This window comes from Amycolatopsis sp. NPDC051106 (assembly GCF_040682775.1).
In the GTDB taxonomy this organism is placed as follows: Bacteria; Actinomycetota; Actinomycetes; order Mycobacteriales; family Pseudonocardiaceae; genus Amycolatopsis.
Map to the genome: position 1 here is coordinate 224,510 of NZ_JBFBBQ010000002.1, position 55,958 is coordinate 280,467.

The following is a 55,958-nucleotide window of genomic DNA, read 5'->3' on the forward strand; positions in this document are numbered from 1 at the left end:
TCCCCGGCCTGCCCGCCAAGGACGTCCTCGACTTCCAGCTGACCGTGTCCACTTTGGACGACGCGGACACGCTCCGCGAGCTGCTCTCCGACGCCGGGTTCCCCCGCCTGGAGGGCGACTGGGTCGACGACGCCCTGGACGGCGCCGGGACGTGGCCCAAGCGCCTGCACGTCGGCGGTGACCCCAAGCGCGCGGTGAACCTGCACGTCCGGTCCGAAGAGACGCCGGCGTGGCGGCTCGCCCTGCTGTTCCGCGACTACCTGCGCGCGAACGCGGACGAGCGGGACGACTACCGCGACGTCAAGCTGCGGCTGGCCGCCGCGCACGCCGACGACGGCAACGTCGCGGCCTACGCGGACGAGAAGCAGGAGTTCGTCAACGGCGTCTTCACCCGCGCGGAGAAGTGGGCCGCGGCCACCGGCTGGACGCTTTAGGAGCCCAGCAGCCCGCGTTCGAACGCGACCGCGACGGCCGCCGCGCGGTCGTTCACGCCGAGCTTCGCGTAGACGTGGATCAGGTGCGTCTTGACCGTCGCTTCGCTGATGAAGAGCTTCTTCGCCGCTTCCTTGTTCGTCGAGCCGCGGGCGACCAGGGTGAGCACCTCGCGCTCGCGCTGGGACAGCGGCTCCCGCGCCGGCTCGCGCATCCGGCCCATCAGCCGGCTGGCGACCGCGGGGGAGAGCACGGCTTCGCCGCGGGCGGCGGCTTCGACCGCGCGGAAGAGGTCGTCGCGCGGCGCGTCCTTGAGCAGGTAGCCCGTCGCGCCCGCCTCGATGGCGGGCAGGACGTCGGAGTCGGTGTCGTAGGTCGTGAGCACCAGGACCCGCGCCGGGTTGCCCAGCCGGGCCAGCTCGGTGATCGCCGTGACGCCGTCGGTGCCCGGCATCCGCAGGTCCATCAGCACGACGTCGGGGCGCAGCCGCTCGGCCAGCGCGACGGCTTCGGCGCCGCTCGCCGCCTCGCCGACGACCTCGAAGCCACGGCCGGTGAACATGCCGCGCAGGCCGTCGCGGACGATCGGGTGGTCGTCGGCGATGAGCACGGTGATCGTCACGGGGAGGCCTCCGGCGGGGACGGGACGGCGGGCAGGACGGCCGAGATCGCGGTGCCGCCGCCGGGTTCGGACTCGACGTGCAGCGTACCGGCGAGCCGTTCGACGCGCCGCCGCATCCCGGGCAGCCCGAAGCCGGGGCCGGGCCCGGGGACGAACCCGGCGCCGTCGTCGCGGACGTCCAGGGTCACCTCGTCGTCCATGTAGGACAGCGTGAGGCCGACGCGACCCGCCTCGGCATGCTTGTCCACATTGGACAGCGCTTCCTGGGTGACGCGCAGGATGGTCGACTCGATCTCGGGGTGCAGTGGCCGCGGTTCGCCGGTGGCGGTGAACGCGGCGGGCACGCCGGTCCGCCCGCTCCACCGCGTCGCGACGCCGGCGAGCGCGTCGGGCAGCGCCGCGGTGTCCAGCGGTTCGGGGTGCAGCGCGCGCACCGAACGCCGGGCGGCGACGAGGTTCTCCCGCGCCAGCGCGGCCGCCGAGTCCAGGTGCCGCTGCCGTTCCGCGGGCTCGTCCTCGGCCAGCGCGGCGGCTTCGAGCTGGGTGATGATGCCGGTGAAGCCCTGGGCCAGGGTGTCGTGGATCTCCTGGGCGAGGCGCTGCCGCTCGTCGAGGATCCCGGCTTCGCGGGCCTGGCTGAGCAGTTGCCGTTGCAGGCCTTCGTTTTCCGCGTGGGCCGCGGCGAGGTCGTCGAGCATGCGCCGGCGTTCTTCGTTCTGCCGGGCGACGGCCGCCGACAGCAGCCCGCCGCCCCCGATCGCCGTGGTCTGCACGAGGATGATCGTGATCCAGATCCCCGGTCTCTCCTGCAACGCGTGGGCCGGCCCGCCGTTGCCGAGGGTGTTGATCAGCAGCGAGGTCACCGCGAGCGCGACGAAGGCGAGCCACGTCGGCCGCAGCCGCATCGCGGAGAAGAACGCGAAGATCATGAAGATCACGAACGTGACGTCCCGGGACTCGAGGACGCTGCCCAGCCCGATGACGCCGGCGAAGCTCAGCAGGGCGAACGCGGGGTGCTCGCGCACCCGCGGGACCGGGAGGGTGATCGTGGCGAGCAGCCAGAGCGCGGTCGCGGCGACCAGCGCGCCGGTGAGCGCCCACCAGCGGCCGTCGTGCCCGCCGAAGGCGAGGGTGATCAGGGTCGCGGTGGCGAGCAGCCCACCGCCCAGGTACCGCTCGACCCGGTTCAGCAGGGGCTGCCAGCCGGTGGCGGCCTTCGCCGACTCCAGCGGCCACATCGGGCGGTTCCAGTCGACCCGGACGCTCACGCTCTCATGTCCTTCACCCGAGGCCAGATCGCCGCCCAGTCCGCGGTCCGGCCGGTGAGCTGCCAGACCGGCATGTGCTCGCTCGCGTTCGCGACGCCCAGGCGGTTCCCGACCTGCCCGGCGAGGTGCGCGGACGCGAAGTACTTCGCGAGCTTCGACGGGTCGTAGCCGACGAAGAGCACGGTGTCGGCGTCGTCGGCAGGCCGGCCGAAGTACCAGAAGCCGCGGCTCGGGCTGTGGGCCTCGGGCAGGCCGTGCTCGGGCCCGTACCGGTCGAGCGCACCGGCTTGCCAGTAGCCGCCGGTGACGACGGCGGTGCCGGGTGGCGCGGTCCGGTACAGCTTGGCGACGTCGCCGGCGAGGTCCGGCCAGCCGATCTCTTCGGCCGCGTAGGCGGGCCGCGGCGCGCCCGGGTGGTCGGCCAGCCAGTGCGCCGGCCAGAGCGGCAGTGTGAAGGGCAGGCTGAACAGGGCCGAGAGCACGAAGACCGGCCAGGTCGGCACCCACCGCCACCACAGGGCCGGTTCACGTCCTTCCAGGTGCACCGCGGCCGCGGCCCACAGCACGCCGAACATCCCGGCGGCGTAGTAGTACCGCCCGTTGGCGAGCAGGAAGACCGCGACGACACCCAGCGCCGTCCAGCCCAGGAACCGGTACGGCCGCAGCTGTGCGCTCCCGAGCAGCACGGCGACGCCGTAGAGGACACCGAGCGCGCCGATCACCCAGCCGGCGCCGGCCAGGAGGTTCGGGACGAAGCTCTCGCGCCCGCCCGCCGCGTCGACTTCCGCGCCGACCGCGTCACCCATGCCGAGCTGCGGCCAGCCGTTCGCGCGCTGCCACAGCAGCGTCGGCACCAGCGATGCGGCGGCGATCAGCGCGCCCAGCCAGAGCTTCGGCCGGCGAAGCAGCTCGCGCGGCCCGAACACGAGCACCGCGAGCCCGGCCACCACCCAGAACGCGCCGATGAGCAGCTTGCCGTTGAGCGCAACGGCCGTCACGACGCCGAGCCACACCAGGAGCGAGTCGTCGCGGGTGCGGACCCAGCGGACCAGCAGCCACAGCACGAGCGTCCACAGCAGCGGGTCGAGCGTCGACGTCGCCAGGTAGTGGCCGCTGCCGACGAACTGCCCGCAGATCGCGTACGCCGCCGCGGCGCGCGCCTGCGCCTTGCGCCGTCCGCCCAGCTCGCGGGCGATCAGGGCGGTGACGGCGACGCCGGCCGCCGTCGCGGCGACCGCCGGCAGCCGGAAGACGACCAGCGAGCCGGGCGCCAGCGAGTCCATCGCCCAGGCCAGGAACGGGACGAGCGGTGGCTGGTCGGCGTAGCCCCACGCCAGGTGCTTCCCGGCGGCGAGGAAGTACAGCTCGTCGCCGAAGTAGCCGTAGCGGCCCGCGGTGAGCAGCAGCGCGGTGGCCGTGCCCAGCGCCAGCAGCGCGACCGGCAGCCGGGCGAACGGGGCGAGCTGGGTTGTCGCCTGGTCGGGGGCCGTGGCTACGGCGTCCATCGTGCTCCTTCGTCCTGGGTAGGCGCCGGTCCTTCCCGCACCCTACGGGGGCCACCCGGCGTCACCCCGCGACCGGTGACGCCGGGCACGTGGCTCAGGTGTGGGTGTTCACCAGCTTCGGCCACAGCACGGACCACGGTTCGGTCCGCCCGCTCGCCACCCACAGCGGCACGCCGTCGAAGTAGCTCGGCTTCGCGGCGCCCGTGTCGACCGTCCCGATCGGCCGCACGACGGCGAAGTGCCCGAGCAGCGGCCGCGGGTCGGCACCGACGTACAGGACGTCCGTCGCGTCTTCGGGCGGTACGACCAGCGTCGCGTACCCGCGGTTGCCGCTGGCCGGCTCCGGCAGGCCGAGGTCACGGCCGTAGCGGTCGAGCGCACTGGCCTCCCAGTACGTCTCGGTCACCACCGCCGTGCGTTCCCGGCTCGGCAGCCTCGCGAAGGCGTCGGAAACCGACCGGGTCCCCTCCGGCCAGCCGATCTCGGCGAAGGCGAACACCGGCGACGGCAGGGACGGGTGCTCGGTCAGCCACGCCCGCGGCCAGACCGGCAGCGCGACGGGCAGGACCAGGAGCACGGACAGCGCGTAGCACGGCCAGGCCGCCAGCCACCGCCACCAGCGCGACGGTTCCCGGCGCTCGAGCGCCACCGCGGCCATCGCCCAGCACACCGGGTACATCCCGGCGAGGTAGTAGAACCGGCCGTTCACCGCCACGAACGCCACGGTCAGCAGCAGCGTCGTCCAGCCGAGGAAGCGGAGCTCCCGGTCGCGCAGCACCCGCCACAGGCCGTACCCCAGCAGGACGGCGCCGACCGGGATCCCGGCGGTGAGCAACGCCGCCGGCACGAACGTGAGCCGCCCGCCCCAGGTGTTGCCGACCTCCTGGGAGATCGCCGCGCCCATGCCGAACTGCGGCCAGCCGTGCGTGGCCTGCCAGAGCAGCGTCGGCACCAGAGCCACCGCGGCGATCGCCGCGCCGAGCCACAACGCGGGCCGGCGCAGCAGTTCCCGTGGTCCGCACACCAGGAGCGCGACCCCGGCGGCGAGCCAGAAGCCGCCGATGAGGAACTTCGTGTACAGCGCGAGCGCCGTCACGACGCCGGCGAGTGCGAGCAGGCCGTCGGCGCGGGTCCGCAGCCACCGCACCAGCAGCCACAACAGCACGGTCCAGAGGAACGGGTCCACTGTGGACGTCGCGAGGTAGTGCCCGCCCGCCGGGAACAGCGACGACACGCCGAAGGTCGCGGCGGCCAGAGTCTGCGCTTTCCTCCCGCCGCCGAGTTCGCGGGCGATCAGCGCGGTCAGCGCGATGCCCCCGAGCATCGCCAGCATGGCGGGAATCCGCAGCACGAACGGCGACTGCCCGAGCGCGTCCATCGTCTTGGCCAGCAGGGGCAGCAGCGGTGGCTGGTCGACGTAGCCCCAGGCGAGGTGCCGTCCGGCGGCCAGGAAGTAGAGCTCGTCGCCGAAGTAGCCGTACCGGTTCGCGGTCAGCAGCAACGGGATCGCCATCAGCGCCGTCACGATCGCCACCGGGCGCGTGGCGACCGGCGCGACCGGCCGGACCCGGGCCGCGGCGGGCGCGCTCGTCACTCCCACCGGAACACCCGCGCCGCGATCGTCGAGCAGACGACGGCGAAGACCGCCATCGCGCCGAGCTGGAGCAGCTCCGGGGCGTCGCCGGCCCAGGTGGCGCGCAGCGCGTTGAGCGTGCCTCCCAGCGGCAGGACGTCGGCGACGTGCTGCAGGAAGACCGGCAGCTTCTCCTTCGGCACCCAGACCCCGCCCAGCGCCAGCATCGGGAAGAACAGCGCGCTCCCGATGCCGCTGGCCGCGCGGCCGGTCGGCACCAGCGCCGCCACCAGCAGGCCGACGGAGAACAGCGCCACGGCCCCGAGCACGAGCGACAGCAGGAAGCCGCCCGGGTTGCCCGGCAACGGGATGCCGAGCGCGAGCCCGCCCACCCCGGCGATCAGCGCGACCACGACGACGGCGGCGGCCAGGTTCACCAGCAGCTGCGCGGCGAGCAGCAGGCTCGGCGGCACGGGACTCGCGGAAAGCCGCTTCAGCAGGCCTTTTTCGCGGTAGGTGCCCATCGCGGTCGGGAACAGCGTCAGCGCCAGCATGGCCAGCAGGATCGTGATGGCCATCGGCGCGATCAAGGTGGCCAGGGCGCTGTGCCCGCCGTACTCGGGGTCCGGCTCGTTCGCGCCGGGCATCAGCCCGAACACCAGCAGCAGGGCGAGCGGGATGCCGACGACGACGGCCGGCGCGCCCGGGTCCCGCAGGAACACCTTGGCTTCGGCGGTGGTCAGCTTGGTCAGGACGGACATGGTTTCCCCCTTCATTCCGGCCGGTGGCCGGTGAGTGCGACGAAGGCGTCGTCGAGGCCGGCCTGCTCGACGCGCAGGTCCTCGGCGATCACGCCGAGGCGGGCGAGCAGCGACGTCACCGCGTGGAGCACGTTCCCGCGGCCGCTGACCACGAGACGGTCGGCGTGCCACTCGGCCTTGCGGACCTCCGGCAGCGCCTCGAGCGCGCTGGGGTCGAGCGGGGCCGACGGCCGGAACCGCACGACCTGCTCGTCGGTGACCCGGGCGACCAGCCCGGCCGGGGTGTCGACGGCGACGACGCGCCCGGCGTCGATCACCGCGATCCGGTCGCAGAGCCGTTCCGCTTCGGCCATGAAGTGCGTGACCAGCAGGATCGTCACGCCCTGCGCACGCACGGCCTCGATGAGGTCCCAGGTGTCGCGGCGGGCCTGCGGGTCGAGGCCGGTGGTGAGCTCGTCGAGCACCGCCACCTCCGGGCTCCCGACCAGCGCGAGCGCGATGGACAGCCGCTGCTGCTGACCGCCGGAGAGCTTCTTGTAGGCGGTGTTCCGGTGCTCGGTCAGGCCGAGCGTGGCGAGCAGCCGCTCCGGATCGGCCGGCGTCCGGTAGAACGCGGCGTAGAGGTCGAGCAGCTCGCCGACCCGCAGCTTGTCCTGCAACCGGCTCTCCTGGAGCTGGACGCCGACGCGCTGGCGCAGTTCGGCCCGGTCGTGGCGCGGGTCGAGCCCCAGCACCGAAAGCTCACCGCCGTCGGGCGTCCGGAGGCCCTCCAGGCACTCGACGGTCGTGGTCTTGCCCGCCCCGTTCGGGCCCAGGATCCCGAAGATCTCCCCGCGTTCGACGCTGAACGACACGTCGTCGACCGCGACCTTGTCCCCGTACCGCTTGTGGAGGTGCTCGACCTCGATGACCGGCATGGCGCTGTTCCCCTCTCGATCCGCTTGCGACACACCGAGATTCCCGCGCGAGGGGCCTCCGGCGAATCGTCAGGACGGTCCGGACCGGGGTCCTCCGGCGGCGGACCCCGCATCCACCGTTCGGAGGATGCGCGAGGCGTCAGGAGCTGCGCCGGGGTGACGCGAGCACGAGCAGGAAGGTGAACGCGATGCCGCCGGCGATGACGAACACCGCCGTCCGGATCCCGTCACCGGTCGCGACGCGCAGCGCGTCGCCGCCGAGGTCCCGGGTACCGGCGTTGGCGATGAGGACCAGCACCGCGAGCCCGGCCGCGGCGCCGATGCCGGAACCGGTCGTGACGATCCCGGAGGCGACCCCTTGCCGCGGGGCGGGCACGCGCGTCGCCGCGGCGATGTACATGGCCGTGAACACCATCCCGTCGCCGGCGCTGACCGCGACCAGGCCGGGCACCAGCCCGGCGTAGGAGCCGTCCGGGGTGAGCGCGAACCCGAGCAGGCACGCGCCCAGCGCGCCGGTCGCGAGCGCGCCGAGCAGGGTGTGCCGGACGCCGATCCGGGTCACCAGCGGCCCGGCCAGCACCGAGCCGGCGACCACCACCGCGGTGGGCAGCAGGAACGCGAGCCCGGTGGCCAGCGCGTCGTAGCCCCGGACGTCCTGGAAGTGGAGGGACAGGAAGTACAGCAGCGAGCCGAAGGTGGCCGTGAACAGGAACGCGACCACCAGCGCCAGCCGGAGGCTCGGATTGGCCGGCAGGCGGCGCGGCACCAGCGGGTCGGTGCTGTGCCGCTCGATCACCGCGAAGGCGCCGGCCAGCAGCGTCCCCGCGACCAGGGCCGCCACGATCCCGGGGGAGTCCCATCCCGCGTCCGGGCCCTGGACCAGCGCGAACGCCAGCAGGGTCACCGCGCCGGTGACGCTCAGCGTGCCGGCCAGGTCGAACCGCCGCCCCGGCGCACCGGGCCGGTCGGGCGCGATGAGCGCGAACGCCGCCACGAGCGCGACGCCGGCCAGCGGAACGTTGACGAAGAACACCGCCTGCCACCCGAAACCCCGCGTCAGCACCCCGCCGAGCAGGACGCCGACGACCAGGCCGGCGGCACCGGCTCCGCCCCACGCGCTCAGCGCGCGGTTGCGCTCGCGGCCCTCGGCGAAGGTCGTGGTGATGATCGCCAAGGTGCTGGGGAAGACCAGCGCCCCGCCCAGGCCCTGGAGCGCCCGGCCGGCGAGCTGGAGGAGTGGCACCGTGGCGAGCCCGCCGACGACCGACGCGATGGCGTAGAGGGCGAGGCCGGTCACCAGCACCCGGCGCCGGCCGAGCAGGTCCGCGGCCCGGCCGCCGAACAGCAGGAACCCGGCGGAGGCGATCGCGTACGTGCTGATCACCGCCTGGAGGGTCTGGGCGGAGTAGCCCAGGTCGCGGCCGATTTCGGGCAGCGCCACCACGACGATGTACTGGTCGAGGGAGACGATCAGCATCGCGAAGGCCAGCAGCGCCAGCCGCGCGCGGGGGTGGTCGCGGCGCGCCACCGAGGTCACTTCCGGTTCGGTCAGCATGGTTCCTCCTGGTCGTCGCGTGGGGTTGCCGCTGAACTGTACGCTTCAGTTCATATGAACTCAACGGTTCAGTTCAGGAGCTTGGTATGCTGCGGCGATGACCGAGACGCGACGGCGTGCCCCTTCCGGCGAGCGAGCCGACCTCAAGCGCCGGGCGATCGTGGACGCCGCCCGCGAGACGTTCCTGGCTCGCGGCTTCGAAGCCGGCATCGACGTCATCGCCCGGCAGGCCGACGTGTCGAAGGTGACGATCTACAACCACTTCGGCAGCAAGAGCGAGCTGTTCCACGCGGTCATCCACGACGCGCTCAAGGAAGCGCTCCAGCAGTCGACGCTGGCGCTGGAGAAGAGCCTGGCCGAGTCCGACGACATCCGCGAGATCCTCGTGCGGACGGCGACGGGCTGGGTGGCGGGAATGGCGCAGCCGCAGGTGCTGGCGCTACGCGCGCTCGTCGCCAGCGAAGCGCAGCGGTTCCCCGAGCTGGGCCAGGCGTGGAAGGCCAACGGTCCCGACCTGACGTCCGCCATCCTCGCCGGGGAGTTCCGCAAGCGCATCGAGGCCGGCGAACTCGCCATCCCCGACGTCGACCTGGCCCTGGTGCAGCTCTACGCGCTGGTCCTCTACCCGCACTTCACCCACGCCGCCTACGGCGAACGGATCGGCGAGCAGCGCACCCACGACCTCATCAGCCGCGGCGTGGACATGTTCCTCGCCTACTACTCGGCCTAGGGGTGCCGGCGCCAGGTCAGCGTGATGTCCTTCGTGGACAGCCAGGCGGAGAGGTCGTAGCCGTGGGCGGCCAGCCCTTCCACCGCGGCGTAGGTGGTCTTCAGCGCGTACTCGGCGTCTTCGGCGGAGAGCAGGCCCGCGGCGTGGGCTTCGAGGAGCTCGTCGGTGTCGATCACGCGGAGGGACAGCTTGTCCTTGAGCACCAGGTCGACGTAGAGGTCGGTGGCGACCCAGCGCGGGCCGTCGCGGCGGACGCGGACGACGTCGAGGTAGAAGTCCTGGTCGCGCTCGTGGCCGGGGGAGAACCAGAAGTCGGTGAACCGCAGCCCGAGCCCGGGCACCAGCCAGGACTCGAGGTAGTGGAACTGGGCGCGGCCGGGGGTGGGGCGCGCGAGGTACAGGCCGAACGGCTCCTCGCGGTATTCCTCGACCTCCCGGCGGATGCCCTTCGGGTCGATGTTCGCGCGCTCGGCGGGGTCGAAGAGCTCGACCTTCGGCGCGTGCAGTTCAGCCATGCGGTCATCCTGCCGGGCAGGTCACGAATCGCGTATACGCGACGCGCGCGCCACTCGTTCGGGCTAGGGTGCGCCGACGATCAGAGGAGCCGAGGGGACTGGGGATGTTCGGGATCATCAGGCCGTGCCGGCACCGGCTGTCCGGCCGCCTGCACGCGGACTGGGTCGCGCACCTGTGCGGGCTGTGCCTCACGCTGCGCGACGAGCACGGGCAGCTGGCCCGCGTCGTCACCAACTACGACGGGCTGATCATCTCCGCGCTGGTCGAGGCGCAGACGCCTCGCGCGGACCAGCGCCGGGACGCCGGGCCGTGCCCGCTGCGGGGCATGCGCTCGACCTCGGTGGCGCGCGGCGAGGGTGCCCAGCTCGCCGCGGCGGTGTCGCTGGTGCTGGCCGCGGCGAAGGTCGGCGACCACGTCGAGGACCGCGACGGCGCGTTCGGGCGCCGTCCGGTGGCCATGGCCGCGCGGCGGGTCGCGGCCCGCTGGGCGGCGCAGGGCAGCAGCACCGGCGGCCGGATCGGGTTCGACACGTCGGTGCTCACCGAAGCCGTCGAGCGGCAGGGGGAGCTGGAGCATTCCGTTCGCTTCGGCGACTCGGCGCTCCTCGCGACCGAGCCCGCCGAGCTGGCGACGTCCGCGGCTTTCGCGCGGACGGCGGAACTGGCCGGGCGGCCCGGCAACGTGGCCCCGCTCGCGGAGGCCGGCCGGCTGTTCGGCCGGGTGGCGCACCTGCTGGACGCGGTCGAGGACCACGCGGCCGACGCGGCGGCGGGCGCCTGGAACCCGTTGCGGGCGACCGGAACCTCCTTGGAGGAGGCGCGCCGGTTGTGCGACGACGCGGCGCTCGGGGTCGAACTGGCGTTGCGGGAAGCGGAGTTCGCGGAGCCAGGGCTGGTGCACGCGTTGCTGGTCCACGAGCTGCGGCAGGCGGTGCGACGCGCGTTCGGACACGGCTCGGCGCATGGTCACGGCTCGGCTTCCGGTGCCGGGTCCGGCGCGGCGTTCGCGGCCGGCGAACAGTGGCCGGGCGGCCTTGCCGGGCAGCAGCCGCCGCCCGGGTGGATCGGGCCGGGACCCACCCCGCCGCAGCACCCGCAGCAGCCGCCGCCGGGCTGGATCGGCCGGGGGCCGGCTCCGCAGCAGTACCCGCACCAGCCTCCGGGTGGTCCGGGAGCCGGTGCGCCGCACGGCTTTCCGCCGCCCGGCCCGGTCCCGCCGCCGGGTGCGCCCGGCGGCCGCGGCCCGGGTGGCCCTGGCGGCGGTGGCCCGGGCGGCCCGGGTGGTCCCGGTGGGCCGGGAGGTCCTGGCGGCCCGGGTGGTCCCGGCGGGCCGGGCGATTCCGGTGGTCCGGAGTCGCTCGACGGCAAGGGCGGTGGCCTCTGGTACCCGAAGTTCGCCGTCCCGCCGAAGAAGCGCAACTTCTTCCTCGGCTGCGCACTCACCCCCTACATGTGCTGCACCTGCCAGTTCTGCTGCCGCGATCCCTTTCCCGGCCCGTGGAGCGGCAAACCGCGCTCGACCGGCGGCTGCGACTGTGCCGGCTGCGACGGCTGCTGCGACTGTTGTTCCTGCTGTGACTGCAGTTGCTGAAGTGACAACGCGATGACGATGGACGGCCGGCCCGACCGGGCCGCGAGACCTTCGCCGGCCTCGACCGAGGCCGAGGTCGCGGAGGTGCTCGGGGAGTTCCCGTGCGCCGAAACCCAGGCCGCCGGGCCGGGCCGAGCGCCGGCCTCGCGCTCCGGGAGACGAGCCGGCGCCGTCCCGCACTGCGCCGTGACCGGCGGCGAAGTCATCTCCGTCACGGTCTCCCGGCCCCGCTGACCAGGCCCGACGGAAATTGTCGGTGGGTCGGCTTACTCTGGTCGACGTGGCTTTCGCAACCGAACACCCCGTGCTCGCCCAGTCCGACTTCCGCCCGGTCTCGGAGATCCCCCGGACCGGCGGCCGCTTCGAGGTGGTCAGCGACTACCAGCCCGCCGGTGACCAGCCGGCGGCCATCGACGACCTCGAACGCCGGGTCAGGGCGGGCGAGAAGGACATCGTGCTGCTGGGCGCCACCGGTACCGGCAAGTCGGCGACCACGGCGTGGCTGATCGAGCGCGTCCAGCGGCCGACACTGGTGATGGCGCCCAACAAGACCCTGGCCGCGCAGCTGGCGAACGAGCTGCGCGAGCTCTTCCCGCACAACGCGGTCGAGTACTTCGTCAGCTACTACGACTACTACCAGCCCGAGGCGTACATCGCGCAGACGGACACGTACATCGAGAAGGACTCGTCGATCAACGACGACGTCGAGCGGCTGCGGCACTCGGCGACGATGAACCTGCTGTCGCGGCGGGACGTCATCGTGGTCGCGAGCGTGTCCTGCATCTACGGCCTGGGCACCCCGCAGTCCTACCTCGACCGGTCGTCGAAGCTGGCGGTCGGCATGCAGCTCGACCGGGACGTCTTCCTGCGGGCGCTGGTGGACGTGCAGTACACGCGCAACGACATCGCCTTCGCGCGCGGCACGTTCCGGGCGCGCGGGGACACGGTCGAGATCATCCCGGCGTACGAGGAGCTGGCGATCCGCGTCGAGTTCTTCGGCGACGAGGTCGAAAAACTTTACTACCTGCACCCGCTGACCGGGGACATCGTCAAGGAGGTCGACGAGGTCCGGATCTTCCCGGCGACGCACTACGTCGCGGGCCCGGAGCGGATGGAAAAGGCGATCCAGGGCATCGAGAAGGAGCTCGAAGACCGGCTGGCGGAGCTGGAGAAGCAGGGCAAGCTGCTGGAAGCGCAGCGGCTGCGGATGCGCACGGCCTACGACATCGAGATGATGCGGCAGGTCGGGTTCTGCTCCGGCATCGAGAACTACTCGCGCCACATCGACGGCCGCGGGCCGGGCACCGCGCCGGCGACGCTGATCGACTACTTCCCGGACGACTTCCTGCTGGTGATCGACGAGTCGCACCAGACCGTCCCGCAGATCGGCGGCATGTACGAGGGTGACATGTCCCGCAAGCGCAACCTGGTCGAGTACGGCTTCCGGCTGCCGAGCGCGGTCGACAACCGGCCGCTGACCTGGGAGGAGTTCTCCGACCGGATCGGGCAGACGGTGTACCTGTCGGCGACGCCGGGGCCGTACGAGATGGGCCAGGCGGGCGGCGAGTTCGTCGAGCAGGTCATCCGGCCGACCGGCCTGGTCGACCCGAAGGTGGTCGTGAAGCCGACCGAGGGCCAGATCGACGACCTGGTGCACGAGATCCGCGAGCGCGCGGACAAGGACGAGCGCGTCCTGGTCACCACGCTGACGAAGAAGATGTCCGAGGACCTCACGGACTACCTGCTGGAGCTGGGCATCCGGGTGCGCTACCTGCACTCGGAGGTCGACACCCTGCGCCGGGTCGAGCTGCTGCGCCAGCTGCGGGCGGGCGACTTCGACGTGCTGGTCGGCATCAACCTGCTGCGCGAGGGTCTCGACCTGCCGGAGGTGTCGCTGGTGGCGATCCTCGACGCGGACAAGGAGGGCTTCCTCCGGAGCGGGACGTCCCTGATCCAGACGATCGGCCGCGCGGCGCGAAACGTGTCGGGCGAGGTCCACATGTACGCGGACAAGATCACCGACTCGATGAAGCACGCCATCGAGGAGACGGACCGCCGCCGCGAGAAGCAGGTGGCCTACAACGTGGAGCGCGGGGTCGACCCGCAGCCGCTGCGGAAGAAGATCGCCGACATCCTTGACCGGGTCTACAGCGAGGCCGAGGACACCGAGCAGGTCTCGGTGGGCGGCTCGGGCCGCAACTCCTCCCGCGGCAAGAAGCCGGAGCAGGGCGACCGGGTGCGCAGCTCGGGCATGCTGGTCGACAAGGACGTCTCGGCGATGCCGCGCGCCCAGCTGGCGGACCTGATCCAGCAGATGACGGACCAGATGATGCAGGCGGCGCGGGACCTGCAGTTCGAGCTGGCGGCCCGGCTGCGCGACGAGATCCAGGACCTGAAGAAGGAGCTGCGCGGAATGGACGCGGCCGGCATCAAGTGACACCGGTCACTCGATCGAGTATTACACCTTGCGCGGTATGATTACACCATGGCGATGAACATCAAGGACCCGGAGGCCGAGCGACTGGCCACCGAGGTCGCCGAGTTGACCGGCGACACGAAGACCGGTGCCGTCCGGGAGGCGCTGCGTTTGCGGCGTGATCAACTCCGTAAGCAGGAAAACACCGAAGAGCGGCTGAAGCGGATGCGACGGGTCTTGGAGGAGGAGATCTGGCCCTTGATCCCGCCCGAGGAGCTGGGGAAGCCGATCCCCAAGGACGAATGGGAAGAGATCCTCGGCTTCGGGCCGGAGGGCGTGTGATCATCGACAGCTCGGCGATCGTCGCGATTCTTCGCCGCGAACCGGACCACGAGCTACTGGAGGAACGCCTCGCCGAAGCGAGTGACGCCAAGATCGGAGCGCCGACCCTGGTCGAGGTCGGCATCGTCCTGACTACGAGACTGGGCGGACGGGGCCGCCTCGTACTGGCGAGGTTCTTGCAGGACAACCACATCGCCACCGTGTCGTTCACCGAGGAGCACGCGGAGGTCGCCATCGACGCGTTCGGCCAATACGGGAAAGGGCATCATCCGGCCAAGCTCAACATGGGTGACTGCTACACCTACGCCACGGCCAAGATAGCCGGGGAACCGTTGCTGTGCATCGGGGACGACTTTCCGCAGACCGATCTCGAACTCGTGAAGCTCGAGTCGTGAACATCGACGCCGTCGTCGCCTACTGCCTCGGCAAGCCCGGGGCCGAGGAGACCTATCCCTTCGGCGACCACGTGCTCGTCGCGAAGGTCGGGGGCAAGGGCTTCGCCTTCATCGGGCAGGACGAGCCCGGCAGCGTCGCCGTCAAGTGCGGTGCCACCAAGGACGAGGCCGCCGAGATCCGGGAACGGTACCCGGACGCCGTCACCGTCATGGACTACCTCGGCCGCTACGGCTGGAACCGCGTCGAACTCGGCGCCGGTGTCCCCGACGCCGAGCTCGAGGAACTCATCGACGTCTCCTACGACGACGTCGTCCGGAGGCTGCCGAAGGCGAAACGTCCTTAAGCCGGTGCCGGCGCTTCCGAGTCCGGCTGGAGCATGCCGAGGATGTTGCCTTCGGTGTCCTTGACGTACGCCAGCCAGCCGACCCCCGGCACCGGGCTCTTCGGCAGCGCCAGCGATCCGCCCGCCTCGGCCACCGCGGCGAGCGCGTGGTCGAGGTCGGCGACGTCGACCGTGTTCACGAAACCGTGCACCGGCGCCGAGTCCTCGGGGGCCGGGCCGACCCGGGGCACGAGCCCGCCGTCGATGCCGTCGCCTTCGCCCGTCGTGATCACCCAGTACGGGACGTCACCCCAGCGTTCGAACTTCCAGCCGAACACCGCCGTGTAGAAGGCCACCGCGCGTTCGGGCTCACCCGCGTGGATCTCGAAGTGGACGGGACGAGGCATGCCGCCTCCTCAGGCCGGGCCGTCAAGGTGCCGTGAGACTACGCCCGGCCTGAGGGGAAGTCACAGTGGTGGCCGCGCCGAAAGGGTGAGGTCCGCGTCGAAGTCCGGGAACCCGGCCGGCGCGCTCCGGGCTGTCAACGCCGAAGCGGGGGACAACCCCGCCCAGCGCCGGACGGTCGCGGTCGCCGCGGCGGCGTCGGCCGCGGGCAGCTGCGCGATCTTCGACCCGTGGTTGCCGCCCGGCACGTAGTAGCGGTACGAGTCGCGGCTGCCGAAGCCCAGTTCGAACGGCTCGGCGCCCCACGGGTCGTTCGAGCCGTAGACGAACAGCAGCCGGGTGCCGCGGGACTTCACCCAGAAGTCGATGTCCGGCATGGCCAGGTAGTCGAACCGCGGGATCTTGACCGACGAAGGCACGAACGTCTTCGGCTGGTCGGCGCCGGGGTAGCGGAGCAGGTCGCGCAGGTAGCCGTCGTACGCCTCGGGCGAACCCAGCTGCGCGGCCGCCTGGTAGTAGTACGGGACGTACGGCGCCAGATCCTGGTCCGAGTAGGTGTTGAGGCTCTCGACCTTCTCGTACCAGGCGTAGACGTCGGCCGCGGGCGCTCCCGGCGCCGGCACCGTCGCGCAGTCCGCCTGCTTCTGGTACTGCCAGAACGCGAAGTACGAGTCGATCACCGAGATTTCGAGGGACTTGTCGGCCGAGCCGACGATCGAGAACGTCAGCCCGCGTTTCGCCGCGTCCGCCGCGGCGATCACGCCCAGCTCGGCCCGCCGCTTCAGCGCGTCGCGCTGGATCGCCTTGAGCGCGTCCCGGCAGCCGGGGTCGTCACCGACCCGGGACAGGAACCGGTTGTAGACGTCAACGGGGTCGATGACGTCGTTGGGCGCGACGTAGGGGATCGTCGCGTCGACGTCGTCGGGGAAGAAGCGCCGGAAGTACGTCGCGGTCATGCCGCCCTTGCTGCCGCCGGTGGCCAGCCACTTGCCCGGGTAGATCGCCTTGAACGCCTGCACCGCGCGGTGCTCGTCCGCGGCGGCCTGCCAGATCGTCAGCTGCTTCGCCCAGTTCTCCGGTTCGGGGCGCGACGGCGTGAAGTACCGGTACTCCATCGAGAGCTGGTTGCCGTCGACGATCTGCGTCGGCTCCGACCGGTTCGGCGCGGTGCTGACGTTGTAACCGCTGGTGAAGGCGACCGTCGGCGCGGCGAAGTCGCGGTGCAGCAGGGTGAACCGCTGCTGGAAGGTGCCCGCGCCGGGGTGGCGGTGGTCGGCGGGCTGGGTGAAGGTCAGCTCGAAGAACCGGAACCCGGCCGGCGCCGGGTCCTCCTTGACGATCGTCAGGCCGGGGACCTTCCGCAGGGCGGCCTCGATGTCGGCCGGCCCCGCGCTCGCGACGGGCGCGAGCCCCACCACGGCCAGCACGGCCGCCGCGACGGCGGTGAACAGTCTGCGCATGGACGCACCCTCCCCGGCTTCGGATCCCACCGTGGGACCCTCACAGAACCGGCGGCGGTCGGCAATCGGCTGTCCGGGCGCAGCATCGGTCAGAATCCGACTTTCGGCGGGTGGCGCGCGCGTCCTCCGCCGTGCGCACCCGCGGGCACCGTGCGAGTTGTCCGGCCGATCAGCGCGACGTTACGGTCCGATCCCGTAGGCACCGGCATCGAGCGAGGGGTCCGCCATGAAGGTTTCCGACTGCCCGACGACGCAGGTCGAAGTCCGCATCGACGCGGGACCGGCCGAGGTCTGGTCCTGGTTGCTGGACATCGACCTGCCGGCCCGGTTCTCCACCGAGTTCCAGGGCGGCGGCTGGGTCGAGGGCGCCGAGCCCGGCCTGGGCGCGCAGTTCCGCGGCCGCAACTCCCACCCGGTCGCCGGGGAGTGGGAGACGGTCTCGACCGTGACCGGCTACGAGCCCGGGCGGCTGTTCGCGTGGGCCGTGATGGACGTGACGAACCCGGCCGCGTCGTGGCGCTTCGAGCTCGTCCCCGACGGCGAGGGCACGATTCTCCGCCAGTGGGCCCAGATCGGCCCCGGCCCGTCCAACCTGACGACGATCATCGGCTCGATGCCCGAGCACGAGGAGGAGATCGTCGCGATGCGGCTGGGCGAGCTGCAGGGCAACATGCAGAAGACGGTCGACGGCATCAAGGCCCTCGCCGAGAGCGGCGTCCGCGCCGCCTAGCGCAGCACCTTGTCCACATAGGACTTGACGGCGGCCAGCGCCGCGGGTGCCCGCCACAGCCGCTCGACCTCGGGGTCGTCGGTGTGGCGGTACTCGGCGATCCGCTCGTGGAAGGGCTGGCGGATCTGGGCCTTCGTGTGCCCGAACGCCTCGGCGGGCAGCTCGCCGAGCCGGGTCGCGACCGCCAGCGCCCGCTCGACGACGTCGTCCGGCGCGGCCAGCTCGTCGACCAGCCCGCGCGCGAGGGCGTCCTCGCCGCGGTGGACTTCGCCCGAGTAGGTGAGTGCGGGCAGCGGCGCCGTGCCGTAGGCGCAGCGCAGGATCTCCAGCGCGGCCAGCGGGAACGGCAGCCCGACCAGCAGTTCGGTCACGCCGATGCCACCGGGCCCGAGCACGCGGTGGTCGCACGCGGCGGTGAGCACGGCACCCCCGGCGATGGCGGGCCCGTTCAGCGCGGCGACCACCGGACGCGGGAAGCCGAACACGGCCAGCAGCGCGTCCGACAGCAGCGGCAGGAACTCCGACACGTACGACGCGCCGCCGTCGTGGATCCGCTTGAGGTCGACGCCCGCGGAGAAGATGCGCCCGGTGCCGGTGAGCACCACGGCGCGGGCTTGCGAGACCTCCTCGAGCCGGAGCACGAGCTCCCGGCAGGAGTCGGTGTCGAGGGTGTTGGCCTTGCCGTGGTCGATCCGCAGCACGGCGACGTCGTGGTGGCTGTCCAGGGTGATCGGCACGCGCCCGACCGTACCCCGGCGCGGTCCGGCCGGCGACGGCGAGCGGCGTGGATCCGCCGCCCGCCGCCCACGTCAGCTCGTGATGTCCTTCCGGGCGAAGCGCCGCCCCGCGTACAGGAAGAACACCGTCCCGTAGATCACCGCCGACAGCATCCCGCTCGCCAGATTCGTCCAGTCCACGTCCGTCGAGATCAGGTCCATCCACGAGAACGCGTAGTGGGTCGGCAGGTAGTTGCGCAGGCCCTCCAGCGCCGTGATCTGGTCCAGGATCTGCGACAGGATCGCCACCAGCACCGCGCCGCCGACCGCGCCGAGCGGGGCGTCCGTCGACACGCTCAGGGCCAGCGCCAGGCCGGCCACCCAGGCCAGCTGGAGAATGATGTACACAGTGGACAGAGCGATGGCCAGCAGGCTGTCGCCGAAGGACACCGCGTCGCCGGTGGGGCTGATCGCGTCGCCCGCGCCGTACCAGAGCACCCCGACGCCGAGCGACACCAGCGGCAGCAGCACCAGCGCCGCGGCCGACAACAGCCCCGACACGATCGCCTTCTGCCGCAGCACCCGGTGCCGCGGCACCGGGACGGCCAGCAGGTACTTCAGGCTCGACCACGACGCCTCGCTCGCGATCGTGTCGCCGAAGAACAGCGCGACGATCATCGGCAGCAGGAACGTGCCCGACACGAACAGCGCCAGCACGACGAAGTTCGGCGCGGACGCCGTGGCCAGGTCGACGAACCCGCCGCTGCGCCGGTTCGGGTTCGACTGCCCGGCCTCGAACGCGATCACCAGGATGAACGGCAGGAGGGCGACGAACCCGAGCAGGAACTGCGTTCGCCGCCGCTTGAGCTGGCGCCGCAGCTCGACGCCGAGCCGCAGCGTCCGCCGGGCGGAGTAGCCCGCGACGGCGCCGTCCGGCCCGACTTCGGCGTGCTCGTGCGACGCGACGTCGGTCAGCTCGTCGAGCGCGTGCGGGTCGGTGTGGACGCCCGAATTCGAAGTGTTCACGACTCGTCTCCGACCAGTTGCAGGAACGCGTCTTCCAGGCGGCGCCTCGGCCCGGCCTGCTCCACCGCGACGCCGGCGCGGACCAGCGTCGCGACCGCCTCGGCGCGCGGCAGCCCGTCGAGGTCGGCGTGCACCAGGTCGCCGTCGACGTCGACCGAGGTGACCCCGCCGGCCTTCAGCGCGGCCGCGGCCGCTTCCGGGTCGTCGACCCGGAACGTCGCCTCGCCGCCGGCCGCGGCCAGCTCGCCGACCTCGCCGGCGGCGACCAGCGCGCCGCGGTGCATGACCACGACGTGCGTGCAGGTCTGCTCGACCTCGGCCAGCAGGTGGCTGGACACCACCACCGTGCGGCCGGTCGCGGCGTAGCGCTGCAGCACCTCGCGCATCTGGTGGATCTGGGGCGGGTCGAGCCCGTTGGTCGGCTCGTCGAGCACCATGAGCTCCGGCAGGCCGAGCATCGCCTGCGCGATCGCGAGCCGCTGCCGCATGCCCTGGCTGTAGGTCCGGACCCGGCGGTCGACCGCGGAGCCGAGCCCGGCGATCTCCAGCGCCTCGCCGAAGTGCGCCTTGTCCGCCGGCCGTCCGGTGGCCGCCCAGTACAGCTCGAGGTTCGCCCGGCCGGACAGGTGCGGCAGGAAGCCGGACCCCTCCACGAACGAGCCGATGCGCGAGAGCACCGGTGCGCCCCCGGTGATCTTGTGCCCGAAGACCCGGATGTGGCCCTTCGTCGGCGTGATCAGGCCCATCAGCATCCGCAGCGTGGTCGTCTTGCCCGCGCCGTTCGGCCCGAGCAGGCCGAGCACCTGGCCCGGCTCGACGCGGAAGGACAGGTCGTTCACCGCGACGAACCCGCCCGGGTACTCCTTGCGCAGGCCCTCGATGACCAGCGGCGTCGTCGACAGTTCCGGATCGATGTCGGTGGCCCGGCGGCGCCGCAGCACCGCGAAGAGCACCGCGGCCAGCCCGATCGCCAGCGTCACGCCGATGCCCACCAGCTGCCCGACCGGGGCCGGCGAGCCGACGGACGTCCCGGGCACGACCGGCACGGCCAAAGCGGTGCCGCCGGCCAGCGCGACCCGGAACACCGCGGGCGCGGCCGGCGTCGCGAACGCCTGGTCGGTCGTGCCGACGACGAGGCGCAGCGAGTGCCCGCCCTCGATCGGCCGGACGATGCCGGGCAGCGTCACGGTGACCTCGACCGGCGTGCCGTCGGCCGGCAGCCCGCTCACGCGGAACGGCGCGATCGCGTTGGCCGGCAGCACCCGGGAGCCGTCCTGGCCGACGTCGTAGAGCTTCGCGAACAGCACCGCGTCCGGCTGCGGGTGCGCCGGGTCCGCGGCGACCTGCAGCCGCACGGTCGAGGAGCCGCTGACGACGACCTGCGCGTCCACCGGCGCGGTCGTGAACTGCGCGGCCTGACCCGGCGGGTCGTTGCTGAACAGCGCGCCCAGCCGGGACGTGCTGCTCGCGACGCCGTTGAGGCCGGGGATCCCGCTCACCGCCGAGGGGTTCGCCCCGGCCGGGCGGACGATCGCCTGCGCGGGCCCGCTCATCGCCAGCGGCCGGCGCTCGGTGGCCGGGCCGGTCAGGCCGGGGTAGGCGGCCGCGGTGACCGTGCGGACCGACGGCGTTCCGTTGGCGCGCAACGTGCCCTGGACGTCGTAGCTGAACCCGGTGCCCGGGTCGCCGCCCTCGACGGCGGTCCACAGGAAGTCCGCGATCTTGGCCCGCAGCTGCGGGCCGGGCTTGCCGCCGTCGTGGCCGCCGGTGTACCAGATCGTGCGGACCTTGCCGCCCGCCGCGGTGATCTGGCGCGCGGTGGCGTCGGACTGGTCGAGGCCGAACAGGGTGTCGCTCTCGCCCTGGACCAGCAGGGTCGGGACGGAGATCTTGCCCGTCACCGAGACGGGGGAGACGCGGCGCAGCAGGTCGACGCTCGCCTGGCTCGCCCGCCCGGTGGTGCCGAGCTCGGTGTAGGCGCGGCAGACGGCGGCGGTGAACCGGCCGCACGGGTCGGCGGGCCCGCTCTGGCGACCTCCGCCCGCACCCGGGGGCGCGGCGGGAACGGCGGCCGCGGCCCCGGCGGCTCCGGTGGATCCCGTGTCGGTCGCCTGGCCGGCTTCCGGTGCCTCGGCCGACGGCGAGCCGCCGGAGCCGGCCGAGAAGAAGATGCCGGCCCAGCTCTTCTTGAACACGCCGTCGGTCGCAAAGGCACCGGCGGCCGGGGTGCCCGAGACCTGCGGGCCGGGTGTGGCCGCGTTCGGGACCAGGCCCTGCGCGAGGTCGTTGTAGGTGATGACCGGGGCGATCGCGTCGACGCGCTTGTCCGTGCCCGCGAGCAGCAGCGACAGCGCGCCGCCGTAGGAGGCGCCGGTGACGGCGACCTTCGGGTCGCCGTCCGGGCCGGTGGTCACCTGGTGCTGCGCGACGAGGCGGTCGATCAGGCGGCTCGCGTCGGCGACCTCGCCGTCCGGGTCGTTGAGGCCGATCTTGCCGGTGCTCTTGCCGAACCCGCGCGCGGACCACGTCATGACGACGAAGCCCTTCCGCGCGAGTTCGCGAGCGTCGTCGGCGACGCTGTTCTTGTCCCCGCCGAACCCGTGCGCGAGCAGCACCGCGGGGGCGGGCACGGTGGCGGGCAGGTAGGTGGTCGTGTCGATCTTGACCTGCTCCGCCGAGCCGGGCGCGGCGGGCATGTCGATCAATGCGTCCTGGGTGGGCACCGGCGGGGGCGCACCGGGGCGCGTGATCCAGAAGACCGCGCCGGCGGCCAGGACCACGACGACGGCGGCGAGCGCGGTGAGGCGGGCTCCGCGAGTGCGCGGGAGCGGGAGTCGGGGCACGAGGTGACCGTAGGTGAAGTTTCCTGAGAACGTCCTCACCGGCTCACGTCGATCACACTCCCCGTGACCGCCTGGTGGACCGAGGTGACCGAAATTACAGGACCAACCTGGTGACGTGCGCGATCTCGGCTGGCGTTCAGGCGGGGGTAACCGGCAGACTGGAGCCGCTGTGAGGGGAGTATTCCTTCGCGGCGGTGTCGTCAGCACGGTGGCCTAGCGTCCCCCGGCACCGTCGGCCGGTGTTCCACCGGCGGAAGAGACCTCCGGTTAGTTGCTCATGCGCACTATCCGGAGGTTTGGGTTTCATGACTGTCCCCCTGTGGCTGTGGATCGCCACGATCGGTGGCCTGCTCGCGCTCATCGCGCTGGACCTGGTCATCGTCGATCGCAAGCCGCACGAAGTGACCACGGGGGAAGCCGCTCGCTGGGTGATCTTCTACGTCTCCTGCGCGGTCCTCTTCGGTGCGGGCGTGTGGATCTTCGCCGGGCACGACCCGGGCGTCGAGTTCTTCACCGGGTACATCACGGAGTACTCGCTGAGCGTCGACAACCTGTTCATCTTCATGATCATCATGGCGTCGTTCAAGGTGCCCGCCATCCACCAGCACCGGGTGCTGCTGGTCGGCATCCTGCTCGCGCTGGCCTTCCGCAGCGTCTTCATCGCCATCGGGGCCGCGCTGATCGCGCAGTTCGTCTGGGTGTTCTTCCTCTTCGGCGCGATCCTCGTCTGGACCGCGGTCAGCATGCTGCGCGGCAAGGGCGAGGACGAGGAGTACCACGAGAACGCCGTCACCCGGCAGGTGCGCAAGTTCGCCCCGGTGACCGACGACTACCACGGCCACCACTACACGGTGAAGATCGACGGCAAGCGGATGATCACGCCGATGCTGCTGGTGATCGTGGCCATCGGCTCGGCGGACCTGCTCTTCGCGGTCGACTCGATCCCGGCGATCTTCGGCATCACGCAGGAGGCGTTCCTCGTCTTCACCGCCAACGCGTTCGCGCTGATGGGCCTGCGGCAGCTGTACTTCCTGCTCGGCGGGCTGGTGACGAAGCTGGTCTACCTGACCTACGGCCTCGCGGTGATCCTCGCGTTCATCGGCGCGAAGCTGTTCCTGCACGCCCTGCACGAGTACCACGTCGTGCCGGACTGGCTGGACATCAACAACTGGGTCTCCCTCGGCGTCATCATCGTCGTGCTCACCGTGACCACGGTGGCGAGCCTGGCCAAGGCCCGCCGCGACGAGCGCAAGCAGGTCGCCGCGTAAGTCCCGACGAAGGTCGTTCGCAGCGCTAAGGATTTCGGGTACCGTCGAGGGCGTGCGTCCTGCCGACATCGAAGCCCTCGTCGTTCCCGGCCGTCCCGCGCTGCGCGGGAACCTGCTGCTCACGGCGCTGAAGAAGCCCGACCTGAAGACGAACGCCGCGCACAGCTCGCTGCGGCGCGTGTCGCTCGACGGCGGCGAGTCCGCGTGGACCCACGGTCCGCGCGACTCGGCGCCCGCGATCTCCCCGGACGGGCGCTGGGTGGCGTTCCTCCGCGCGGGGGAGGGCCAAGGCGCCGAGGGCAGCCCGCAGCTGCACGTCATGCCGGCCGACGGCGGTGACGCGCGCCGGCTGACGTCGCTGCACCTCGGGGCCGGCGAGCCGGTGTGGGCGCCGGACTCGCGGCGGATCGCCTTCACCGCGCGCGTGCCCGAAGCCGGCCGGTACGGGACGGCGGACGCCGACGGCGAGACGCCGGAACCGGCCGCCGAGGCCCCGCGCCGGATCACGCGCATGGACTACCGGATCGACGACGTCGGCTTCCTGCGCGACCGCACGCAGCGGCTGTTCGTCGTCGACGCCCTGGAGGAGGAACTGCCGGACCCCGAACCGCTGACCGGCGACGGGTACGACGTCACCGGCCCGGTGTGGACGCCGGACGGCACCCGCGTCGTCTTCACGGCGCCGCCCGACTGGGGCGCGGCCGAGAGCGACTACCGCGACGTCTGCGCGATCTCCGCCGAGGGCGGGGAGCCCGAGGTCGTCGTGCGGGGCGAGGGGTACTCGGAGCGTCCGGTGTTCGCCGCCGACGGCACGTTGTTCTACTTCGGACAGTCCTTCGCGGAACACCACGAAGCCGCGATGACGGGTCTCTACACGGCGACGCCGGAGTTCGGGGCCGGCCCCGCGAAGGCGCGCCGGCTCACCGACATCGAAACCGTGGACTGCGAAACCTCGGCGGGCCCGCCGGCGCCGCGCGAAGGCGACGTGCTCGTGGCCGTCCGCAACCGCGGCGCGGTGGAGCTGCGCGCGGTCGCCGTCGACGCCGCGGACGCCCCGCTGGCCGACCTGCCGGTGGTCTACGCGGACCGGACCGCGCTGCGGTCGTTCACGCTGGACGGCACGACGCTGGCGGCGGTGATCGCCACGCCGGACACCTCGGGCGAGGTCGTGCTGCTCCGCGACGGCACCCCGCAGGTGCTGACGGACTACTCGAAGCCGTTGCGCGACAAGGGCATCCGGCCGATGATCGAGCTGGAGACGACGGCCCCGGACGGCTACCCGGTGCACGGCTGGCTGGTGGTGCCCGAGGGCGACGGCCCGCACCCGGTGCTGCGCGTGGTGCACGGCGGCCCGTTCACCCAGCAGGACTGGGCGGTGTTCGACGAGGCGCAGGTGTACGCGGCCGCGGGGTACGCGGTGGTGCTCGGCAACCCGCGCGGGTCGGCGGGCTACGGGCAGACCCACGGCCACGCGATCACGCACGGCTTCGGCACGGTCGACGTCGACGACGTCCTGGCGCTGCTGGACAAGGCCCTGGAACGGCCGGACCTGGACGCCTCCCGCGTCGGCATCATGGGCGGTTCCTACGGCGGGTTCATGACGAGCTGGCTGGCGGCCCACCACGGCGAGCGGTTCAAGGCGGCGTGGAGCGAGCGCGCGGTCAACGCGTGGGACTCGATGGTCGGCAGCTCCGACATCGGCTACACGTTCGTCGACGCGTACATCGGCGCTTCGCCGGAAGTGCAGCGCGAGCGCTCGCCGCTTTCCTACGCGGCGCAGATCAAGATCCCGTTCGCGGTGGTCCATTCGGAGCAGGACTGGCGGTGCCCGCTGGAGCAGGCGCAGCGGATGTTCGTCGCCCTGCGGCGGGCGGGCGCGCCGGCGGAGTTCCTGCTGTTCCCGGGTGAGGGGCACGAGCTGTCCCGGTCCGGGCGGCCGCGCCACCGGGTGCAGCGCTTCGAAGCGATCCTCGAGTGGTGGGGGCGGCACCTGTAGGCCACTTGCGCCGGGGGCCGCCGCCTGCGAACGTCCGTGGTCATGACGGTGCCCGAGGTGGACTTCGAGCTCGAGACCTGGCGGATGGTGCTGTTCCGGGCGGGCCCGCGCGCCGGTGAGATCTCCGAGGAGATGGCGCGCGAGCTGCGGGCCCGGCACCTTTCGTCGGCTCGCCGGCAACAGGCGGCGGGGACGCTGCTGTTCGCGGGCGCGGTGCCGGAGCCGTCGTCTTCGCTGCCGGTGACGGGCGTGGCGTTCTTCCGGACCTCGGAAGCGGAGACCCGGGCGATCCTGGACGCCGATCCGGCGGAGCAGGCGGGGTTGATCGCGTCGGAGATCGTGGGGTTCGTCTGCCCGCGAGGCACCCTTGGCTGACGGGCTGGTCTGCTTCGACGTCGACGGCACGCTGGTCCCCGGCACGAGCTCCTGCGCCTGGGTGGCCGCGGTGCTGGGGCACGAGGCCGAGCTCGTCGCGGCCGAAGCCGCCTACGTCGCGGGCCGGATGACGAACCAGGAGGCGTCGGTGATCGACGCCCGCGGCTGGGCCGGGCACACCGAGGCCGAGATCGGGGCCCGGCTGGAGTCCCTGCCGCTGGTCGACGGGATCGCCGAGACGGTGGCTTGGTGCCGCGAGCACGGCCTGCGCCCGATCCTGACGACGCTCGCGTGGACCCCGGTGGGCCGGCTGCTCGCCGGGCGGTTCGGCTTCGCCGCCTACTGCGGGCCGGTGCCCGAAGCTGTGGACGGGCGCTACACCGGCCGGGTCGCCGAGCACCTGGACGAGTACGGCAAGCGGGACTTCGCCCTCTCCCAGGGCATCGCGCCGGAGCGGTGCGTCGCGGTCGGGGACAGCCGGTCGGACCTGCCGCTCTTCGCCGCCGTCGGGATGAGCATCGGCTTCAACGCCGCGCCGGCGGCCCGCGCCGTCGCCACCCACGTCGTCGACTCCGGCGACCTGACCGCGATCCTCCCGCTGCTCGAAGCTCAGTTCAGCAGCGTGTAGTTCAGCTCTTCGCAGACCCGGCCCAGCGGGACGTCCAGGCCCGGGTGGTCCAGCGGCAGCAGCACGTCCGGCGCGATCGGCAGGGCTGCGCCCGCCGGCGGGTCCCACAGGCAGATCGCCGGGTCGCCGGAATCCATCGAGGAGCGGTACCAGAGGCCGTCGAGGTCGCTGAACGCGCCGCGGATCGCGCGGGCCCACGCCTGTGTAAGTTTCTTCGGCCCGCTCGAGATTTCCTGCGAAGCACCCACCCGCGTCGGCCACAGGCCGGTCAGGTCGAGCAGGCGCAGCGTGCGCGTCGGGCGGACGACGACCAGCCGGGGGCCGCGCGTGCGGCGGTCGACCGCCGAACTCGTCTGGAAGACCTCGGCGACCGAGGTGCGCACCGTGAGGCCGAAGTACAGGACCCCGTTCGCGGGGTCGGTGACCGGCGCGCCGCCGCGGCCGGGCGACTGCTGGTCGAACCGGCCGTGCGGGAGCGGGCCGGTGTAGCGGAACGAGTTCCACTGCTGGGGGTGGTTGCCGTGCGCGGTGAAGATCCGGACGAGCCTGGTCGCGGGCTGGACCGTCACCACGTCATCGGCGCGGTTCAGCTGCCGGACCAGGACGGATCGGGCGGGCGGCAGCGGGAGCCGGGCCATGGGTCGGGGGTGGTCCGTCCTTGTCGGTGATCTTGCTCGGAGAGGCCCAGCCTAGAACGGCGAGCCGAGCGTGGCGATGAGGCGGGCGACGTGGTCCGGGTCACCCCCGGATAGGAGCCATTGGCGCGGGGTCGCCGGATGCTCGTTGATGACCAGGTCGGCCTGCGGGGTGCTCATGAACGCGGCGACGACGAGCGCGGGCTGGTCGCCGGGGAGGGCTTTGAGCACGACCTCGAGGCCGGGCAGCACGCCCGAGCCGGCGAACTGCCACGCCGGCAGGCGCCAGCCGCCGTCCTTCCAGCCGGTCAGCCTGCCTTCCTTGAGGCGGTGGCGGATCCGGCTGTCGTCGACCCCGAGGGTCCTCGCCGCCTCGTTGACGCTGAGCGCGCCCTCGGCGAGGACGGCGTGGGCGGCGACGGTGCGGGCCCGGAAGTCCGGCTCGCCCTCTTTGCGGGGCGACAGATCGAGGCCGACGTCGGTGAGCGCGGCGCGCTGATCGGCGGAGAAGTAGTGCGAGGGATCCGGATTCGGTGGGGACAGTCTGCGCGCCGCGTCTTCGACGAGCGTGAGGAACTCGTTCGCGTCGACCTTCAGGCCCGCCTTGGCGAGGATGTTCTCCAGCGCTACAGACATGTGGCTCAGGTTAACCTGAAACAGCGCGCGTGTGCGGGTTCGTGCGGTTTCTTGCCCGGACTGTGGGTGAATTCACCAGGATCGACACTTAACGCACATCACTCAACACGTTGAGTAAGCAACTTCCGGTCAGTCTGCCCGGAACGGAGGACGTTGTCCAGGCTTGACAGTGCGCGGGGTCCGGACTTACGTTCCGAGGTGAGTAAACGATTTCCGCTCCGTGCTCACAGGATCCGGCGAGGTTGGCGCCGGCCATGGGGGACACAGGGGGTGGGGCGTGCCTGGGGGGCCCGGCACGAGCCGGCCCCCCGGGCACGTCGCTCCACACACCCCCAAATGCGCACGAGCCGACCCTCCAGGCACGCGAGCCGACCTTCTGGGTACGCGAGCCGACCCTCCAGGTACGTGCACCGACCCTCTGGGTACGCGAGTTGACTCTCCAATCACGCGAGTCGACCCCTCGATCACGCGAGCCGACCCTCCAGGCACGCAACCCGACCCTCTGGGTACGCGAACCGACCCTCTGGGTACGCGAGCCGACCTTCCCGGTACCCGAGTCGACCCTTCAAACACGCGAGTTGACCTTCCAATCACGCGAGTCGACTCTCCAGTCACGCGGGTCGACCTTCGCGGTTTCCTTGCGTAGGAACTGGTTCTCGTGGTGTGCGAACCGGTTTCGCCCAGCGTCAGCGGCGGGAGCTCTTGCGCTCGATCAGCCGTGCCTCGAGCGTCGTGGTCGTCGCTTCGCGGCCGCTGTCGGTGATCCGGGCCAGCAGGAGCTGCGCTGCCACCCGGCCGACCTCGTACGCCGGCTGGGCGACCACCGTCAGCGGCGGGTCGATGAGCGTCGTCCACGGGGCGTCGTCGAACGAAACGATGCCGACGTCGCGGCCCGGACGCAGGCCGCGCGACGACAGGGCCTCGAGGACGCCGATCGCCATCGTGCTGTTCGCGACCAGGAGCGCGTCCGGCGGGGACGGCTCGTCGAGCAGCTCCAACGCCGCCAGGCGGGCGCCCTCGGCGCGGTACTCCGCCCGCCGGGACACGACGTTCGCTTCGCCGACGACGTCGGCGTACCCGGCCAGGCGATCGTCGGCCGTGCGGACGCCGGCGGGCCCGGTCAGGCAGGCGACGCGGCGGTAGCCGCCCGTCAGCAGGTGCCGCGTGGCGTCGGCGGCCGCGTGACGCGTGTCGACCAGGACCTGGTCGCCCGCGTCGGCCGGCAGCGGCCGGTCCACCGCCACCAGCGGAGTGCCCTGGCGGCGCAGGCCCTCGACGTTCGTCGACCGCCCGGTGGGCGACAGCACCACCCCGGCGACCCGCTCCTGCAGCGCGACCTCGATGTAGCGGCGCTCTTTGTCCTCGTTTTCGTCGGAGTTGCAGAGCACGACCGAGTAGCCGGACCGCTGCGCGAGGTCCTCGACGCCGCGCGCGATGGCCGTGAAGAACGGGTTTTCGACGTCGGAGATGATCAGCGCGAGAACGGCGGTCTCCTGGCGGCGGAGGTTCCGCGCCAGCCCGTTCGGGTGATAGCCGAGCTCGGTGGCGGCTTCCTGGACGCGCGCGGCGAGCATCGGGTCCACAGTGGACTTGCCGTTGAGCGCGCGCGACACGGTCGCCGTGGAGACGCCGGCCCTCGCCGCGACGTCGCTGATGGTGGCCACACGCCCTCCCTGATCGCCGGTCGAACGGAGGATAGCGCTCTTGGTGGTCGTTTACCGTCCGCTTACCTTCCCGGCCGAGGTTCACTTCCGGTTGCCCGCACGGGTTACGCCGAACGGAGCCGATCACGCACCGGCTCGTCCACAGTGGAGGGTGCCCGGAAGTAGGCGCGTGGGGTCAGGCCGGTGAGGGCCCGGCAGTCCCGGCTGAGGTGCGCCTGGTCGGAGTACCCCGCGGCGGCGGCCAGCGCGGCCAGCCCGGGAACCCGCGAAGCCAGCGCGACGGCCCGCTGGAACCGGGCGACGCGGAGATAGGTGGCCGGCCCGTACCCGACGGCCTGGACGAACCGCCGCCGCAGCCGCCGCTCGCTCACGGCGAAGGGCCCGGGATCTTCGAGCCGGGCGGCCGCGACCTCCGGCGCGCCGCGGGGAGCGCCTGGCCCAAGGAGTGCGGCGGCTTGCGCCGGGCTCGAGCCTCCCCGAGCGAGCATTGCGGCGATCTCGGCAGGGCTAGCGCCTGGCCGGCCGAGCAGTGCGGCTGCCTCGGCCGGGCCGGCGCCTGGCCGGGCGAGTGCGGCCGCGACACGCGCCGGCTCCGCGCCACCACGAACGGCCGCACCGCCAGCTTGTCCAGGACTCGTACCTCCCGGCGCATGCCCCTCGGCAGCACCCGTCACCATCGCCGCCGCCTCCGCGACCCGCGCCGCCCCAGCGTCCAGCCTCGCGATCAGCGCCGCCACCGCCTGATCAGCCGGGGCCACCTCCGGCAACCGGGACGCAACCGCTTGCGCCGGGGTCAGCTCGCCCGACAGCAACCTCTCCGCCAGCACCTCCCCGGCACGCCCCCACAGCTCACCCAGCGGCACCCGCCTGTCGCGCAGCTCGTCCGCCGCCACCCCGAGCACCGCCGGTGCGCGACCCGGTGTGAACCGCACCCCTCGCAGCTCCGCGCCCGGCTGGGTCACCGATGACCACGCCGCCGTGTCCGGGCCCGCGATGAACACCTCGCCGTCGCCGACGACGAGGTCCAGGCAGCCGTCGGGGACGATCCACTTCGGTCCCGCCGAAGCCGACCGCCACACGCAACGCGCCACGCCCGCCAGCCGCGCGGGTGGAGCCGCCTCTTCGTACACACCCCGATCATGCACCCGGGGTCCGACAAAAACCGCACCACCGCCCGAGCACCCGATTGGGTGAAAGTTGGACTTCTCGCGATTCGGTGCTAACGCGCAGTGAGGTCACGGCGAGATAGAGGTCGACGCACTCGACGGAAGTGCGCGCGACGAGAGAAGACCTCTTCATGGGTGTTCCCACCGCGATCCCGTCCCGCCACGACTGCCCGCGCCGCGCCCGGTCGGCCGGCAGCGTCGTGGTCGTGCTGGGCGTCCTGGCCGCGGCCGTCGCCGTGACCGCGTTCGTCGTGCCCCGGTCCGCGCGCGGACCGGCCCAGGCGGCGCCGGTGGCCGCGCCGGTCGTCGCGGCCGCGGTCGCCACGGTGCGCCACTCCGTCGTCTACGAGCTGCTCGGCGCGCACGGCGCGCAAGACGTCACGTACGCCGGCGAGGGCTCGGCGTTGACCCAGCACGCCGAGGTGACGACGCCGTGGTCGGCCGAGTTCACCCGCGTCGGCCCGGCCGGCCGCACCGAGTTCTACAGCGTCGCCGCCCGCAACCCCGGGCCCGGTGAGCTGCGCTGCCGGATCGTCGTCGACGGGGTCGTCGTCGCCGAGAAGACCGTCGCCGAGCCGGGCCGCCAGTTCAGCTGCGCCGTCTGACGCCCACCATGGGCGGCGTGAACGACGCCGCGATCACCTTCGGGCCCGCCCTCGTGGCGGTGCTGGTCCTGCTCGCCGTCGCCGGCACCGCGGTCGTCCGGGCCGGCGGGCTCGGCCGCGGACGCGACGTGCTGATCGCCGCCGTCCGGGCGGTGGTGCAGCTGGCCCTCGTGTCGCTGGTGATCACCGCCGTCCTGCGGTCGGGCCCGCTGACCGGTCTGTTCGTGCTGCTGATGTTCGGCATCGCCGCGGTGACGTCGGCGCGCCGCGCCGGCACCTGGGCCAACCTCCCGTGGACGGCACTGGCGATCGCGGCCGGCGCCGCCCCCGTGCTGGCCTTGGTCCTGGGCGCCGGGGTGGTCCCGCTCGAGCCGATCGCGGTCGTGCCCATCGCCGGCATCGTCATCGGCGGCGCGATGACGGCGACGTCGCAGGCCGCGCGCCGGTCCCTCGACGAGCTGAAAGCCCGCCACGGCGAGTACGAAGCCGCGCTCGCCCTGGGATTCCTGCCGCGTCCGGCCGCGCTCGAGATCTGCCGTCCGAGCGCCGGGCACGCGTTGATCCCGGTGCTGGACCAGACCCGCACGGTCGGCCTGGTGACGCTGCCGGGCGCCTACGTCGGCGTGCTGCTGGGCGGCGCCGGCCCGATCCAGGCGGGCCTGACGCAGGTGCTGGTCCTGATCGGGCTGCTCGCCGCGGAAGCCGTCTCGATCCTGGTGACCGTGCAGTGCGTCGCGGCCGGGAAGCTCAGCCGAGCGGAGTAGCCAGGTGGCCGGTGTCGTTGAAGCGCCGGATGATCCAGCGGTCGCCGTGCAGCACCAGGTGCGAGATCGACCCGTTGTCCGCCCCGAGGAACGCGAACCGCTCGACCGAGCGGCTGGCCTGCGCGAACACCTCGCCGATCACGCCGCCGTGGGTGAACACGGCGACGCGCTGATCGGGGTGCGCGGCGGCGATCCGGGTCAGCGCGCCGCGCAGCCGGGCACCGAACCGCTCGTCGGACTCCGCGCCCGGGATGACGTCCCACCGCTGCTCGGCCCACAGCCGCTCGACGATCGGGTGGCCTTCGGCCGTGTACTTCCGGAAGAGGCCGTTCTCCCAGTCGCCGAGGTGGATCTCGCGCAGGTCCGGCTCCACGACGGGGGTCAGCCCGAGCTTCTCCGCCAGTGGCGCGGCGGTCTCCGCGGTGCGGCGCAGCGTCGTCACGTAGATCGCGTCGATCCGCTCGCCGGCCAGCCGGTCACCGACGCGCCGGGCGTGGTCGCGGCCGTCGGGCGCGAGTTCCGGGTCGGCCTGGCCCTCGACCAGGGTGAAGGGGTTTTCGCCACGTGCGGGAGCCGACTCGCCGTGCCGCACGAGGAAGATTTCCGTCGCGCCCGGGGGCGGGCTGAAGCGGTGCTGGCGGTACTCGATCTCCTGCTCGGGCGTGCTCATGGCCCCGACCCTAACCGAGTTGCTTGTCCACGAAACACCATCGCCACGTCTCGCCCGGCTCGAAGCTGCGCATGACCGGGTGCCGGGATTCGTGGAAGTGCAGCGTGGCGTGCCGGCGCGGCGAGGAGTCGCAGCAGGCGACGTTGCCGCACTTGAGGCACATCCGCAGGTGCACCCAGGTCGTGCCCTCCTCGAGGCAGGCCGCGCAGCTGTCCTGGGAACTGGGGTCCTTGTCCACCCACTCGTGGGCCAGGTGCTTGCACGAGCCGGCCGTCGCGGCCGGGGTGCGCAGCTCCCGGCCTTCGACCTCGGGTTCTTCGTCCTTCCGATCGAGCATCGACTCCTCGATGTCGAGCCGCTCCAGGACCTTCCGCAGGACGTCGTCGTCGGCGCTGCCGCTGTCGCGGGCCTTGAGGAACTGCTCCCGCTCCACGTCGAGGAGCTCCAGGCGGAGGCGGCGGTAGGCGTCGCTGGGGGTCTCGGCCAGCGCGCTTTGGCGGCCGAGCTGTTCCCACGCCGAGTCGGCGCGGTGCCGCAGCCGGTCCTGGAGCCGCTGGATGATCTCCGGCGGGTCGTCGGGCTGCCGGATCTCCTCGAGCTTCGCCAGCGCCGCGGTGGTCATGTCGTGCAGCACGGACGCCTCCTGCAGGGCGTCCTCCGCCGGATCCGGCCGGGGCAGCCGCAGCCGCCGGATCAGCGGCGGCAGCGTCATGCCCTGCAGGGCCAGCGTGCCGGCCACGACGACGAACGCCGCGAGCACCAGCACGGCCCGCTGTGGGGTGTCCGCGGGCAGCACGAACGCCGCGGCGAGCGTCACCACTCCGCGCATGCCCGCCCAGGAGATGACCGCCGAGTAGCGCCACGGCCAGATCTTGGCCCGCGCCTTGGTCGGCAGCAGCCGCCGTTCCAGCCGCTTCACCGTGCCGATGCCGACCAGCCACACCATGCGCGTGAGGATCGTCGCGGCGAGCACCGCGACGCAGATCCAGGTGAGCAGCCCCAGCGACAGCCCGGATTCGCTGACTTCGGACAGGATCCGCCGCAGCTGCAGGCCGATCAGCAGGAAGACCATGTTCTCCAGCAGGAACGCGATGGTCTGCCAGTTGAGCCGGCTGGCCAGGCGCGCCGAGCCGGAGAGGATCTTCGGAGCCTTGTGCCCCAGGATCAGGCCGGCGACGACCACGGCGAGCACGCCCGACCCGTGGATCGCCTCGGCCGGGATGTAGGCGATGAACGGCACCGCGAACGACAGCGCGGTGTCGAGCACCGGCTCGTTCATCCGGGCGCGGATGAACGCGGTCACGAACCCGATGACCAGCCCGACCACGATCCCGCCGATGGCCGCGCGGAAGAAGTCGGCGCCGACCTGCCAGAGGCTGACCGAGCCGGCCAGCGCGGCGATGGCCGTGCGCAGGGCGACCAGCGCGGCCGCGTCGTTGAACAGGCTTTCGCCCTCCAGCAGCCGGATCAGCTTCCGGGGCATGCCGACGCGCCGGGCGACGACGCTGGCGGCGACCGCGTCCGGCGGGGCCACGATCGCGCCGAGCGCGATCCCGCCGGCCAGCGGGAGGCCGGGGATCACGGCCCAGGCGACCAGCCCGACGCCGAACGCGGTGAACACGACCAGCCCGACCGACATCAGCCCGATCGCCCCGCGGTTCTTCCGGAAGTCGATCAGCGACGTCTGGATGGCCGCCGAGTACAGCAGCGGCGGGAGCAGGCCGAGCAGCACGACCTCGGGGTCGAGGTGGTACTCGGGCACGCCGGGGACGTACGACGCGCCGACGCCGACGACGATCAGGCACAGCGGGGCGGACCAGTCCAGCCGCCGCGCCACCGCGCTGACGACGAGGACCGTCACGACCAGCGCCACTATCTCTGCCGCTATGTGCACCGGCTAATCATCACCCGCCCGCCGCGGCGGACGTCAGCGGGCCAGCTCCGGGAGCACCTCGGCGATCAGCTGCGTGTCCAGGTACTCGGTGATCTCGCGGATCCGGCCGCCTTCGAGCCGGAAGACGAAGCAGTACTCGTTGTCGTAGCGCGGCCCGGCCTTCGTGGCGACGCGACCCCGCGTCTCGACCACGACGACGTCGTCCTCGGCGACGAACCGGCTCGCGGTGCTGGTGTAGGTGCCGGCGAACTGCTCGCCGAGCGGGCCGAGCAGGTCACGGCGGACCGAGTCCTTGCCGGTGAAGGTGCCGGACCAGCTGGTGTGCCCGCTGACGGTCCACGTGACGTCGTCGGCCATGGCGGCGATCAGCGGCCGGATGTCGCCGGTCGCCCACGCGTCGAAGGCGGTTCTCAGGAGCTGCTTGTTCTCCGCTGCGGTCAAAACGTCCTCCCAGTGTGTGAGAGCCAGTCAACACGCTGGAGTGCACTCCAGGGCAACTCTCGCGCCTAGGCTGGGCGCGTGACGACGGTGGAAATCGCGGCCGGCGCGCTGCGCGGGTCCGGACAGGACGGGGTCAGGACGTTCCTCGGCGTGCCCTACGCCGAGCCGCCGGTGGGGGAGCTGCGGTTCCGCGCGCCCCGGCCGGTGCGGCCGTGGTCCGGGGAGCGCGACGCTACGAAGTGGGCCGCGCGGGCACCGCAGCCGGAGCTGACCGGGCGCGGCTTCACCGGTGACGAGGACTGCCTCTACCTGAACGTCTACGCCCCGTCGTCCCCCGGCTCGTACCCCGTGCTGGTGTGGATCCACGGTGGCGGCGGCGTGATGGGCGCGCCGCACCAGTTCGACGGGTCCGCGTTCGCGCGGCGAGGCGTCGTCGTGGTGACCGTCGCCTACCGGCTCGGCGTGCTGGGCATGCTGCACCTGCCCGGGGTCGCCGACTCCAACCTGTCCCTGCGCGACCAGGTCGCGGCGCTCGAGTGGGTGCGCGGCAACGTCGGCGCGTTCGGCGGTGACCCGGACCGCGTGACGCTCGCCGGGCAGTCCAACGGCGGGCGCACGGTCGGGACGCTGCTCGCGGTGCCCGCCACGCGCGGGCTCGTCCGGCAGGCGATCGTGCAGAGCGGCACCGGCGTCGGCTCGGTCGTGCACACCCCGGCCGAAGGCGCGGCGGTCGCTTCGGCGGTCTTGTCCGAACTGGACGCGCCACCGGACGACCTCGCCACGCTGCCCGTGAGGCGGATTCTCGAGGCGCAGCAACGGGTTTCCGCCGTCTCCGGGACCAAGGTGACCTACCGCGTGGTCGTCGGCGACGAGCTGCTGCCCGAACGGCCGCTGGACGGCGTCCGCGAGGTCCCGCTGCTCATCGGCACGACGGCCGACGAGGAAGACCTGTTCAGCTGGCTGCAGTCGGGCGGCGCGAAGCTCCTGGGCGTCGGTTCGACGATGCTGGGTCCCGCCGAGATCGAGAAGGCCGTCGCGGCGTATGCCGCGCTGCTCGACTGGCCCGAGGACCAGATCCGCAACCGCGCGCTGACCGCGGGGGACTGGTGGATCCCGGCGATCCGCTTCGCCGAGAAGCAGCCGGACGCCTGGATGTACCGGCTCGACTGGCGGATCGCCCCGCGCGGCCGCGGCCTCGGCGCGCCGCACGGGCTCGACCTGCCGTTGGTGTTCGACGACATCCGCAACAAGAACTGGCGGTTCCTCTTCGCCGGCCGGACGTTCCCGGCCGAGCGGATGCAGGCGATGGCGACGGAGATGTTCGACGCCTGGGTCCGGTTCGTCACGACCGGTGACTCGGGCTGGCCGCGCTACACCCCGGCCGACCGCGTCACGCGCCTCTTCGACGACGTCTCCACGACGGTCTCCGACCCGGACCGCGACCAGCGTCTCCTCTGGGACACCCTCTGAAAGCCGTGAAGGACTCCTTACCGGCCATAGAAGCCGGTAAGGAGTCCTTCACGGACTTGCGCTAGACGGTGATCTTGTCGACGTTCGGGCCGCCGTTGGCGGTCGTCGCGGTCGCCTTGATCTTGTTGGGACCGGCGGTCAGCGTCACGGGGATGGTGACCGTCTGCCAGGTGTCCCAGTTGCCCGTGCCGCCGAACGCCACCGCGGACGCCACCGTCGTGCCGTTCACCGAGACGTCCATCGGCCGGTTCACCGTGGTGCCGTTGGCGAACCGCAGGACGACGTTCGCGGACCCCGCGGCGGCCGCGGTGACGGAGAACTCCACCGCGCTGCCGGTCGCGTTGTCGTAGTTGACGAACCCGGTGCCGGTGAAGCCGGCGTGGTTCGACTCCGCGACGCCGCCGGTGATCGTGGCGTTCTCGGCCTGGTAGTCGGCCGGGGTGCCCGGGGTCACCGTGCCGTCCGCCGGGATCGTCTTCGTCCCGGTGTTCCAGCCCGCGACCCGCACGGACGGCTTGGCGCCCTTGAGGTCCGCGGTCCGGTACGTCGCGGTCAGCGTCGTCGATTCGCCCGGCCAGAGGCTGACCTGGTTGTCGGTCCACCGCACCGGCAGCACCGGTGCGCCCGCCGCGCCGACCACGTGCGCGTCGACGAAGAACGCCGGCACCTTGCCGGACGCCGGGTTCGTCAGCGTCACCTTGGTCGTCGTGGTGCCGTCGCCGTTGGCCGTCGAGGTGGCGGTCGACCCCAGCGAGACCTGGGCCAGGCCGTTCAGCCCGGACAAGTCCGCGTACGACGTCGTCGGCGTGTAGTACCAGTCGCTGTTGGCCCAGTCGAGCGTGTCGGCCTTGGTGGACAGCCAGTAGACGTTGCGGCTGACCTCCTTGCCCGACGGGTCGGTCAGGACCAGCTTCGCCAGGTATGTCGTCGACAGGCCGCTCACCGAACCGATGGTCAGCGCGGTGGTCTTCGCGCCGTCACCGCCCACCGACACGGTCTTCGACTGGTTGAACTTCTCCGTCCCGTCCAGGTTGTACAGCTTCACGGACGCGGTCAGGTTCGACGCCGCGTCGTGGTTGTGGTTGACGACCACGACGGACTTGGTGTCGTACGAGTACTGGATGTGCAGTGGCTCGTTCGCCTTCTTGGCCCCGAAGTACGAGCCGTTCTGGTCGAGGTAGGCGTCGAACAGCTGCCAGTGCAGCGACGTCCAGCCGCTGTTGAGCATCCAGTAGATGATCCCGGTGGCCGGGTTCGAGCTGTCGCTGAAGTTGCGCGAGTGCGACTCGAACTCCGCGCGGACGTTCTCGTACTGCGCCAGCTGCGCCTTGCGGACGAAGTCGTCCAGGCTCGCCGGCTTGCCGTAGCGGCCGGTCAGCGCGTCACCGAAGAGCTTCAGGTTGGCGAACGTCGAGGACGACGACCGGTGGTACTGCGGGGTCGACGGGCTCTTCCACATCGTGTCCAGCTCACCCGGCGACATCATCCGCTTCAGCGTGTCCATCGTCGGGATGTCCGGCCCGGCACTGGTCTCGGAGTTGAAGTTCCACGCCCCGCCGAGATCGCTGTGTGCCTTGTCGTACCAGTAGTTCGGCGGGACGTAGTCGTACGGGCCGTTCATCTTCATGCCGGACGCCCCGAGCTGCGGCGACGACTTCGCCGACGCGGCCGGGACCACCGGGGTGGGCCAGTCCGCGGCGCTCAGTGCGTCGAGGTAGTTCTTCTCGATCGTCGCGTCGGGCGCGAAGTCGCTGCCGATCAGGAACGAGATGACGCTCGGGTGGTCGCGCAGGCGCTCGGCCTCCGCGGTCATCGACGCCTTGGCGACGGGGTAGTCCGCGGCGGTCCAGGGGTCACCCTTCTCGTCGCCGTTGACCTGGCCTTCCCACTTGTCGCAGCACTCCCAGCCGGGCAGCGTGAGCACGCCCATCCGGTCGGCGAGGTCGAAGAACTCGTCCGGCTCGATGTGCCCTTCCAGGCGCACGGTGTTGAGCCCGAGGTCCTTGACGTAGGCCAGCTTGTCCGCGGCGGCTTGGGCGTTCCAGCGCAGGAACAGGTCCGGCGAGTAGCCGCCGCCCTTGATCAGCAGCGGGCGCCCGTTGATCGTGTACGCGCGGCCGCCGCTCGAGTTCTTGTTCGCCGTCACCTGGCGGACGCCGAAGCTGGAGTGCGAGGTGTCCGAGGCCGTGCCACCGACGCTCGCCGTCAGGTCGAGGTCGTAAAGCGGCTGCCCGCCCATCCCGGCCGGCCACCAGACCTGCGGGTTGTCGATCCCGACCACCGGGAAGCTGACGGTCTTCTTCTCCTTGGCCGCCAGCGAAACCGTCTGGCTGATCGCGCGTCCGGCGACCGTGCCGGAGACCGTCGTGCTCACCGCGCTCGCCGAGTCGTTGCGGACGTCGGCCTTGACCGTGAGGTCGGCGTGGCTCAGCCCGGTCAGCTTCGTGACGACGTGACCGCCGCGCAGCGCCACCGGGCCGCTGCGCCGGACCAGGACGTCCCGCACGATGCCCATGTTCTGGTCCGGCGGGGTCTGCGCCCAGTCGATCCAGCCCATCGACAGGTCCTTGTTCGGGTCGTTGGGGTAGACCTTGAACGCGACGCTGTTCGTGCCGGCCTTCACCAGCGAGGTGATGTCCAGGTCGTGGCGGGTGTAGGCGCCGGTGACCTGCGTCTTGTCCGCGATCCGGGTCCCGTTGACCCAGACGTCGGCCTTGGACAGCACGCCGCTGAAGTCCAGATAGGTGCGCTGGGCGGTGTCGGTGACGGTGAGGTCGGTGCGGTACCACCAGGGGACCTGGAAGTCCGCGGTGGGCACGTTCTTCATGTTCGTCGAGTAGAACGGGTCGGCGTACTTGCCGTTGGCCAGCAGGCCGGCGTAGACGGTCGAGCGCGGGCCGACCGGGTACCAGCCGGAGGTGTTGTAGCCGGGCTTGGAGACCGCCGATTCGTCGCCGACCTGCGCCGACGTCTGGATCAGGAAGCCGGGCACGGCGGTGGCCGGGCTCGCGGCCGTGACCGTCGCTCTCGCCTGTTCCTGGCCGGTGGCCGCCGGGACGGTCGCCCCGCTCACGGCGACGGCGAGCACCGCCGCCGCCACGAGGGTCCGGGTTCTTTTCTGCCGATAGCTCACTAGCGCGCCTCCTAGGCACCGTGGCGGCGTGGGACAGCGGACCATCGTTAGGGAACTTTCCTAACAATTGCGGACGATCGTAGCGGTCCGGTCACCCGGAGAACAGGGGCGTTCCGGTCAGACGCGGGCCGCTTGCCACGCCGCCGCGGCGCGCAGCGCCAGCAGGAGCGGCAGCGAACCGTCCTCCCAGATCCGCTGCGGAAGTGCCTCGCTGAGCGGGACACCGCCGTCCAGCGCGGTCCCGATGGCCGGGAGGTCGACGTCGAAGAGCGTCAGCCCGGCGCTGTAGAGGCGCTCGCCGCTGACCGGGCGGCGCGCGGCGACCTCGGTGCTGTCGACCGCCAGCTCGGTCACGCCGAAGAACTCCGGCTTGGCGCCGCGTTCCATCCAGCGCGCGAAGCCGGTCAGCTTCGTCCCGCGGACGTCCTGGGGCCGCAGGCCGCTCTCCTCGCACAGTTCGCGTTCCATCCCCGCGCGGACCGCGGTGTGGAGGGACCGGCGCGGGCCGCCGTCGGGGGTGCGCAGGTCCCGGGGTTCGAGCGAGCCGCTGCCCGACGGCGCGAGCAGCAGCCCGCTCACGGCGTTGAGCGAAGACTGGCGGACGGTGACGAGCTTGCCGTCGGTGGTGAACGCGACGGTGGAGACGCCGACGAGGTCGGCCAGCGTGCTGCTGCCGAGCTCGCGGAGCGCGCCGTCGGTGTCGGTCAGCTCGGCCTTGCGGAGGTCGTACTCCTCGCCGGTGTCGGCGCGAACGATGCGGAGCGTGCCGAGCTCGTTCGAGCAGACGGCGTCGAAGAACCGGGCGCGGTGCAGCCGGATCGGTGCGGGCCGCGCGCCGGCGGCGGGCAGCGGGTCGCCGCGCATGCCGACGATGGGGCCGTTGAACAGCAACCGGCCGCGCGCCCGCAGCGGCAGCACGTGCGGTGCGGTCGCCTTGAGCGCGGGCGGCAGCCGGTACGGCTCCTCGGCGACGGTGATCGTGTGCCGTTCCGTCCAGAGGTCCCGGTCGATCGCGGCGCTGACCAGCGCGGTCCCTCGGGAGGGCACGGCGACGTAGTCCGACGGCGGGTAGGCCGACGGTGGCGGCAGCTCGGCGGTCGGGAAGGGCGCGGCGATGGTGGTGAAGGCGAACCCCGCCCAGCGGCGGCGCAGCAGCCGCACATCCCGGGTGAAGGTGGCGACGCCGAGCCCGAGGGCGACCACGGAGAGCACGACCCCGACGGCGCTCGGCAGGATCGTGACGACCCCGAGCACGACCCCCAGCCCGGACGCGGCGAGCGGCCATTCCCGGGCACCGATGAAGCCGAGGTAGTCGGCCCTGGCCCGGGCGCGACGCGTCAGTTTTCCCATCGCCGCTGTGTTTAGCACGGTGAAGGTGGTGCGTGGGGCGGTTTTCCGGCTACGGCTCGATCCCGAGGTCGATCTTGAACAGCGCGATCACTTCGAGCCGTCGTGCGTCGACGGCGGCCACCTCCGCTTCCTCGACGCCGTCGCCTCCGGCGATCTTCGTGTGCACGTCGATCACCGTGGTCGCCAGTTCCCGAGCCGGTCCGGACACCTCTGCGCCGGCCAGGACTTCGATCTCGGCCGTGGCCGCGTGCAGGCGGGCGTCCTCGGTGCGGCTCCGCTCGCCGGCCAGCGCCTGGCCGTAGCTCGCGCTGATCGAGCGCAGGTACTCGGCGTACCCGGCCTGCTTCAGCTTGCCGAGCGCGTCCTCCCGCTGCCACCGGCGGGTGCGCGCAGCGAGCAGGTGCTGGAGGAACCCGCCGGCGAGGACGCCGAGGAGGGCGCCGGCCACGCCGACGACCGCGGTGCCCATCAGGCTTCGGCGTCGAGGTAGACCCACTGGCCGTCCGCGCGGCGGAAGCGGCTGTTCTCTTCGAGGAAGCCGTCGCGGCCGTGGTGGCGGTAGTGCGCGCGGAACTCGACCGTGCCTTCGGCGTGCAGCAGGCCACCGCCGGTGCGGGCGAGGATCTCCAGCCGCGTCCACTCCTGCGCCGGGTCCAGCTGCAGCCGGCGCGGGCGGGTGTCCGGGTGCCAGGTGCGCAGCAGGTACGCGGTGTCCCCGACGGCGAAGGCGCTGAACCGGGAACGCATGAGCAGTTCGGCGGTCGGCGCGGCGAGGCCGCCTTCGTGGAACCGGCCGCAGCAGGCGGCGTAGGACTCGGCGAGGCCGCACGGGCACGAGGTCATCCCGGAATCATCCCACGGCGGCCGCGACCGTCTACTGAGGACTATTCCGCGTTGACCGGCTTCCCGGTCTCCCGCGCTTCCTGGGCCCCGCGCACCGCGAGCCGGTCGGCGCGCTCGTTCTCCGGGTGTCCCGCGTGGCCCTTCACCCACAGCCACTCGACCTGGTGCTCGCCCGCCGCCGCGTCCAGGCGCTGCCACAGGTCCGCGTTCTTCACCGGCTCGCGCGCCGCCGTCTGCCAGCCGTTCTTCTTCCACCGCGGGAGCCACTGCATGATCCCGTTGCGCACGTAAGTGCTGTCCGTGTACACGCGGACCTGCGACGGCCGGGTCAGGCTTTCCAGCGCCCGGATCGGCGCCGTCAGCTCCATCCGGTTGTTCGTCGTCGGGGTGGCTTCGCCGCCGTAGAGCTCGCGCTCGTGCCGTCCGTAGCGGAGGACCGCGCCCCAGCCGCCCGGTCCGGGGTTCCCGCTGCACGCGCCGTCGGTGTAGATCTCCACGTCCACGCGGCGACCCTACCGGTCCCGGCTCTCGCCCCGGCCCGCCACGCCGGGTTACGGTGAACCTCCGGAGGGGAACCATGGGCGGGCACGACGACACGGGCGAGGACGCACTCCTCGCCTACCTCGCCGATGCCGACCGCGAGTACCTGCTCGGCCGCGGCACCCGTCGCCGGTTCCGGGCGAACGACGTCGTGCTCATGGAGGGCGATCCGTCCGACCACGTCCACGTGCTGGTGTCCGGCTGGGTGCGCGTCTCCACGATCGTCGAGGACGGCCGTGAAGTGCTCTTCGGCCTGCGTGGCCCCGGTGAGGTCCTCGGCGATCTCGCCGCCGTGACCGGGCGGCCGCGGTCGGCGTCGGTGCGCGCGATCGAACCGTGCACCGTCTTCCAGCTGACCGGCGCGGAGTTCGTCGACGTCCTGCACACCCGGCCCGAGATCGCCATCGCGACGATCAAGACCGTCGCGGCCCGGCTCCGCGCCGCCGAGTCGGCCCGCGTCGACTCCGCCGCCTTCGACGTCAGCCGCCGGGTCGCGGTGGTCCTGGTCCGGCTGGCTGAGGAACACGGCCGGCGCGTCCCGGAAGGCGTGCTCATCGAGGGCGCGATGTCGCAGGAGGACATCGCCGCGCAGATCGGCGCGGCGCGGCGTACCGTCGCCCGGGCGTTGCACGTTCTGCGCGAGCGGGGGATCGTCGAGACCGGCCGCCGCCGGATCCTCATCCGCGAACCGCGCGTCCTGCGCGCCTTCGCCCGTTCTGAGCCAAACGGCACACAACGCCCGTGACAGCGGACCTCTGAGCGGACCCCGCCCCCGCGCGATCCTGGGTTCCGGCCGGAAAAGAAATCGGATGCCGACCGGCCGGATTCCATTTTCGAAGCGAGGTCGGGGAGTGCTTTGCCGTGGACGTCTACTGCAAGATCTTGACCCTGGCGAAATCCGTCTTCGTCGCGTTCGTGGACCGCGGCCGTCGCGGGATTCCTCGCGGCCACCGGAAACGCGGCGGAGCCGGCCGCGCCGGCGTTGCACGGCTCCGCCCCGATCTCCGCCTCGGCCTGGGTGCAGCGATGAGGAGGTGTGTGTGATGGAGAGCCACTTGATCTGGGCGCTGATCTTCGGCGCGAACTGACCCGCGGCGGCCCGGCCGGCCGGCTCGTGGGGGGCCGGCCGGCCGGGTGTTTCCGTGAATGCGGGTGTCCGCGATCTGTCACCCTCGGCGCGGAACATTCTTTGGTAATGTGGTCTGTCATTTCACCGCGGCGCCGGGAGGGGGTGGGATGCGGCCGGAGAACTCCTTCCCGTTCGTGCGCGAGCTGAACGAACTGCGCCGCGGCCGCGGGCTCGACGCGGCCGACCTGCACCAGCGGATCGGTCCCTGCCTGCGCGAAGCGTGCGATATCACCGACGCCGACCAGCCGTCCGCCGCCCGGGAGAAGCTCGTCCTGCGGCTCACCGAGCTGTGCGGCCGGCTGCCGGCCGACCTGCGGCTGGCCGCGCTCGCGGCGTTCGGCCTGCACGAAGAGGCCGCGGGGGAGTTCCTCGACCGGCGGATCTCGTGGCTGGCCAGCGTCCTGGACCGCGATCCGCGCACCGCGCGCCGCCGGATCGACCTCGCGTTCCGCCGGCTCGACGAGCTGCTCGGCGCACCCCCGCCGGGGCGTGACCGGCACCCGCTGGCCGGCTGGTACGCCGAGTCGACCAAGGCCGTGCTCCGGCTCGACCACGACCCGCCCGATCTGCAGGAGGAGCGCCGGATCGTCGCGGAGGTCGACGAGCTGGACGAGCTGGTGCTCTCCTTCAGCGTCCCCGCCCAGCCGGGCAGCGACCCGGTGCCGGACATCACCGCCGACGTCCTGTTCGGCGGCGAGATCGTCGAAGCGCGCCAGGTTTCGGCGAGCCACGCGCAGTTCGTCATGCGGCTCCCCAGCCCGTTGCGGCTCGGCCAGCGGCACGAGTACGGGATCCGCTTCGCGCCGCGGCGGACGTCGCTGCGGCCGTACTACGTCATGACGCCCTTGCGTCGCTGTGAAGAGTTCTCGGTGCGCGTCCGGTTCGACCGCGCCGAGCCGCCGCCGCGCGTGTGGCGGCTCAACGGCGTGCCGGGCCGGGTCGTCGACGACGGCGTCGACTCGGGCGACGCGCTGACGGTCAACCGGGTCGGCGAGGTGGCGCTCGAGTTCCACGACCTGCACCAAGGGCTGAGTTACGGCCTGCAGTGGTCCTTCGATCCCCGGGAGGACTGAAGCCATGCGGACCGTCCCGGTGGCCGCGACCGTCGTCCGGATCGGGATCGTCGCCCCGAGCCGCGGCGGCACCGCCCGCGCGGTGCACCTCGGCGCCACCCTCGACGGGGTGCTGGACGAGGTGTTCGACCACGTCCCGGTGCCGTACCGCACGCCGACCTGGTACCGCCGGGCGGAGGGGGACAACACGACGCTGGTCCTCCCGCCGGCCGTGCCGCGGGAGTGGGTCGTGACGGGGTTCGCGGGCGACGTGGCCGGGGCGTTGCGGCGCCGCAACCGCCACCTCAACGAGTTCGGCCGGCTTCGGCTGAGGCTGGCCGCCGACCACGGCGACGTCGTGCTGCGGCCGCCGAACTTCGGCGGCGCCGCGATCGCGCTGGCGGTCTGGCTGTGCGAGGCGGAGGTGCTGAAGGCGGCGATGGCCGAGGCACCGGAGCTCGACCGGCTGCTCATCGTCTCCGACCGGTTCCACGCGGCGATCGACGACCTGGCGGGCTTCCGGCGCGTCGTCGTCCCCGCCGGTGGTGAGCGGGAGATCGCGTGGCTGTGGACGGGTCCGGATACTGGGACGCGGAATACCGGCTCGGGCGAGGGGTTGGCACCGTCATAGCCGAGCAGAAGGGGCCCGCGATGAGCACGTTCACGAGCGAGTGGCAGGACTGGAAGACGCAGCGTGAGGAGGACCTCGCGGCACCCCACGGCTGGCTGGCGCTGGTGTCGCTCGACTGGCTGACCGACGCCCCGCGGGAGTACCCCGGCATCCCCGGCCGCTGGTGGCAGGACGCCGAAGCGGCGTACGTCGACCCCGCCGGCGCGACGCTGACGCACGAGGGCTGCCCGATCACCGAGACCCGCCGCTTCGAGCTGGTCAACAGCGGCGCGGGCACGCGCGTGCTGGCCGGCGACGTCGAGATCGAGGTCGCCCGCCGGTCGGGGTACCTGATCCGCGTCCACGACCCGAAGGCCGAGGTGCTGCGCGAGTTCCACGGCATCCCGGCGTACGAGCCGTCGCCGTCCTGGGTCGTCTCGGGCCGCTTCGAGCCGTTCGACTCGCCGCGGCCCACGACGGTCGGTGCCGTGGTGGAGGGCTTGAGCCACGTCTACACGGCGCCGGGCGTGGTCCACTTCTCCTGGGCGGGAAAGTCGCACACGCTCACTGCGTTCAACGGCAAGGACGGCGGCTTCAGCATCCTGTTCACGGACGAGACGAGCGGCGTCACGACGTACGCGGCGAACCGCTCGCTGCCGGTCGGCGCGCCCGCGCCGGATGGTTCGGTGACGCTGGACTTCAACCGGGCGGTGAACCTGCCGTGCGCGTTCACGGACTTCGCGACGTGCCCGCTGCCGCCGGCGGGCAACCACCTGCCGTTCGCGGTCGAGGCGGGGGAGAAGATCCCGTACGAGCGCGGATGACTCCCCCGCCCGCGATCAGTGGGCCACGTCGATGACGATGCGGTTGGGCGCGGTGAGCGTGAAGACGTTCACCGTGGTCCGCGACCGCACTCCGAGCCCGACCAGCAGATGGGCCTCCCAGTCCCCGATGACGGCGACGGCCATGACGTTGGAGAGGTTCCGCGTCCGGAACTTCTGCGGCCCGGGGTAGGTGGGATTCCCGTTGTCATCGTGCGCGGCGGCGTAGGGCACGCTGACGTTGATGAAGTACTCCCCGGTGAGCCACACGACTTCGGTGCTCGGATCGGCGATGAGCTCGTCGACGAGCTGGTAGCTGGGGGTGGGCGCGCTCCCGGGCCCGAGGTCGAGCACGATCCGGTCGAACGTGGGGTTGTTCCCGGTCCGGATGGCGGTCAGCGTGGGAACGCTTTGAACGGCGGCACCCGAGGGCGCAGCGGCGGCGAGCGTCCCGGCGAGCACGATGGCGACGGCGAGGAGCGCGCGTCTGACGGGTCTGGACATGGTGGGCCTCCTGGGTGAAACCGGTGGAAGTCCCAGCGCTGGGTCTACGGGGGACGTCCGGTTCGTCCGGGAAGTTGCGCTCGGGTTCCGGATCGTTACCCGGCTGCTCCGAACGTGTTTTCGGCGTCCGGAGCAGCCGCGGCGCGGGCGGGCCCTACTTCCAGTGGCCGCCGTGTTCGTTGCACACCAGGCCCGTGGACGAGCAGTTCTTGCACGACAGCTTGTCGCCCAGCAGGCTGCGCGCCCGTCCGCCGTTGCAGGCGGAACAGTCGTGCAGCGGCCGGTGGCACTTGCGGCAGTCGGACATGGGTCACTCCTCGGTCGGCCGTTCGGCGGGAATCCCGGTGCAGTGGGCCGACTCGGCACTGCTTCGGTTCCCGGACACGGTCGCTTCGCTCGGAGTGCCTGTTACGCGGTGCGAACTCCTTGCCCCGTCACGTAACGTGAACGGGGCCGCCCGCGCAGCGGGCAGCCCCGTTCCGTAAGCCTTCAGCTCACCAGCCGCGCTCGCGCCACTCCTTCAGCTTCGGGCGCTCGGCTCCCAGCGTCGAGTCGTCCCCGTGACCCGGGTAGAACCACGTCTCATCCGGCAGCTCGCCGAAGACGCGCGACTCCAAATCGTCCATCAGGCTCCCGAAGTCCTCGGGATTCGTCGTCCGCCCAGGACCCCCAGGGAACAGTGAATCCCCCGTGAACAGATGCGGATCCCCGGCCGGGTCGCGATAAAGGAGAGCGATCGATCCCGGCGTGTGCCCCCGCAGGTGGATCACCGACAGCGTGACCTGCCCCACGGTCAGCGTGTCGCCGTGCTCGACGAGGAAGTCCGGCGGTACCGGCAACGGCGAAGCGTCCAACGGGTGCGCCGCCGTGTTGGAGCCGTTCGCTCCCGCCACCGCTCCCAGGGCCTGCCAGTGGTCCTGGTGCTGGTGGGTCGTCACCACCGTGCGCAGCGCCGGGCGGTCCGGGCCGTGGCCGATCAGGTCCGAGATGCGCTCCGGGTCGCTCGCCGCGTCGATCAGGAGCGCCTCCTGCGATGCCCGGCACACGAGCAGGTACGCGTTGTTGTCCATCGGGCCGACGGACAGCTTGGTGATGGTCAGCGCGTCCAGGGTCCGCCGGGTGGCGTCGCCGCCCGGGTCGACGTGCCCGGTGTAGGTCTCCACGATGTTCACCCCGCACACGGTAGTCGTTTCGCTCCAACCGGTTCCACCCGCACAAGCGCGCGCTCACCCCGCCACGTAGGCTCGGGAAGCCCAGCCCGCCGACCCCAGGAAGACCGTGCCCACCACCCCGACGGCGCCGCGCCGGATCAGCTGGGACCTCCTCCGCGTAGTCGCCGTTCTCGCGGTGATCCTCGGGCACGTCACGCACCAAGGGGCGCTCCTGCACCCCGAACTCACGGGGTACCCCATCAGGGTGACAGCGCAGTTCGGCGCCGCGATCCTGCTGGTGATCTCCGCCTTCTTCGTTTGCGCGAGCCTCCGCAAGGGCAATCCGCGCCGGTGGCTGTGGAACCGCGTCGCGCGCCTCGTGCCCGCCTACCTCGTCGCGGTCCTGGTGACCTACGTCGTCACGCGGTACGCCGCCATCTCCTTCAGCGGCCTGCCCTACCCGCCCGGCGTCACCGGCTTCCTCTTCGGGGTGCCGGCGGGGCCGCCGTCGAACCCGTCGCCGTGGTACATCCCGACCGGGCTCGACCTGGTCGCCAACCTCGGCATGGTGCAGGAGTGGGGCGTGCGCTCGGAGACGTTCTACTACCTCGACGGCTCCTACTGGACGCTGCCGGTGCAGCTGCTGGCCTTCACCGGCGCCGCCCTGCTGTGGCCGCGGTCGTGGCGCACCCACCGGCTGACCGTCGCCCTGCTGTGGGCCCTGATCCTCGTCCCGCTCGCGTTCCGCTTCCTCGTCTTCCCGCCGGGGACGGCGAGCCCGGTCGCCGAGACCTTCTTCTACGGCCTGGGCCTGCACCGGCTGCACGTCTTCGCCATCGGCGTCGCGCTGTGGTTCTGGTCTCGGCACCGGCTCCGGACGTGGCACGCCGCGCTGTTCGCCGCCGCGGCGGTCGCGGCGCAGGACCTGCAGGTCTTCCCGTTCCACGTCGCGCTGCCGCAGGACGCCGAGCGCTGGCCGTCCACGATCGGGTTCGCCGTGCTCCTGCTGCTGGTCTGCCTCGCCGCCCGCGGCCCGGACTGGCGGTTCCCCGGACTGGCGAGGATCGCCCCGGCCGTCACCTGGCTCGCGGGCATCTCGTATGGTCTTTATCTGGTGCACCAGGAACTGGGTTACGTCCTGGCCCGCGCTCTGCTCGACGCCGGCCTGCCCGGCTGGCTGCGGCTCCCCGTGGTCGTCGGCGCCGCCGTGCTGGCCGGCTGGGCGGTCACCGCGGGGGTCGAACGGCCGGTCCACCGGTGGCTCACCGCCCGCCGAAACCCGGAAGAACCGCAGGTCAGAGACGCGGAACCAGTTTCTGTCGGTGGTGGCTCGTAGCATGGAGACGCCGCCCGTGCAGCCTCCTCTCCGGGCCGGCAACCGCAGCTGAGAATGACATTGAAGGGACCTGGCGTGGCTGATCGCCTCGTTGTTCGCGGCGCCCGCGAGCACAACCTCCGCGGCGTGGATCTCGACCTGCCCCGCGACAGCCTGATCGTGTTCACCGGTCTGTCCGGGTCCGGGAAGTCGAGCCTCGCCTTCGACACCATCTTCGCCGAAGGGCAGCGGCGCTACGTCGAGTCGCTCTCGGCGTACGCCCGCCAGTTCCTCGGGCAGATGGACAAGCCGGACGTCGACTTCATCGAGGGCCTCTCGCCCGCGGTGTCGATCGACCAGAAGTCCACCTCGCGCAACCCGCGCTCGACCGTGGGCACGATCACCGAGGTCTACGACTACCTGCGCCTGCTCTACGCGCGAGCCGGCAAGGCGCACTGCCCCAAGTGCGGCGAGCCGATCAGCAAGCAGACCCCGCAGCAGATCGTCGACCAGGTGCTGGAGATGGACGAAGGCGTCCGCTTCCAGGTGCTCGCGCCGGTGGTGCGCGGGCGCAAGGGCGAGTACGTCGATCTGTTCGAGAACCTGCAGCAGCAGGGCTACGCACGCGTGGTCGTCGACGGCACGGTCCACGCGCTCACCGACCCGCCGAAGCTGAAGAAGCAGGAAAAGCACCAGATCGGCGTGGTCATCGACCGGCTGAGCGTGAAGTCGAGCTCGCGCCAGCGGCTCACCGACTCGGTCGAGACGGCGCTGCGGCTGGCCGACGGCCTGATCGAGCTCGAGTTCGTCGACCTGCCGGAGAACGACCCGCACCGGATCCGCGGCTTCTCCGAGAACCTGGCCTGCCCGAACGGCCACCCGCTGGCCATCGAGGACCTCGAGCCCCGCTCGTTCTCCTTCAACTCGCCCTACGGCGCCTGCCCCGAGTGCACCGGCATCGGCATCCGCAAGGAGGTCGACCCGGAGCTGGTGGTCCCGGACGACGAGCTGTCGCTGGCCGAGGGCGCGATCGCGCCGTGGTCGGGCGGGCAGAGCGCGGACTACTTCATCCGGCTGCTGGAGTCGCTGTCGGAGACCATCGGCTTCCGGATGGACACGCCGTGGCGCCGCCTGCCCGCGCGGGCCCAGAAGGCCGTGCTGCACGGCGTCGACGAGCAGGTGCACGTCCGCTACAAGAACCGCTACGGCCGTCAGCGGTCGTACTACGCGGCGTTCGAGGGCGTCATCCCGTTCCTCGAGCGGCGCCAGGAGCAGACCGAGTCCGAGTACATGCGGGAGCGGTACGAGGGCTACATGCGCGAGGTGCCGTGCCCGGCCTGCCAGGGCACCCGGCTCAAGCCGGAGATCCTCGCCGTCACGCTGGCGCACAAGTCCCGCGGCGACATGTCGATCGCCGAGGTCTGCGCGCTCTCCATCGCGGAGGCGTCGCAGTTCCTCGACGAGCTGGAGCTCGGGCAGCGCGAGTCGATGATCGCCGGCGCGGTGCTCAAGGAGATCCAGGCGCGGCTGCGCTTCCTGCTCGACGTCGGCCTGACCTACCTCTCGCTCGACCGCGCGTCGGCGACGCTGTCGGGCGGCGAGGCCCAGCGGATCCGGCTCGCCACGCAGATCGGCTCCGGCCTGGTCGGCGTGCTGTACGTGCTCGACGAGCCGTCGATCGGCCTGCACCAGCGCGACAACCACCGCCTGATCGAGACGCTGACGCGGCTGCGGAACCTGGGCAACACGCTGATCGTCGTCGAGCACGACGAAGACACGATCCGCTCGAGCGACTGGGTGGTCGACATCGGCCCGGGCGCGGGCGAGCACGGCGGCCACATCGTCCACAGTGGACCGTACAAGAAGCTGCTGAAGAGCAAGGACTCCCTGACCGGCCAGTACCTGTCCGGGCGGCGGAAGATCGAGGTGCCGGCGATCCGGCGCCCGATCGACAAGAAGCGGCAGCTGACCGTCGTGGGCGCGCGCGAGCACAACCTGCGCGGCCTGGACGTCTCGTTCCCGCTCGGCTGCCTGGTCTCGGTCACCGGTGTCTCGGGCTCGGGCAAGTCCACGCTGGTGAACGACATCCTCGCGACGGTGCTGGCGAACAAGCTCAACGGTGCCCGCCAGGTGCCGGGCCGCCACACCCGTGTGAACGGCCTGGGCCACGTCGACAAGCTGGTGCGCGTCGACCAGTCGCCGATCGGGCGGACCCCGCGGTCCAACCCGGCCACCTACACGGGCGTCTGGGACCACGTGCGCAAGCTGTTCGCGGCGACGACCGAGGCGAAGGTCCGCGGCTACCAGCAGGGCCGGTTCTCGTTCAACGTCAAGGGCGGCCGCTGCGAGGCGTGCGCCGGCGACGGCACGATCAAGATCGAGATGAACTTCCTGCCGGACGTCTACGTCCCGTGCGAGGTCTGCAAGGGCGCGCGGTACAACCGGGAAACCCTCGAGGTGCACTACAAGGGCAAGACCGTCTCGGACGTGCTCGACATGCCCATCGAGGAGGCCGCGGAGTTCTTCGAGCCGATCAAGGCCATCCACCGCCACCTGCAGACGCTGGTGGACGTCGGCCTCGGCTACGTCCGGCTCGGCCAGCCCGCGCCGACGCTCTCCGGCGGTGAGGCGCAGCGCGTCAAGCTGGCCAGCGAGCTGCAGAAGCGCTCCACCGGCAAGACGGTCTACATCCTCGACGAGCCGACGACCGGTCTGCACTTCGAGGACATCAACAAGCTGATCGGCGTGATCAACGGGCTGGTCGACAAGGGCAACTCGGTGATCGTGATCGAGCACAACCTCGACGTGATCAAGACGTCCGACTGGATCATCGACATGGGCCCGGAGGGTGGCAACGGTGGCGGCACGATCGTCGCCGAGGGCACGCCGGAGCACGTCGCGGCCGTCGAGGAGAGCTACACGGGCGAGTTCCTGCGCCACGTCCTCACGCCCGAGTAAGGCCTACTGCCGCTCCTTCCCGGTGGTCTGGTGGACCACCGGGGAGAGCGGCCCGTAGTGCAGCGTCCGGAGCCGGTAGGCGGAGTCCTCCTCTCCGGGCAGCAGCGACAACACGCACGTCGTCGCGTCCGGGCCGGTCACCTCGACCGGGTCGAAGCCCGGCGCGCCCGGCCGCCGGATCTCCAGCAGGAAGCCGGCTTCGTCGCTCGTGCGATCGGCCCACGTGAAGGTCACCGTGCCGCCCGACGTCACCTGGTGCAGCTCGGTCGAGACCGGACCGGTGAACGGTTGTTCCCGGTAGTAGAACGGCGTCTCCGGGATCAGGTCCGGGTGGTGGTAGCTCGTCGTGTGCGGCGGCAGGAACCGCAGGGTCGTCCACGGCCCGGCGGGATCGTGGGCGTACTCGACGCGGTGGCCGTCGGCGTCGTCCGGCCAGCTCAGCACCACGTCGGTGGGCGTGGTGAGCGTCGCGGTGAACGACGGTGCCGGCGCGGCGGCCGAACAGCCCGCGGCCAGTAGCACGACGAGGAAGAGGGGTTTCACGGACACGGCGGCTCCCGGGTGAAGCGGGGGCGGCGGCGAACGTGATCAGCTTAGGAACCCGCCCGCACGGCGACAAGGTCGTGCCGATCACCGGAACGCACCAATCCGGCCCCGGATCGGCACCGAATCGCGCGAAACCCCGCTGAACCGTTTCCCGCGACCGTCCGTGTCTCAGGTGTCGAGGTCCGCCGGACGGCGGTGCCGCCCTCACCGAGGAGAGAAACGCCATGAACCGTATCCGGACGGCCAGTTTGTGCGCCGCCGCGATCGCCGTCGTCGCCCCCTTGTCGGCCTGCGGCGACATGGCGTCCGCGGGGGCCGGGAACCCGGACCACGGCCGGCCCGGGCACGTGATGCTCGCCGCCACGCAGGTCGCCGGGGTCGGCACGGTCGTCACCGACGCCGCCGGCAAGACGCTCTACCGGTTCGACAAGGACATGGCGACGCCGCCGATGTCCCACTGCGAGGCCGAGTGCGCCACGACGTGGCCGCCCGCGCTGGCCGGAGAAGGCTCGCCGATGCTCGAGGGCATCCAGGACAGCCAGGTCGGCACGCTGGCGCGGCCGGACGGCAGCAAGCAGCTCACGCTCAACGGCTGGGCGCTGTACGAGTTTTCGGGCGACAAGGCCCCCGGGCAGCTGAACGGCCAGGGCGCCAACGGCACCTGGTTCGCCGTCGCGCCGGACGGCAGCAAGATCACCGCGGGCGGCCAAGGGCAGCCCGCGGCCGGTGGCTCCGGCTACTGAACACCGACGGTTTCCGGGCAGAACGAGGAAGGATGGCAGCCGATGAACACCATGGTCGCGCTGCGCTCGACGCACGCACCGCCGGTGGAGCTGAGGGTTGCACTACTGTCCTCGACGACTCAGAACACCGTCGGGAGGACGAGGGTGGCCATAGGAGGCAGGCGGCCTAAGAAGGCCAAGGGCGAGGACCTGATTCGGCAGCTGTACGCCGAACACGGCCGGAGCCTGCTGGCTTACGCGACGAGGCTGACCGGTGATCGGGCGGCAGCCGAGGACGTGGTCCAGGAGACGCTGGTCCGAGCGTGGAAACACGCCGACGACCTGCAGAACGACGGGAAGGGCTCGGTGCGCGGCTGGTTGCTGACCGTCGCGCGCAACCTGGTCACCGACCGGGCACGTGCCCGGGCGGCCCGGCCACAGGAGGTGGCCGAACCGGCCGACGGCGCGCCGACCCCGGCCGTCGAGCGCGATCACGCCCAGGGCGTGGTCGACTCGATGACGGTGCTCGGCGCGATGGACGGCCTGTCGAACGAACACCGAGAGGTCCTGGTGGAGATCTACTACCGGGGACGGACGGTGGCCGAAGCGGCGAGAACACTGGGCGTCGCACCAGGTACCGTGAAATCAAGGTCTTACTACGCACTGAGAGCACTGAGAGCAGCGATGATTTCGAGCGGAACGGAGGTGGCGCGATGAACTCGGTCGACGAGAGTCACACGCAGCTCGGCGCGTACGCCCTCGGCGCGCTCGATCCCGGGGAGGCGGCCGACTTCGAGCGGCGGCACCTGCAGACCTGCGCGCAGTGCCGGTTCGACCTGAACGAGCTCGTGGCGTTGCGCGAGTCGCTCGACGAGGTACCGTCCGAGGCGTTCCTCGACGGGCCGCCCGAAGGCGGGGACCTGCTGCTGCAGAAGACCCTGCGGCGGGTGCGCGACGAAGAAGAAGCGGCACCGGTCCGTTCGGGCGGGTCGTCACGCCGGGGCCTGGCCCTGGTCGCGGCGGCGGTGCTGGTGGTGGCCGCGCTCGGCGGCGGGATCCTCGTGGGCCGGCAGACCGGTTCGGACAGCGCGCCCATCGCGATTCCCGCACAGCCCACCGAGGTGCCCGGCACGAAGAGTGTCGAAGGGCGGGATCCGACGACCGGCGTGCAGCTGGCCGCGTCGGTGAGCCCCTTCCAGGGCTGGGTCCGGGTGAACGTCGCGGTGAAGGGCGTGCACGCGGGGGAGAAGTGCCTGCTGCAGATCACGACCAAGGGCGGTCAGTCGGTGACCGCCGGCAGCTGGCAGGTGTCGGAGAAGTGGGAGAGCCAGGGCTTCTCGCTCGACGGGTCCGCGCTGGTCGCGCCCGACGACGTGAAGTCGGTCGACATCGTCACGATGGACGGCCGGAAGCTGGTCTCGGCCCAGGTGTGAGGCCGTGAAGGGCGCGCGCTACCGGTTCAGCAGCACGTGGCTGCTGCCCGGTACCGCGCCCGAGCGGGTGTTCGGCGCGGTCACCGACCTCGCCGGCTACCCGCGGTGGTGGTCGGACGTCCGCACGGTGCGCCGGGTGGACGACGACACCGCCGAGCTGGTCTGCCGGTCCCGGCTCCCGTTCCGCCTGGTCGTCCGGATGCACCGGGAGCACCAGGACGAGCGAGCGGGCCTGATGCGGGTCCGGTTGAGCGGCGACCTGGACGGGGTGCTGGCCGGAGCGGTCCACGCGGCGGGCGCGGACACGCTCCTGCGGATCACCCAGGACGTCCAGGCTCGCAAGGAGCTGCTGCGGCGGCTCGACGCGGTGGCCCGGCCGCTCTTCCGCGCGAACCACGCGCTGATGATGCGGCGGGGCCACCGCGGCCTCCGCTCCTACCTCACGTAACCCCGGCCCGAGCGCCCCAATGTGGCCTTCGGTGCGTTCAACGCACCGAAGGGCCCCTTGGGTGCGTTGAACGCAACCAAGGCCACATTGGGGCGCTCTTGGCCTACCCGGCGACGCAGACCTCGGGTTCCGGGGCCGGGGAAGCGGCCCGGCGGGTCAGGACCAGGCCGCCCAGGGCGACCGCCGCGATCAGGAAGCCCGCGCTGACCCCGTACGCCAGCCGGAAGCCCGACGCCAGTGCCTCGCGGTGATCCACCGCTTGAAGGCTCGCCGTCCGGGACGCCGCCACCGTCGCCAGCACCGCCGTGCCGATCGCCGCACCGACCTGCTGGGTCGTGTTGATCAGACCGGACGCCACGCCGGCGTCCGCCGGGGCGACGCCGGACATCGCCAGCCCCATCAGCGCGGGGATCGCCGCTCCCGCGCCGAGGCCCATCAGCAGCAGCGGCGGCAGGACGCCGGCGAAGTAGCCGCCGGACACCTGCGTCAGCAGCAGCAAGCCCACGATCACCAGGCCGAGGCCGGCCAGCAGCACCGCCCGCGGCCCGAACCGCGCCGCCAGCTTGTCCGCGAAGCCCAGCGACGCCACCGCGATCACCACCGGCACCGGCAGGAACGCGACGCCGGTCCGCAGCGCGTCGAGGCCCAGCACCTGCTGCAGGTACAACGCCGTGACGAACTGGAAGCCCAGCATCCCGGCGACCATCAGCACCATCACCACGTTCGCGCCGGTGACCGCGCGGATCCGGAACAGCCGCAGCGGCAGCAGCGGCGTGCGCGCCTTCGCCTGCCGCACCACGAACGCGGCCAGCAGCGCGGCGGCCGCGGCCAGCGCACCCCAGGCGTGGGACGAGATGCCGTACACGCCGAGCATCACCGCGGCGGTGACCAGCACCGCGCCGAGGACGTCCAGGCCGGCGCGCAGGCCCGGGCCGCGGTCGGCCTCGACCACGCGCACCGCCAGCACCAGCGCGACGAGCCCGATGGGCAGGTTGACGTAGAACGTCCAGTGCCAGCTGAGCGCCTGCGTCAGCGCACCACCCGCGATGAGCCCGATCGACGCGC

The 55,958-nt window shown here is 72.0% G+C and carries 56 protein-coding genes (2 of these 56 running past the window's edge); 26 read left to right on the forward strand and 30 right to left on the reverse strand.

From position 1 onward, the window contains the following. Positions 1–434 carry the end of a dephospho-CoA kinase gene (coaE, locus tag AB0M83_RS02770; protein WP_364511436.1) on the forward strand. Its footprint begins 751 nt before the window's first position, so 434 of the gene's 1,185 nt are visible here — the last part of the coding sequence; its start codon lies off the left edge, out of view; the stop codon is at positions 432–434. On the opposite strand, the gene AB0M83_RS02775 is transcribed toward coaE, so the two are convergent. The 7 genes from AB0M83_RS02775 to AB0M83_RS02805 all read right to left on the reverse strand — a co-directional run bounded on the left by AB0M83_RS02775 (position 431) and on the right by AB0M83_RS02805 (position 8,633). After that, positions 431–1,054, reverse strand: coding sequence for a response regulator transcription factor (locus AB0M83_RS02775; protein WP_364511439.1), 624 nt, complete (start codon positions 1,052–1,054; stop codon positions 431–433). The two genes, coaE and AB0M83_RS02775, sit on opposite strands and share 4 nt — an antisense overlap. Beyond that, positions 1,051–2,322 (reverse strand): sensor histidine kinase, encoded by a 1,272-nt coding sequence (locus AB0M83_RS02780; RefSeq protein WP_364511442.1) that lies wholly within the window; start codon positions 2,320–2,322, stop codon positions 1,051–1,053. The genes AB0M83_RS02775 and AB0M83_RS02780 overlap by 4 nt, the downstream gene beginning before the upstream one ends. Then, positions 2,319–3,827 carry a glycosyltransferase family 39 protein gene (locus AB0M83_RS02785; RefSeq protein WP_364511445.1) on the reverse strand — a complete coding sequence of 503 codons (1,509 nt, stop codon included), beginning with the start codon at positions 3,825–3,827 and terminating at the stop codon, positions 2,319–2,321. The genes AB0M83_RS02780 and AB0M83_RS02785 overlap by 4 nt, the downstream gene beginning before the upstream one ends. Before the next feature lie 94 nt (positions 3,828–3,921). Then, the gene (locus AB0M83_RS02790) at positions 3,922–5,340 is read right to left on the reverse strand and encodes a glycosyltransferase family 39 protein (protein WP_364511724.1); all 1,419 of its coding nucleotides are present in this window, start codon (positions 5,338–5,340) and stop codon (positions 3,922–3,924) included. A gap of 77 nt (positions 5,341–5,417) precedes the next feature. Then, complete coding sequence (locus AB0M83_RS02795) at positions 5,418–6,161, reverse strand: ABC transporter permease (protein ID WP_364511448.1); 744 nt, start codon at positions 6,159–6,161, stop codon at positions 5,418–5,420. A gap of 11 nt (positions 6,162–6,172) precedes the next feature. Beyond that, complete coding sequence (locus AB0M83_RS02800) at positions 6,173–7,078, reverse strand: ABC transporter ATP-binding protein (protein ID WP_364511451.1); 906 nt, start codon at positions 7,076–7,078, stop codon at positions 6,173–6,175. A gap of 139 nt (positions 7,079–7,217) precedes the next feature. Then, positions 7,218–8,633, reverse strand: coding sequence for an MFS transporter (locus tag AB0M83_RS02805; RefSeq protein WP_364511452.1), 1,416 nt, complete (start codon positions 8,631–8,633; stop codon positions 7,218–7,220). Positions 8,634–8,730: 97 nt separating this feature from the next. Between AB0M83_RS02805 and AB0M83_RS02810 the strand changes: the two genes are divergently transcribed. Beyond that, entirely contained in the window at positions 8,731–9,363 is a 633-nt protein-coding gene (locus tag AB0M83_RS02810) for a TetR/AcrR family transcriptional regulator (protein ID WP_364511453.1), read from the forward strand. On the opposite strand, the gene AB0M83_RS02815 is transcribed toward AB0M83_RS02810, so the two are convergent. Then, positions 9,360–9,878: a DUF402 domain-containing protein gene (locus AB0M83_RS02815; RefSeq protein ID WP_364511456.1), complete on the reverse strand. Its 519-nt coding sequence runs from the start codon at positions 9,876–9,878 to the stop codon at positions 9,360–9,362. The two genes, AB0M83_RS02810 and AB0M83_RS02815, sit on opposite strands and share 4 nt — an antisense overlap. A gap of 104 nt (positions 9,879–9,982) precedes the next feature. Between AB0M83_RS02815 and AB0M83_RS02820 the strand changes: the two genes are divergently transcribed. From AB0M83_RS02820 to AB0M83_RS02845, 6 genes are read left to right on the forward strand one after another with little or no spacing between them, the layout of a single operon-like run. Continuing rightward, complete coding sequence (locus AB0M83_RS02820) at positions 9,983–11,470, forward strand: DUF5685 family protein (RefSeq protein WP_364511459.1); 1,488 nt, start codon at positions 9,983–9,985, stop codon at positions 11,468–11,470. Between the two features lie 12 nt (positions 11,471–11,482). Then, positions 11,483–11,704 (forward strand): hypothetical protein, encoded by a 222-nt coding sequence (locus AB0M83_RS02825; protein WP_364511462.1) that lies wholly within the window; start codon positions 11,483–11,485, stop codon positions 11,702–11,704. Positions 11,705–11,750: 46 nt separating this feature from the next. Continuing rightward, the gene (uvrB, locus tag AB0M83_RS02830; RefSeq protein WP_364511465.1) at positions 11,751–13,907 is read left to right on the forward strand and encodes an excinuclease ABC subunit UvrB; all 2,157 of its coding nucleotides are present in this window, start codon (positions 11,751–11,753) and stop codon (positions 13,905–13,907) included. Positions 13,908–13,955: 48 nt separating this feature from the next. Then, the gene (locus AB0M83_RS02835; RefSeq protein WP_364511468.1) at positions 13,956–14,228 is read left to right on the forward strand and encodes a type II toxin-antitoxin system VapB family antitoxin; all 273 of its coding nucleotides are present in this window, start codon (positions 13,956–13,958) and stop codon (positions 14,226–14,228) included. Beyond that, entirely contained in the window at positions 14,225–14,623 is a 399-nt protein-coding gene (locus tag AB0M83_RS02840) for a type II toxin-antitoxin system VapC family toxin (protein ID WP_364511471.1), read from the forward strand. Before AB0M83_RS02835 ends, AB0M83_RS02840 begins: the two co-directional genes overlap by 4 nt. Further along, positions 14,620–14,967, forward strand: coding sequence for an MmcQ/YjbR family DNA-binding protein (locus AB0M83_RS02845; RefSeq protein WP_364511474.1), 348 nt, complete (start codon positions 14,620–14,622; stop codon positions 14,965–14,967). Before AB0M83_RS02840 ends, AB0M83_RS02845 begins: the two co-directional genes overlap by 4 nt. On the opposite strand, the gene AB0M83_RS02850 is transcribed toward AB0M83_RS02845, so the two are convergent. Then, positions 14,964–15,353: a VOC family protein gene (locus AB0M83_RS02850; RefSeq protein ID WP_364511477.1), complete on the reverse strand. Its 390-nt coding sequence runs from the start codon at positions 15,351–15,353 to the stop codon at positions 14,964–14,966. The two genes, AB0M83_RS02845 and AB0M83_RS02850, sit on opposite strands and share 4 nt — an antisense overlap. 60 nt (positions 15,354–15,413) lie before the next feature. Further along, positions 15,414–16,811 carry a S28 family serine protease gene (locus AB0M83_RS02855; RefSeq protein WP_364511480.1) on the reverse strand — a complete coding sequence of 466 codons (1,398 nt, stop codon included), beginning with the start codon at positions 16,809–16,811 and terminating at the stop codon, positions 15,414–15,416. A gap of 226 nt (positions 16,812–17,037) precedes the next feature. Here AB0M83_RS02855 and AB0M83_RS02860 point away from each other — a divergent pair, with 226 nt between their 5' ends. After that, positions 17,038–17,541, forward strand: coding sequence for an SRPBCC family protein (locus AB0M83_RS02860; RefSeq protein WP_364511483.1), 504 nt, complete (start codon positions 17,038–17,040; stop codon positions 17,539–17,541). Here the strand turns inward: AB0M83_RS02860 and AB0M83_RS02865 are convergent. The 3 genes from AB0M83_RS02865 to AB0M83_RS02875 form a co-directional block, all read right to left on the reverse strand. Further along, a complete protein-coding gene (locus tag AB0M83_RS02865; protein ID WP_364511485.1) occupies positions 17,538–18,278 on the reverse strand; it encodes an enoyl-CoA hydratase/isomerase family protein in 741 nt (246 codons plus the stop codon). The genes AB0M83_RS02860 and AB0M83_RS02865 overlap by 4 nt on opposite strands. Positions 18,279–18,350: 72 nt before the next feature. Then, positions 18,351–19,283 (reverse strand): ABC transporter permease subunit, encoded by a 933-nt coding sequence (locus tag AB0M83_RS02870; RefSeq protein ID WP_364511488.1) that lies wholly within the window; start codon positions 19,281–19,283, stop codon positions 18,351–18,353. Continuing rightward, on the reverse strand, positions 19,280–22,126 hold the full coding sequence (locus AB0M83_RS02875; RefSeq protein WP_364511491.1) for an alpha/beta fold hydrolase: 2,847 nt from the start codon (positions 22,124–22,126) through the stop codon (positions 19,280–19,282). Before AB0M83_RS02875 ends, AB0M83_RS02870 begins: the two co-directional genes overlap by 4 nt. A 305-nt stretch (positions 22,127–22,431) precedes the next feature. Between AB0M83_RS02875 and AB0M83_RS02880 the strand changes: the two genes are divergently transcribed. From AB0M83_RS02880 to AB0M83_RS02895, 4 genes are read left to right on the forward strand one after another with little or no spacing between them, the layout of a single operon-like run. Beyond that, positions 22,432–23,394, forward strand: coding sequence for a TerC family protein (locus AB0M83_RS02880; RefSeq protein WP_364511494.1), 963 nt, complete (start codon positions 22,432–22,434; stop codon positions 23,392–23,394). Positions 23,395–23,446: 52 nt separating this feature from the next. Next, positions 23,447–25,390, forward strand: coding sequence for a S9 family peptidase (locus AB0M83_RS02885; RefSeq protein ID WP_364511496.1), 1,944 nt, complete (start codon positions 23,447–23,449; stop codon positions 25,388–25,390). A 42-nt stretch (positions 25,391–25,432) separates the two neighbouring features. Then, the gene (locus AB0M83_RS02890) at positions 25,433–25,765 is read left to right on the forward strand and encodes a hypothetical protein (RefSeq protein ID WP_364511498.1); all 333 of its coding nucleotides are present in this window, start codon (positions 25,433–25,435) and stop codon (positions 25,763–25,765) included. Then, the gene (locus AB0M83_RS02895) at positions 25,758–26,393 is read left to right on the forward strand and encodes an HAD-IB family phosphatase (protein WP_364511501.1); all 636 of its coding nucleotides are present in this window, start codon (positions 25,758–25,760) and stop codon (positions 26,391–26,393) included. The genes AB0M83_RS02890 and AB0M83_RS02895 overlap by 8 nt, the downstream gene beginning before the upstream one ends. Here the strand turns inward: AB0M83_RS02895 and AB0M83_RS02900 are convergent. From AB0M83_RS02900 to AB0M83_RS02915, 4 genes are all read right to left on the reverse strand, one after another. Further along, positions 26,375–27,031: an RES family NAD+ phosphorylase gene (locus AB0M83_RS02900; protein ID WP_364511504.1), complete on the reverse strand. Its 657-nt coding sequence runs from the start codon at positions 27,029–27,031 to the stop codon at positions 26,375–26,377. The genes AB0M83_RS02895 and AB0M83_RS02900 overlap by 19 nt on opposite strands. A gap of 51 nt (positions 27,032–27,082) precedes the next feature. After that, entirely contained in the window at positions 27,083–27,664 is a 582-nt protein-coding gene (locus AB0M83_RS02905; protein WP_364511507.1) for a DNA-binding protein, read from the reverse strand. Between the two features lie 686 nt (positions 27,665–28,350). Then, positions 28,351–29,328, reverse strand: a complete 978-nt coding sequence (locus AB0M83_RS02910) for a LacI family DNA-binding transcriptional regulator (RefSeq protein WP_364511510.1) — start codon at positions 29,326–29,328, stop codon at positions 28,351–28,353. A gap of 104 nt (positions 29,329–29,432) precedes the next feature. Continuing rightward, on the reverse strand, positions 29,433–30,458 hold the full coding sequence (locus tag AB0M83_RS02915) for a helix-turn-helix domain-containing protein (RefSeq protein WP_364511513.1): 1,026 nt from the start codon (positions 30,456–30,458) through the stop codon (positions 29,433–29,435). Positions 30,459–30,625: 167 nt separating this feature from the next. Here AB0M83_RS02915 and AB0M83_RS02920 point away from each other — a divergent pair, with 167 nt between their 5' ends. Continuing rightward, positions 30,626–31,099, forward strand: coding sequence for an MmpS family transport accessory protein (locus tag AB0M83_RS02920; RefSeq protein WP_364511516.1), 474 nt, complete (start codon positions 30,626–30,628; stop codon positions 31,097–31,099). 17 nt (positions 31,100–31,116) lie between these two features. Further along, on the forward strand, positions 31,117–31,863 hold the full coding sequence (locus AB0M83_RS02925; RefSeq protein WP_364511519.1) for an ABC transporter permease: 747 nt from the start codon (positions 31,117–31,119) through the stop codon (positions 31,861–31,863). Here the strand turns inward: AB0M83_RS02925 and AB0M83_RS02930 are convergent. The 3 genes from AB0M83_RS02930 to AB0M83_RS02940 are packed head-to-tail and all read right to left on the reverse strand — an operon-like array spanning position 31,847 to position 34,868. Further along, a complete protein-coding gene (locus AB0M83_RS02930; RefSeq protein ID WP_364511522.1) occupies positions 31,847–32,533 on the reverse strand; it encodes a histidine phosphatase family protein in 687 nt (228 codons plus the stop codon). The genes AB0M83_RS02925 and AB0M83_RS02930 overlap by 17 nt on opposite strands. Positions 32,534–32,543: 10 nt before the next feature. Next, complete coding sequence (locus tag AB0M83_RS02935) at positions 32,544–34,427, reverse strand: Na+/H+ antiporter (RefSeq protein WP_364511525.1); 1,884 nt, start codon at positions 34,425–34,427, stop codon at positions 32,544–32,546. Between the two features lie 33 nt (positions 34,428–34,460). After that, positions 34,461–34,868 (reverse strand): nuclear transport factor 2 family protein, encoded by a 408-nt coding sequence (locus AB0M83_RS02940; protein WP_364511528.1) that lies wholly within the window; start codon positions 34,866–34,868, stop codon positions 34,461–34,463. 78 nt (positions 34,869–34,946) lie between these two features. Between AB0M83_RS02940 and AB0M83_RS02945 the strand changes: the two genes are divergently transcribed. Continuing rightward, complete coding sequence (locus AB0M83_RS02945; protein ID WP_364511531.1) at positions 34,947–36,338, forward strand: carboxylesterase family protein; 1,392 nt, start codon at positions 34,947–34,949, stop codon at positions 36,336–36,338. A gap of 61 nt (positions 36,339–36,399) precedes the next feature. Here AB0M83_RS02945 and AB0M83_RS02950 read toward each other — a convergent pair whose 3' ends face one another. From AB0M83_RS02950 to rnhA, 5 genes are all read right to left on the reverse strand, one after another. Next, on the reverse strand, positions 36,400–39,471 hold the full coding sequence (locus AB0M83_RS02950; RefSeq protein WP_364511534.1) for a CBM35 domain-containing protein: 3,072 nt from the start codon (positions 39,469–39,471) through the stop codon (positions 36,400–36,402). A gap of 117 nt (positions 39,472–39,588) precedes the next feature. After that, positions 39,589–40,821, reverse strand: coding sequence for a hypothetical protein (locus tag AB0M83_RS02955; protein WP_364511537.1), 1,233 nt, complete (start codon positions 40,819–40,821; stop codon positions 39,589–39,591). A 49-nt stretch (positions 40,822–40,870) separates the two neighbouring features. Next, positions 40,871–41,290: a hypothetical protein gene (locus AB0M83_RS02960; RefSeq protein ID WP_364511540.1), complete on the reverse strand. Its 420-nt coding sequence runs from the start codon at positions 41,288–41,290 to the stop codon at positions 40,871–40,873. After that, complete coding sequence (locus AB0M83_RS02965) at positions 41,290–41,664, reverse strand: YchJ family metal-binding protein (RefSeq protein WP_364511543.1); 375 nt, start codon at positions 41,662–41,664, stop codon at positions 41,290–41,292. The genes AB0M83_RS02960 and AB0M83_RS02965 overlap by 1 nt, the downstream gene beginning before the upstream one ends. A 41-nt stretch (positions 41,665–41,705) precedes the next feature. Further along, the gene (gene rnhA / locus AB0M83_RS02970; RefSeq protein WP_364511546.1) at positions 41,706–42,167 is read right to left on the reverse strand and encodes a ribonuclease HI; all 462 of its coding nucleotides are present in this window, start codon (positions 42,165–42,167) and stop codon (positions 41,706–41,708) included. A 74-nt stretch (positions 42,168–42,241) separates the two neighbouring features. On the opposite strand from rnhA, the gene AB0M83_RS02975 reads away from it, so the two are divergent. The 4 genes from AB0M83_RS02975 (at position 42,242) to AB0M83_RS02990 (ending at position 45,819) form a co-directional block, all read left to right on the forward strand. Continuing rightward, entirely contained in the window at positions 42,242–42,949 is a 708-nt protein-coding gene (locus tag AB0M83_RS02975) for a Crp/Fnr family transcriptional regulator (RefSeq protein ID WP_364511548.1), read from the forward strand. Positions 42,950–43,440: 491 nt separating this feature from the next. Next, the gene (locus AB0M83_RS02980) at positions 43,441–44,406 is read left to right on the forward strand and encodes a hypothetical protein (RefSeq protein ID WP_364511551.1); all 966 of its coding nucleotides are present in this window, start codon (positions 43,441–43,443) and stop codon (positions 44,404–44,406) included. A gap of 4 nt (positions 44,407–44,410) precedes the next feature. Then, positions 44,411–45,016, forward strand: coding sequence for a hypothetical protein (locus AB0M83_RS02985; RefSeq protein ID WP_364511554.1), 606 nt, complete (start codon positions 44,411–44,413; stop codon positions 45,014–45,016). Positions 45,017–45,036: 20 nt separating this feature from the next. Next, positions 45,037–45,819, forward strand: coding sequence for a DUF1684 domain-containing protein (locus AB0M83_RS02990; RefSeq protein WP_364511557.1), 783 nt, complete (start codon positions 45,037–45,039; stop codon positions 45,817–45,819). Between the two features lie 15 nt (positions 45,820–45,834). Here AB0M83_RS02990 and AB0M83_RS02995 read toward each other — a convergent pair whose 3' ends face one another. The 3 genes from AB0M83_RS02995 to AB0M83_RS03005 all read right to left on the reverse strand — a co-directional run bounded on the left by AB0M83_RS02995 (position 45,835) and on the right by AB0M83_RS03005 (position 47,492). Continuing rightward, positions 45,835–46,320: a hypothetical protein gene (locus AB0M83_RS02995; protein ID WP_364511560.1), complete on the reverse strand. Its 486-nt coding sequence runs from the start codon at positions 46,318–46,320 to the stop codon at positions 45,835–45,837. Positions 46,321–46,474: 154 nt separating this feature from the next. Further along, positions 46,475–46,627 carry a hypothetical protein gene (locus tag AB0M83_RS03000; protein ID WP_364511562.1) on the reverse strand — a complete coding sequence of 51 codons (153 nt, stop codon included), beginning with the start codon at positions 46,625–46,627 and terminating at the stop codon, positions 46,475–46,477. 187 nt (positions 46,628–46,814) lie between these two features. Beyond that, positions 46,815–47,492: an MBL fold metallo-hydrolase gene (locus tag AB0M83_RS03005; protein ID WP_364511565.1), complete on the reverse strand. Its 678-nt coding sequence runs from the start codon at positions 47,490–47,492 to the stop codon at positions 46,815–46,817. Positions 47,493–47,598: 106 nt separating this feature from the next. Between AB0M83_RS03005 and AB0M83_RS03010 the strand changes: the two genes are divergently transcribed. Together AB0M83_RS03010 and uvrA are read left to right on the forward strand one after the other, a co-directional pair. Continuing rightward, a complete protein-coding gene (locus AB0M83_RS03010) occupies positions 47,599–48,807 on the forward strand; it encodes an acyltransferase (protein WP_364511568.1) in 1,209 nt (402 codons plus the stop codon). Positions 48,808–48,882: 75 nt separating this feature from the next. After that, positions 48,883–51,744 carry an excinuclease ABC subunit UvrA gene (gene uvrA, locus AB0M83_RS03015; RefSeq protein WP_364511571.1) on the forward strand — a complete coding sequence of 954 codons (2,862 nt, stop codon included), beginning with the start codon at positions 48,883–48,885 and terminating at the stop codon, positions 51,742–51,744. A gap of 3 nt (positions 51,745–51,747) precedes the next feature. Here the strand turns inward: uvrA and AB0M83_RS03020 are convergent, their stop codons facing one another. Then, the gene (locus AB0M83_RS03020) at positions 51,748–52,293 is read right to left on the reverse strand and encodes a fibronectin type III domain-containing protein (RefSeq protein ID WP_364511574.1); all 546 of its coding nucleotides are present in this window, start codon (positions 52,291–52,293) and stop codon (positions 51,748–51,750) included. A gap of 221 nt (positions 52,294–52,514) precedes the next feature. Here AB0M83_RS03020 and AB0M83_RS03025 point away from each other — a divergent pair, with 221 nt between their 5' ends. From AB0M83_RS03025 to AB0M83_RS03040, 4 genes are all read left to right on the forward strand, one after another. Further along, the gene (locus AB0M83_RS03025) at positions 52,515–53,033 is read left to right on the forward strand and encodes a hypothetical protein (RefSeq protein WP_364511577.1); all 519 of its coding nucleotides are present in this window, start codon (positions 52,515–52,517) and stop codon (positions 53,031–53,033) included. 144 nt (positions 53,034–53,177) lie between these two features. After that, complete coding sequence (locus tag AB0M83_RS03030) at positions 53,178–53,729, forward strand: sigma-70 family RNA polymerase sigma factor (protein WP_329056855.1); 552 nt, start codon at positions 53,178–53,180, stop codon at positions 53,727–53,729. After that, positions 53,726–54,445, forward strand: a complete 720-nt coding sequence (locus AB0M83_RS03035) for a zf-HC2 domain-containing protein (protein ID WP_364511579.1) — start codon at positions 53,726–53,728, stop codon at positions 54,443–54,445. The genes AB0M83_RS03030 and AB0M83_RS03035 overlap by 4 nt, the downstream gene beginning before the upstream one ends. A gap of 4 nt (positions 54,446–54,449) precedes the next feature. Next, complete coding sequence (locus tag AB0M83_RS03040) at positions 54,450–54,893, forward strand: SRPBCC family protein (protein ID WP_364511581.1); 444 nt, start codon at positions 54,450–54,452, stop codon at positions 54,891–54,893. A gap of 103 nt (positions 54,894–54,996) precedes the next feature. Here AB0M83_RS03040 and AB0M83_RS03045 read toward each other — a convergent pair whose 3' ends face one another. Next, positions 54,997–55,958 carry the 3' portion of a DHA2 family efflux MFS transporter permease subunit gene (locus AB0M83_RS03045; RefSeq protein WP_364511584.1) on the reverse strand. 445 nt of this gene lie beyond the right edge of the window, so 962 of the gene's 1,407 nt are visible here — the last part of the coding sequence; its start codon lies off the right edge, out of view; its stop codon occupies positions 54,997–54,999.

Bases quoted from the DNA above. Each gene is read 5' to 3' on its own strand.
- AB0M83_RS02995 (WP_364511560.1), bottom strand. From the start codon at position 46,320: ATGTCCAGACCCGTCAGACGCGCGCTCCTCGCCGTCGCCATCGTGCTC.
- AB0M83_RS03025 (WP_364511577.1), top strand. From the start codon at position 52,515: ATGAACCGTATCCGGACGGCCAGTTTGTGCGCCGCCGCGATCGCCGTC.
- AB0M83_RS02825 (WP_364511462.1), top strand. From the start codon at position 11,483: ATGACGATGGACGGCCGGCCCGACCGGGCCGCGAGACCTTCGCCGGCC.
- AB0M83_RS03035 (WP_364511579.1), top strand. From the start codon at position 53,726: ATGAACTCGGTCGACGAGAGTCACACGCAGCTCGGCGCGTACGCCCTC.
- AB0M83_RS02800 (WP_364511451.1), bottom strand. From the start codon at position 7,078: ATGCCGGTCATCGAGGTCGAGCACCTCCACAAGCGGTACGGGGACAAG.
- AB0M83_RS02810 (WP_364511453.1), top strand. From the start codon at position 8,731: ATGACCGAGACGCGACGGCGTGCCCCTTCCGGCGAGCGAGCCGACCTC.
- AB0M83_RS02860 (WP_364511483.1), top strand. From the start codon at position 17,038: ATGAAGGTTTCCGACTGCCCGACGACGCAGGTCGAAGTCCGCATCGAC.
- AB0M83_RS02985 (WP_364511554.1), top strand. From the start codon at position 44,411: ATGCGGACCGTCCCGGTGGCCGCGACCGTCGTCCGGATCGGGATCGTC.
- AB0M83_RS02960 (WP_364511540.1), bottom strand. From the start codon at position 41,290: ATGGGCACCGCGGTCGTCGGCGTGGCCGGCGCCCTCCTCGGCGTCCTC.
- AB0M83_RS02920 (WP_364511516.1), top strand. From the start codon at position 30,626: ATGGGTGTTCCCACCGCGATCCCGTCCCGCCACGACTGCCCGCGCCGC.
- AB0M83_RS02965 (WP_364511543.1), bottom strand. From the start codon at position 41,664: ATGACCTCGTGCCCGTGCGGCCTCGCCGAGTCCTACGCCGCCTGCTGC.
- AB0M83_RS02880 (WP_364511494.1), top strand. From the start codon at position 22,432: ATGACTGTCCCCCTGTGGCTGTGGATCGCCACGATCGGTGGCCTGCTC.
- AB0M83_RS02820 (WP_364511459.1), top strand. From the start codon at position 9,983: ATGTTCGGGATCATCAGGCCGTGCCGGCACCGGCTGTCCGGCCGCCTG.
- AB0M83_RS02930 (WP_364511522.1), bottom strand. From the start codon at position 32,533: ATGAGCACGCCCGAGCAGGAGATCGAGTACCGCCAGCACCGCTTCAGC.
- AB0M83_RS02805 (WP_364511452.1), bottom strand. From the start codon at position 8,633: ATGCTGACCGAACCGGAAGTGACCTCGGTGGCGCGCCGCGACCACCCC.
- AB0M83_RS02905 (WP_364511507.1), bottom strand. From the start codon at position 27,664: ATGTCTGTAGCGCTGGAGAACATCCTCGCCAAGGCGGGCCTGAAGGTC.
- AB0M83_RS02975 (WP_364511548.1), top strand. From the start codon at position 42,242: ATGGGCGGGCACGACGACACGGGCGAGGACGCACTCCTCGCCTACCTC.
- AB0M83_RS02815 (WP_364511456.1), bottom strand. From the start codon at position 9,878: ATGGCTGAACTGCACGCGCCGAAGGTCGAGCTCTTCGACCCCGCCGAG.
- AB0M83_RS02980 (WP_364511551.1), top strand. From the start codon at position 43,441: ATGCGGCCGGAGAACTCCTTCCCGTTCGTGCGCGAGCTGAACGAACTG.
- AB0M83_RS02835 (WP_364511468.1), top strand. From the start codon at position 13,956: ATGGCGATGAACATCAAGGACCCGGAGGCCGAGCGACTGGCCACCGAG.
- AB0M83_RS02790 (WP_364511724.1), bottom strand. From the start codon at position 5,340: ATGGCGATCCCGTTGCTGCTGACCGCGAACCGGTACGGCTACTTCGGC.
- AB0M83_RS02785 (WP_364511445.1), bottom strand. From the start codon at position 3,827: ATGGACGCCGTAGCCACGGCCCCCGACCAGGCGACAACCCAGCTCGCC.
- AB0M83_RS02795 (WP_364511448.1), bottom strand. From the start codon at position 6,161: ATGTCCGTCCTGACCAAGCTGACCACCGCCGAAGCCAAGGTGTTCCTG.
- AB0M83_RS02955 (WP_364511537.1), bottom strand. From the start codon at position 40,821: ATGGGAAAACTGACGCGTCGCGCCCGGGCCAGGGCCGACTACCTCGGC.
- AB0M83_RS02855 (WP_364511480.1), bottom strand. From the start codon at position 16,811: ATGCGCAGACTGTTCACCGCCGTCGCGGCGGCCGTGCTGGCCGTGGTG.
- AB0M83_RS03000 (WP_364511562.1), bottom strand. From the start codon at position 46,627: ATGTCCGACTGCCGCAAGTGCCACCGGCCGCTGCACGACTGTTCCGCC.
- AB0M83_RS02890 (WP_364511498.1), top strand. From the start codon at position 25,433: ATGACGGTGCCCGAGGTGGACTTCGAGCTCGAGACCTGGCGGATGGTG.
- AB0M83_RS02990 (WP_364511557.1), top strand. From the start codon at position 45,037: ATGAGCACGTTCACGAGCGAGTGGCAGGACTGGAAGACGCAGCGTGAG.
- AB0M83_RS02850 (WP_364511477.1), bottom strand. From the start codon at position 15,353: ATGCCTCGTCCCGTCCACTTCGAGATCCACGCGGGTGAGCCCGAACGC.
- AB0M83_RS02900 (WP_364511504.1), bottom strand. From the start codon at position 27,031: ATGGCCCGGCTCCCGCTGCCGCCCGCCCGATCCGTCCTGGTCCGGCAG.